50 protein-coding genes (2 of these 50 running past the window's edge) are annotated in these 57288 nt (G+C 67.8%); 28 read left to right on the top strand and 22 right to left on the bottom strand.

Annotated features, from left to right (window positions below; all coding sequences use genetic code 11):
• The 8 genes in view from KHC24_RS04445 to KHC24_RS04410 are tightly spaced (at most 26 nt apart) and all read right to left on the bottom strand, a layout consistent with a single transcriptional unit that may run on beyond the window.
• Positions 1-358, bottom strand: partial view of a VWA domain-containing protein gene (locus tag KHC24_RS04445; RefSeq protein ID WP_213359701.1) — the beginning only. It extends 668 nt beyond the left edge of the window; 358 of the gene's 1026 nt are visible here — the first part of the coding sequence; the start codon lies at positions 356-358; its stop codon lies beyond the left edge, outside the window.
• A 2-nt stretch (positions 359-360) separates the two neighbouring features.
• A complete protein-coding gene (locus tag KHC24_RS04440) occupies positions 361-822 on the bottom strand; it encodes a DUF4381 domain-containing protein (protein ID WP_213359700.1) in 462 nt (153 codons plus the stop codon).
• Entirely contained in the window at positions 819-1841 is a 1023-nt protein-coding gene (locus KHC24_RS04435; protein ID WP_213359699.1) for a DUF58 domain-containing protein, read from the bottom strand. The genes KHC24_RS04440 and KHC24_RS04435 overlap by 4 nt, the downstream gene beginning before the upstream one ends.
• Positions 1842-1850: 9 nt before the next feature.
• Complete coding sequence (locus tag KHC24_RS04430) at positions 1851-2822, bottom strand: AAA family ATPase (RefSeq protein WP_213359698.1); 972 nt, start codon at positions 2820-2822, stop codon at positions 1851-1853.
• Between the two features lies 1 nt (position 2823).
• The gene (locus KHC24_RS04425; RefSeq protein ID WP_213359696.1) at positions 2824-3846 is read right to left on the bottom strand and encodes an HAD family hydrolase; all 1023 of its coding nucleotides are present in this window, start codon (positions 3844-3846) and stop codon (positions 2824-2826) included.
• 8 nt (positions 3847-3854) lie between these two features.
• Positions 3855-4850, bottom strand: a complete 996-nt coding sequence (locus tag KHC24_RS04420; protein ID WP_246546124.1) for a formylglycine-generating enzyme family protein — start codon at positions 4848-4850, stop codon at positions 3855-3857.
• Between the two features lie 26 nt (positions 4851-4876).
• Positions 4877-5815, bottom strand: coding sequence for an HlyD family secretion protein (locus KHC24_RS04415; RefSeq protein WP_213359694.1), 939 nt, complete (start codon positions 5813-5815; stop codon positions 4877-4879).
• Complete coding sequence (locus tag KHC24_RS04410) at positions 5812-6063, bottom strand: DUF3302 domain-containing protein (protein WP_213359692.1); 252 nt, start codon at positions 6061-6063, stop codon at positions 5812-5814. The genes KHC24_RS04415 and KHC24_RS04410 overlap by 4 nt, the downstream gene beginning before the upstream one ends.
• Before the next feature lie 492 nt (positions 6064-6555).
• On the opposite strand from KHC24_RS04410, the gene KHC24_RS04405 reads away from it, so the two are divergent.
• Entirely contained in the window at positions 6556-7599 is a 1044-nt protein-coding gene (locus KHC24_RS04405) for an HPP family protein (protein ID WP_246546121.1), read from the top strand.
• A 46-nt stretch (positions 7600-7645) separates the two neighbouring features.
• Here KHC24_RS04405 and KHC24_RS04400 read toward each other — a convergent pair whose 3' ends face one another.
• Positions 7646-8053 carry a group III truncated hemoglobin gene (locus KHC24_RS04400; RefSeq protein WP_213359689.1) on the bottom strand — a complete coding sequence of 136 codons (408 nt, stop codon included), beginning with the start codon at positions 8051-8053 and terminating at the stop codon, positions 7646-7648.
• An 86-nt stretch (positions 8054-8139) separates the two neighbouring features.
• Here KHC24_RS04400 and KHC24_RS04395 point away from each other — a divergent pair, with 86 nt between their 5' ends.
• From KHC24_RS04395 to treY, 23 genes are all read left to right on the top strand, one after another.
• On the top strand, positions 8140-8559 hold the full coding sequence (locus tag KHC24_RS04395; protein WP_213359686.1) for an RrF2 family transcriptional regulator: 420 nt from the start codon (positions 8140-8142) through the stop codon (positions 8557-8559).
• 420 nt (positions 8560-8979) lie between these two features.
• The gene (locus KHC24_RS04390) at positions 8980-9984 is read left to right on the top strand and encodes a Bug family tripartite tricarboxylate transporter substrate binding protein (protein ID WP_213359683.1); all 1005 of its coding nucleotides are present in this window, start codon (positions 8980-8982) and stop codon (positions 9982-9984) included.
• 103 nt (positions 9985-10087) lie between these two features.
• Positions 10088-10597 (top strand): tripartite tricarboxylate transporter TctB family protein, encoded by a 510-nt coding sequence (locus KHC24_RS04385; protein ID WP_213359682.1) that lies wholly within the window; start codon positions 10088-10090, stop codon positions 10595-10597.
• A gap of 41 nt (positions 10598-10638) precedes the next feature.
• Positions 10639-12174, top strand: a complete 1536-nt coding sequence (locus KHC24_RS04380; RefSeq protein ID WP_213359681.1) for a tripartite tricarboxylate transporter permease — start codon at positions 10639-10641, stop codon at positions 12172-12174.
• An 83-nt stretch (positions 12175-12257) separates the two neighbouring features.
• A complete protein-coding gene (locus tag KHC24_RS04375) occupies positions 12258-12995 on the top strand; it encodes a GntR family transcriptional regulator (protein ID WP_213359680.1) in 738 nt (245 codons plus the stop codon).
• Between the two features lie 93 nt (positions 12996-13088).
• Positions 13089-14357, top strand: a complete 1269-nt coding sequence (locus KHC24_RS04370) for a CaiB/BaiF CoA transferase family protein (RefSeq protein WP_213359679.1) — start codon at positions 13089-13091, stop codon at positions 14355-14357.
• Positions 14354-15193 (top strand): enoyl-CoA hydratase/isomerase family protein, encoded by an 840-nt coding sequence (locus tag KHC24_RS04365; protein WP_213359678.1) that lies wholly within the window; start codon positions 14354-14356, stop codon positions 15191-15193. Before KHC24_RS04370 ends, KHC24_RS04365 begins: the two co-directional genes overlap by 4 nt.
• Before the next feature lie 274 nt (positions 15194-15467).
• The gene (locus tag KHC24_RS04360; RefSeq protein WP_246546119.1) at positions 15468-16088 is read left to right on the top strand and encodes a helix-turn-helix domain-containing protein; all 621 of its coding nucleotides are present in this window, start codon (positions 15468-15470) and stop codon (positions 16086-16088) included.
• Positions 16089-16187: 99 nt separating this feature from the next.
• On the top strand, positions 16188-17066 hold the full coding sequence (locus KHC24_RS04355) for a transporter substrate-binding domain-containing protein (RefSeq protein ID WP_213359671.1): 879 nt from the start codon (positions 16188-16190) through the stop codon (positions 17064-17066).
• An 87-nt stretch (positions 17067-17153) separates the two neighbouring features.
• A complete protein-coding gene (locus tag KHC24_RS04350; RefSeq protein WP_213359667.1) occupies positions 17154-17825 on the top strand; it encodes an amino acid ABC transporter permease in 672 nt (223 codons plus the stop codon).
• A 5-nt stretch (positions 17826-17830) separates the two neighbouring features.
• Positions 17831-18499: an amino acid ABC transporter permease gene (locus KHC24_RS04345; RefSeq protein WP_213359664.1), complete on the top strand. Its 669-nt coding sequence runs from the start codon at positions 17831-17833 to the stop codon at positions 18497-18499.
• A gap of 5 nt (positions 18500-18504) precedes the next feature.
• Positions 18505-19314 (top strand): amino acid ABC transporter ATP-binding protein, encoded by an 810-nt coding sequence (locus KHC24_RS04340; protein WP_213359661.1) that lies wholly within the window; start codon positions 18505-18507, stop codon positions 19312-19314.
• Positions 19315-19326: 12 nt separating this feature from the next.
• Entirely contained in the window at positions 19327-20235 is a 909-nt protein-coding gene (locus tag KHC24_RS04335; protein WP_213359659.1) for an aminotransferase class IV, read from the top strand.
• A complete protein-coding gene (locus tag KHC24_RS04330; protein WP_213359656.1) occupies positions 20213-21652 on the top strand; it encodes an MmgE/PrpD family protein in 1440 nt (479 codons plus the stop codon). The genes KHC24_RS04335 and KHC24_RS04330 overlap by 23 nt, the downstream gene beginning before the upstream one ends.
• A 265-nt stretch (positions 21653-21917) precedes the next feature.
• Complete coding sequence (locus KHC24_RS04325; protein ID WP_213359654.1) at positions 21918-22625, top strand: type 1 glutamine amidotransferase; 708 nt, start codon at positions 21918-21920, stop codon at positions 22623-22625.
• A gap of 107 nt (positions 22626-22732) precedes the next feature.
• On the top strand, positions 22733-23863 hold the full coding sequence (locus tag KHC24_RS04320; protein ID WP_246546117.1) for an ABC transporter ATP-binding protein: 1131 nt from the start codon (positions 22733-22735) through the stop codon (positions 23861-23863).
• Between the two features lie 105 nt (positions 23864-23968).
• Positions 23969-24985, top strand: coding sequence for an ABC transporter substrate-binding protein (locus KHC24_RS04315; protein WP_213359651.1), 1017 nt, complete (start codon positions 23969-23971; stop codon positions 24983-24985).
• A complete protein-coding gene (locus tag KHC24_RS04310; protein ID WP_213359650.1) occupies positions 24975-26714 on the top strand; it encodes an ABC transporter permease in 1740 nt (579 codons plus the stop codon). Before KHC24_RS04315 ends, KHC24_RS04310 begins: the two co-directional genes overlap by 11 nt.
• A gap of 120 nt (positions 26715-26834) precedes the next feature.
• Complete coding sequence (locus tag KHC24_RS04305) at positions 26835-28367, top strand: OpgD/OpgG family glucan biosynthesis protein (RefSeq protein ID WP_213359649.1); 1533 nt, start codon at positions 26835-26837, stop codon at positions 28365-28367.
• Complete coding sequence (gene mdoH, locus KHC24_RS04300) at positions 28355-30511, top strand: glucans biosynthesis glucosyltransferase MdoH (protein ID WP_213359648.1); 2157 nt, start codon at positions 28355-28357, stop codon at positions 30509-30511. The genes KHC24_RS04305 and mdoH overlap by 13 nt, the downstream gene beginning before the upstream one ends.
• Before the next feature lie 89 nt (positions 30512-30600).
• Complete coding sequence (gene glgX / locus KHC24_RS04295; RefSeq protein WP_213359646.1) at positions 30601-32664, top strand: glycogen debranching protein GlgX; 2064 nt, start codon at positions 30601-30603, stop codon at positions 32662-32664.
• A complete protein-coding gene (gene treZ / locus KHC24_RS04290; RefSeq protein ID WP_213359644.1) occupies positions 32661-34436 on the top strand; it encodes a malto-oligosyltrehalose trehalohydrolase in 1776 nt (591 codons plus the stop codon). The genes glgX and treZ overlap by 4 nt, the downstream gene beginning before the upstream one ends.
• A 10-nt stretch (positions 34437-34446) precedes the next feature.
• The gene (gene treY / locus KHC24_RS04285) at positions 34447-37029 is read left to right on the top strand and encodes a malto-oligosyltrehalose synthase (protein WP_213359642.1); all 2583 of its coding nucleotides are present in this window, start codon (positions 34447-34449) and stop codon (positions 37027-37029) included.
• Positions 37030-37220: 191 nt separating this feature from the next.
• Here the strand turns inward: treY and KHC24_RS04280 are convergent, their stop codons facing one another.
• The 10 genes from KHC24_RS04280 to KHC24_RS04235 form a co-directional block, all read right to left on the bottom strand.
• Entirely contained in the window at positions 37221-38909 is a 1689-nt protein-coding gene (locus KHC24_RS04280) for a hydantoinase B/oxoprolinase family protein (RefSeq protein ID WP_246546115.1), read from the bottom strand.
• A 12-nt stretch (positions 38910-38921) separates the two neighbouring features.
• On the bottom strand, positions 38922-40943 hold the full coding sequence (locus tag KHC24_RS04275) for a hydantoinase/oxoprolinase family protein (RefSeq protein WP_213359639.1): 2022 nt from the start codon (positions 40941-40943) through the stop codon (positions 38922-38924).
• Between the two features lie 39 nt (positions 40944-40982).
• Positions 40983-42062, bottom strand: coding sequence for a branched-chain amino acid ABC transporter permease (locus KHC24_RS04270; protein WP_213359636.1), 1080 nt, complete (start codon positions 42060-42062; stop codon positions 40983-40985).
• A gap of 12 nt (positions 42063-42074) precedes the next feature.
• Positions 42075-42989: a branched-chain amino acid ABC transporter permease gene (locus KHC24_RS04265; RefSeq protein WP_213359634.1), complete on the bottom strand. Its 915-nt coding sequence runs from the start codon at positions 42987-42989 to the stop codon at positions 42075-42077.
• A complete protein-coding gene (locus KHC24_RS04260) occupies positions 42986-43735 on the bottom strand; it encodes an ABC transporter ATP-binding protein (protein ID WP_213359633.1) in 750 nt (249 codons plus the stop codon). The genes KHC24_RS04265 and KHC24_RS04260 overlap by 4 nt, the downstream gene beginning before the upstream one ends.
• Positions 43735-44517, bottom strand: coding sequence for an ABC transporter ATP-binding protein (locus KHC24_RS04255; protein ID WP_213359630.1), 783 nt, complete (start codon positions 44515-44517; stop codon positions 43735-43737). The genes KHC24_RS04260 and KHC24_RS04255 overlap by 1 nt, the downstream gene beginning before the upstream one ends.
• Positions 44518-44580: 63 nt before the next feature.
• Positions 44581-45774 (bottom strand): ABC transporter substrate-binding protein, encoded by a 1194-nt coding sequence (locus tag KHC24_RS04250; RefSeq protein WP_213359627.1) that lies wholly within the window; start codon positions 45772-45774, stop codon positions 44581-44583.
• Positions 45775-45900: 126 nt separating this feature from the next.
• Positions 45901-46092 (bottom strand): hypothetical protein, encoded by a 192-nt coding sequence (locus KHC24_RS04245; protein WP_213359624.1) that lies wholly within the window; start codon positions 46090-46092, stop codon positions 45901-45903.
• A gap of 30 nt (positions 46093-46122) precedes the next feature.
• Positions 46123-47910: a hydantoinase B/oxoprolinase family protein gene (locus tag KHC24_RS04240; RefSeq protein WP_213359622.1), complete on the bottom strand. Its 1788-nt coding sequence runs from the start codon at positions 47908-47910 to the stop codon at positions 46123-46125.
• Between the two features lie 14 nt (positions 47911-47924).
• Positions 47925-49997, bottom strand: coding sequence for a hydantoinase/oxoprolinase family protein (locus tag KHC24_RS04235; RefSeq protein ID WP_213359620.1), 2073 nt, complete (start codon positions 49995-49997; stop codon positions 47925-47927).
• 321 nt (positions 49998-50318) lie between these two features.
• Here KHC24_RS04235 and KHC24_RS04230 point away from each other — a divergent pair, with 321 nt between their 5' ends.
• On the top strand, positions 50319-51260 hold the full coding sequence (locus KHC24_RS04230; RefSeq protein WP_213359618.1) for a helix-turn-helix transcriptional regulator: 942 nt from the start codon (positions 50319-50321) through the stop codon (positions 51258-51260).
• 6 nt (positions 51261-51266) lie between these two features.
• Here KHC24_RS04230 and KHC24_RS04225 read toward each other — a convergent pair whose 3' ends face one another.
• From KHC24_RS04225 to KHC24_RS04215, 3 genes are all read right to left on the bottom strand, one after another.
• Positions 51267-52127, bottom strand: coding sequence for a DMT family transporter (locus KHC24_RS04225; RefSeq protein ID WP_213359616.1), 861 nt, complete (start codon positions 52125-52127; stop codon positions 51267-51269).
• 69 nt (positions 52128-52196) lie between these two features.
• Complete coding sequence (locus KHC24_RS04220) at positions 52197-53576, bottom strand: aminotransferase family protein (protein WP_213359614.1); 1380 nt, start codon at positions 53574-53576, stop codon at positions 52197-52199.
• 176 nt (positions 53577-53752) lie between these two features.
• Positions 53753-54463: a GntR family transcriptional regulator gene (locus tag KHC24_RS04215; protein WP_213359612.1), complete on the bottom strand. Its 711-nt coding sequence runs from the start codon at positions 54461-54463 to the stop codon at positions 53753-53755.
• 373 nt (positions 54464-54836) lie between these two features.
• On the opposite strand from KHC24_RS04215, the gene KHC24_RS04210 reads away from it, so the two are divergent.
• The 3 genes from KHC24_RS04210 to KHC24_RS04200 form a co-directional block, all read left to right on the top strand.
• On the top strand, positions 54837-55778 hold the full coding sequence (locus KHC24_RS04210) for an aminotransferase class IV (RefSeq protein ID WP_213359609.1): 942 nt from the start codon (positions 54837-54839) through the stop codon (positions 55776-55778).
• A 96-nt stretch (positions 55779-55874) separates the two neighbouring features.
• Positions 55875-56921, top strand: a complete 1047-nt coding sequence (locus tag KHC24_RS04205; protein ID WP_271180650.1) for an amino acid ABC transporter substrate-binding protein — start codon at positions 55875-55877, stop codon at positions 56919-56921.
• Between the two features lie 51 nt (positions 56922-56972).
• On the top strand, positions 56973-57288 hold the beginning of the coding sequence (locus KHC24_RS04200) for an amino acid ABC transporter permease (protein WP_213359607.1). 791 nt of this gene lie beyond the right edge of the window; only the first 316 of its 1107 coding nucleotides appear in the window; the start codon lies at positions 56973-56975; the stop codon falls past the right edge of the window.

The raw sequence follows: 57288 nt of genomic DNA, 5'->3' as shown, positions 1-57288 counted from the left end.
TCACCTTGTTGCCCGAGGCGTCGGTGAAGTCCTGCGTGTCCATCGACGCCGAGAGGTCGACCAGCAGCAGCAGATCGCGTGCCGGCCTATCCTGATGGATCGGCGGCAGCACCCATTGCGGGCGCATCAGCGCGCCGAGGACCAGCAGCCAGCACAGCACCAGAGCAATGAGCCGCCAGAAACCGCGCCGGCCGATGCTGGCCCCCTCGTGCGGCTGCGCCCCGGAGAGCCGCGCCAGCTCGGCGAAGAACGGCACCCGGACGGCGGGACGGCGGGTCTCATAGGCCGGCAGCAGCCAATAGATCAGCGCCGGCATCGGCAACAGCAAGGCGAGCCAGGGATAGGCGAAGGACAGCATCGCTAGCCCTCCGCCCGGTGATGCTTCACCCAGCGCCGCGCCGCCGCCCGCAGCGCCGCGCCATCGCCGGCCGGGACGCCGGACACTGCCGGCGCCAGGCTGGCGGCGCTGCCCGTAAAGGCATCGGTGCCGGAGGTGCGGTCGAGGAAGGCGAGCCAGGCCCGCCCGGTAAGCGGCGCCACCTGCGCGCGCGGATAGGCGACCAGCGCCGTCCGCTTCAGTATCGCCGAGATGGCCGCCACGCCCGCCGCATCGGTGGCGGGGCCGAGCCGGTCGAGCGCCGCCAGCGCCTCCCGCCGATAGGCATTTCGCCGCCAGCGCCGCACCGCCGCAACGAGCAGGATGAGCAGCCCGGCGAGGAGGGCGGCAAGCAGCATCCACCAGCCCGGCGCCGGCGGCCACCACGGCACCGGCGCCGGCACGACGATGTCGGCGAGACGCGACAGATCGGCCTGATCGGTCATCTCACTGCACTCGCCTGATGGCCCGCCGTCAGCGATCGCGCCAGCCGCCGGCCGAGCAGTTCGCGGAACTGGTCGGCGGTGTCGCGCCCGGTGGAGAGCGGCAGCACCGGGATGGCGCGTTGGCGGGAAAACCCCTCGACCGCCTCCCGCCGCTGGAGGAACCCGGCCGCGAAGCTGCGTCGTAAGCTACTGCCGGCGCTGTCAATTTCGATCTGGCTGCCTGCATCCGCGACCACGGCGCGGCCGACATCCGGCAGCTCCGCCTCCAGCGGATCGAAGACGAAGACGGTGAGCACGTCGTTATGGGCGGTGATCCGCGTCACCAGCCGCACCGTCTCGGCATCCGCCCCCGCCGCATCGGTAATCAGGGTGAGCAGCCCGTCATGCGGCAGCAATTGCGGCACCTTGGCGAGCGCGGCGTTGAGCAGCGAAGGGTCGGATGGGCGCGGGTCCTCGGCCCGAAGCTCGCCATTGCGGCGGACGATGGCGTCGAACAGCGGTCCGATGGCGGCCTGCCGCGCGCGGGGGCGGATTTCGTCCATCCCATTCTCGGAAAAGACGATTCCTCCGATCCGGTCGCCGAGCGAGGTCACCCGCCACGCCGCCAGCGCCGCCGCTTCGGCCGCCACCACCGACTTCATGGCGAGGCGGCTGCCGAAGAACATGCCGAGCCGCTGGTCCACCAGCAGCAGCACCGGCCGGTCGCGCTCCTCGGTATAAACGCGCAGCTGCGGCTCGCCGAGCCGGGCGGTGGCGCGCCAGTCGATGGCGCGCACGTCGTCGCCCTCGTAATAATGGCGCAGTTCCTCGAATTCGAGCCCGCGCCCCCTCAGCCGCGAGGCGTGGCGCCCCGCCAGCAGCGAATGCACCGGCTGTTTCGGCAGGAAGCTGAAGCCCTTGGCGCGATGGCGCAGCCGCAGCAGGTCGTCGAGCGTGACATAAGCACGAGCGTCTTGGGCGCGAACGTCTTGGGCGCGAACGTCTTGGGCGCGGGCGTCCGGATGGGCGTTCCCTGCCATCGCCGCCCCCTACACTGCCACCGCGACCTGGCGGATCAGTTCGTCGATCACGTCATCGGCGCGCTTGCCGTCGGCGCTCGCTTCATAGGTGAGCGAGACGCGGTGGCGCAGGCAGTCATGCGCGACGTTCTGCACATCCTCGGGCGTCACATAATCGCGCCCCTGCAGCCAGGCGAAGGCGCGCGAGGCGCGGTCGAGCGCCAGCGTGCCGCGCGGGCTGGCGCCGATGCCGATCCACGCCTTCAGCTGGTCGCCGAACTCGGCGGGCCGGCGGGTGGCGGCGACCAGCGCCACCATGTAGCTCTCAACCGCCTCGACCATCTTCACCGCGTCGATCTCTTTGCGGGCATCGAAGATCGCGCTCTGCACCACCTTTGGCGGCGGCGCCTCGGCGGTACCGGCCTGTTCGGCGCGCACCAGCCGCAGCACCTTGGCCTCGTCGGCATCGCTCGGATAGTCGATGCGCACATGCATGAGGAAACGGTCCATCTGCGCCTCGGGCAGCGGATAGGTTCCCTCCTGCTCGATGGGGTTCTGCGTCGCCAGCACCATGAACAGCTCCGGCAGCGGATAGCGGGTGCCGGAGACGGTGACCTGCCGCTCCTCCATCGCCTCCAGCAGCGCCGACTGCACCTTGGCCGGAGCGCGGTTGATCTCGTCCGCCAGCACCAGATTGCCGAAGATCGGCCCCTTGCGGAACTCGAAGCTGCCCGAGCCGGCGGCATCGGTGCGGTAGATCTCGCCGCCGGTGACGTCGGAGGGCAGCAGGTCGGGGGTGAACTGGATGCGGCTGAATTCGCTCTCCAGCGCCTGCGAGAGGCTCTTGATGGCGCGGGTCTTGGCGAGGCCCGGCAAGCCTTCCAGCAGCACATTGCCATTGGCGAGCAAGGCGATGACCAGGCGTTCGACCACCCGCTCCTGGCCGATGACGGAGCGGTTCACACGGGATTGGATCTCAAGGATGGGGTCGCGCGCCGACATGTCACTTCTTCTCGAAGGGGTAAATGATGTTCCAGTCGGTCTTCATATCGACGACGAGCCAGCCGCGCGCCGGCGCCTCGTCGAGCGCCTTGTCGAGCTTGCCGATATGTGAGGTCCGGTCATAGGCCCATTCGCGCACCGCGTCGGTGTGGTGGACGATCAGGCCGAAGCGCGGCCCGGCGTTCAACGTCGTCCATTGCAGCATCTGCTGATCGCCATCGGAATTGCCGGCGGCGAACACCGGGCGCCGGCCGATGAAGCGGTTGATGCCGACCGGCTTGCCGGGGCCGTCATCGATGAACTCGACCTCCGGCAGCTTGCGCATCACCGGGGTGTCGCCGTCGAGCACGAATTCGGTCTTGCCGGAGGAGCCGACCACCTGCTCGGGCGGGATGCCGTACACCCCCTCGGCCCAAGGCCGCATGAACTCCACGCCGCCGCCGGAGACGATGAAAGTCTTGAAACCATTCGCCCGCAGATAGGCCAGCAGTTCCAGCATCGGCTGGAACACCAGCTCGGTGTAGGGCCGGTCGAAGCGCGGGTGCCGCGCCGTCTTGATCCAGTCGAGCACGAGGGCGCGGAAATCCGAGACGGTGAGGCCGGCATGGGTGAGCGCCACGATCTGCAGCAGTCCCTTCTCGCCGAGCGCCGCCAGCGCCTTGGGGTCGCCGGACAGCGCGGATTTGTAGGGCTCCTGCCCGGCCAGCGCCGGATTCGCCTTCACCAGATCCTTTAGCCGGTCGAGCGCGAACATGAACTGGAAATAGACCGGCTGCTCCGACCACAGCGTGCCGTCATTGTCGAACACGGCGATGCGCTCGGCGACGGGCACGAAATCGGCGCCCCCCTGCTGGGTGACCCGCTCGACGAAGGCGCGGATCGACTGCTTGGCCGGTCCCGCGTTCCACGAGGGCAGCGGATCGGCGGTCTGGGCGACGAGCCCCGCCGGAGCGGAAAACACTGCGAAGGCCAGCAGCGCCGATGCGAGAACGCTCCGCCGGCTGGGCCGCACGCCCGTCTTCATGAACCGCCTCACGATACATCTCCCGGTATGTCGCTAGCCTTGGGCCGCCGCACGCAGCGAAAGCCGATATGGCTCATCGAACTGTCGACCGGCTCGGCATGTCGCGCGGCCGGCCGGTAGCGCCGGCAATAGCTGGGCGCGCACAGATGCGAACCGCCCTTGACCACTTTGCGCGGGATGCGGATCGTCGGCTGCCCCGGATCGAAGCTCGCCTCCTCCGGGCCGCCGCGCGGGTTCTGCGGCACGCAGCAGGGGCTGAGTGCTTCCTCCGGATGCCGGGTCGACCAGAAGTCGGCGGTCCACTCCCAGACATTGCCGATCATGTCGTGCAGGCCGTAGCCGTTGGGCGGGTAGGACTTCACCGGCGAGGTGCGCTCATAGCCGTCGAGGGCGAGATTCTGGAACGGGAACTCGCCCTGCCAGGTATTGGCCATCTGCCGGCCGTCGGGAGCGAACTCCTCACCCCAGGCATATTCCGCTCCGTCGAGGCCGCCGCGGGCGGCGAACTCCCATTCCGCCTCGGTCGGCAGTTCCTTGCCGGCCCAGCGCGCATAGGCCAGCGCATCCGCATAGGCGATGTGCACCACCGGATGCTCGTCCAGCCCCTTGAGGGAACTGCCCGGCCCATAGGGCTTGCGCCAGCTGGCACGAAAGCGGAAATCCCACCACTGCCGCCAGTCGCGCAGATCGACGGGATGATCCGGCGGCGTGAACACCAAGGAACCGGCCTTCAGCATCTCCGGCCGCGCGCCGGGATAGTCCTTGGGGTCGGGCGCGATCTCCGCCACCGTGACATGGCCGGTCGCCTCGACGAAGGCCCGGAACTGCGCATTGTTCACCGGCGTCACGTCGATGAAGAAGCCGGCGACGCTGACGCGATGGGCCGGGCGTTCCTCGGGATAATGGCTGTCCGAGCCCATGCGGAAGGTGCCGCCCTCGATCCACGCCATCTCGTCGGCACGCGGCGGCGTCTGTCGGAAGCGTTGGCGGTGTTCTCGACTCATGGCTCCCTCGTCACATGCGCGCGGGTTCACGGCAGAACATAGTTCAGGATGGCCTGCTGCCGCAGCACCACCTGGCGGATAACGTGGCTCACCTTCACGTGTTCGGTATAGATCGCCGCCGATCCGACGCTGCCGGCAGGCAGGCGCTCGGCGAGCGAGGCATCGTCCAGCGTCACCCGCACCGCGAACGGTGCCGCCTCGATCGCCTTCGGCTCCAGCGCGCTGCCGGACGGCGCCGCCTGCCCGCTGGCGATCGCCTGAAGCACCGTCTCCACCCGGCCGGTGAACACCTGTCCGGGGAGGAATTTGAAGCTCAGTTCGGCCTTCTGGCCGGGCTCGATGTAGCGAGCGTAGATCTGCGGCACCTCGACGACGATGAGCGTCTCCGAGGTGTCGATGAACGCCATCGCCGGCGCGAACGAGAGGTTGGACACCCGCGCGCCCTTGCGCAGCGCGAGATTGGTCACATAGCCGTCGGCGGGAGCCCGCACGGTGGTCTTGTCCAGGTTCCACGCCGCGCCATCGACCTGGGCCTGCAACTGGTCGACCTCGGAGCGGCGCTGCTCCACGTTGAACTCCGGCGACGCCTGCTTCTGCGCGAGCTCGGTCATCTGGCCGAGGCGGGTCCTGGCCAATTCCAACTGCGCCTCGAGCGCGCGGAGCTGCGCCTCATAGGGAACCGGATCGATGCGAAACAGCACGTCGCCGGCTTTCAGCGGCGTGTTCGGCTGCACGGGAACGTCGATCACCTCGCCCGCCACGTCCGGCACGATCCGCACGGATTGGCGGGCGACCAACGCCGCGCCGGCGGGCGCCCCCCAGCCCATGGGGATGAACAGCCCGACCAGCAGCAACAGCAGCACCAGCAGCGGCGAGATTTTCCAGAACAGGTTGGCGGGGACGATCTTCAGCCAGATCAGCGCCAACAGAATCGCGATGTAGCCGTTGAGAAGGAAGACGATCACGGGTTCGCCTCCCGCTTGCCGGCCGGCCGGCCGGGCACGTCGACATAGGCCCAGATAAAGGCGAGTGGCCACAGCACGAAGCCGAAGACCAGCGTTACCCAGCCGGCGACCGCGACCGCCTGAGCCCAGGGATGGCCGCGCCGCCGCGCCACATAGCCGGGCGCCATGCCGAGAATGACGAGGACGGCCACCAGCGACGCCACGGCGACGACGAGAACCACGATGGCGAAAATATCGATGGTGGCCATGTCGTTACGTCACCTTCGAGTCTGTCGCCAGTGTCGACGGCGAGGTGAGCAGGAGCAAAGCGCCTGCCGCATTTTAGTACATCGAGTGGGTAAAGAACATCGAAGCGGCGGCACCGGCAAGCATCGTTTGCCGCGTATGGATAATTTTCCACCGGCGCAGGATGTGTATGGATTTTAGTTTCAAAGGCGAAGGATTAGGGTGCCGAAAGCGCCGCGCGTCTTGCATGAGATATAGGGAAAGCCATCTCGGCCCTTTCTACACCTGCCCGACGCCATCGCCGACCGGCCGGTCCGGATGTCGCGGACCGACGCGCCTCGGGCCTATCGCCGTCCGCCCGGCTGGACTCCCGCCTTATTCATGCATAGTTTCTGCATGTTTAAAAAACAGGCGCACCGTGACGCATAAATGACCATCGTCCGGCGGCGCTTCCGTCCATCCCCGCTGGAGTGGGTCCGTAGCCCCCTTTCGGCGCGGTGCATTTGGAGTGGGCCTTGTCAGCCTTTGCACGCTTGCGACTGTTTCGACCGATCCTCGCCGGTGCCACGCTGCGGGATCGAGCCCTGGCCTGTTTCGGCGCCCTGATGGGGATTGGCCTGTCGGCGGTGATCGGCGGCCTCGCCGCGGCGGATCTCAATCATCTGGTATGGATCGTTCCACCGATGGGCGCGTCGGCGGTGCTGCTGTTCGCCGTGCCGGCAAGCCCGATGGCGCAGCCCTGGCCGGCCATCGGTGGCAATGTGATCTCCGCCGCCATCGGCGTCGCCATCGGCCATTTCATGCCGCTCACCGCGCTCTCGGCCGGGCTGGCGGTGGCGCTGGCCATCGGCGCCATGTCGCTGCTGCGATGCCTGCACCCACCCGGCGGCGCCGCCGCATTGGTCGGTCTGTTCATCGGCGGGTCGTCGAGCCTGCTGTTTCCCTTCGTGCCGGTCGGACTGAATGCCGTCGTGCTGGTGGCGAGCGCGTGGCTCTATCATCGGCTGTCCGGCCACAGCTACCCGCATGTCGCCGCGCCGCCGCAGCCGGCCCGCGCGCGGGACCTGCCCTGGACCATCAGCAAGGCCGACATCGCGGCAACGCTGGCTGAGGTCGGCGAGGCCTACGACATCGGCGCCGAAGATCTCGAGGAGCTGGTGCGCCATATCGAAAAGCGGGCTGTCGCCCGCTCCTACCATCAGCTGAGCTGTGCCGATCTGATGGTGAAGAACGTCATCAGCGTGCCGGAAGACGCCTCGCCCGAGCAGGCCCGTGCGCTGCTGGTCAAGCGCGACATCCGCCGGCTGGCGGTGGTCGATGCCGAGGGACGCCTCGTCGGTTCTGTCGGCCTGCGCGAACTCGTGCATCCGGCCGGACAGGTGCGGGATGCGATGACCCCGGCCGCGGCGGCGGCCCCCGCGTCGCCGGCGATCGACCTCTTGGAGCGCTATGCCCGCGACCGGGTGCACGCGGTGTTCGTCATCGATGCGGCCCGTCGACCGGTGGGGGTGGTCACGGAGGCGGACTGGCTCCACGTGCTGACGCGTGGCCTCGGCTAGGCCCGCCGCGGCGCCGCGCGGAGCCTGGCGCGGCGGGGCCGCGCCGTCAGTTCGCGGCGGGCAGCGGCAGAGAGGGGCCGCCGGCGCCCTGCGGCGCGAACAGCACCGATTGCAGGCTGTGGGCGATGCGCAAAGCCCGGAGTTTCAGGGCCTGCGCCACCGCCGGCTCCATGAGTTCGTCGGCGGTCTGGCCCCACAAGGCGAGCCAGCGCCCGAACAGCGCGGGAGAGATGCGGTGGCGATGCTTGAAATGCGCCGGCACCGGCCGGCCCTTGTAGCGGCCGCTGGTCAGCATCACCGAGGACCAGAAGGCCGCCAGCGTCTCGAGATGCGCCGGCCAGTCCGACACCGCGTCGGCGAACACCGGCCCGAGTTCGGCATCCGCCCGGACCCGCGCGTAGAATGCCTCGACAAGCGCCTTCAGCCCCGGCTCGTCCAACCGCAAAACCGCCATGACCCGCCTCATGCTTCACCGGCGCCCATCTATATGCCGGCAGGAAAACATGCAAACATGATACATCGTTTTCACGCGGAGCCGACATGCGCCTGACGCGCTACACCGATTACGCGATGCGGGTGCTGCTGTATCTCGGCTCGCACCCGGACCGGCTGTGCTCGATCGCCGAGATCGCCCGCGCCTACGCCATTTCGCAGAATCACCTGATGAAGGTGGTCAATGATCTGGTGAATGCCGGCTATCTGCAGAGCGTGCGCGGCCGTTCCGGCGGCGTCCGGCTGGCGCGGCCGGCCGGCGACATCAATGTCGGCGCGCTGATACGACATACCGAGGACGATTTCGACCTGGTCGGCTGCGGCAACTGCATCATCGCGCCGGCCTGCGGCCTGACCTGTGTGCTCGACGAGGCCCTGCAGGCCTTCCTCGCGACTCTCGATCGCTATTCGCTGGCCGATGTGTTGAGCAAGCGCGGCGACTTCCGGCATCTTTTGAAGGCGTCGTGAGCACCGTGCCGGTGCCGGCCGCCGGTGGAGCGAGCCGGCCCGAGCGCTTCGGCGACCCGGCCCCTTCGGGCGCGGCGACCTCTGACACGGTCAGCAACGCGGATGGCAGGCGCTACTCCGGAAGCCCCTCGCCCGGCAGAGGCGCCGAGCGACCGGCGCATCTCCCCTACTGCCACCTGCGCAAGCCTGCACAACAGCCGATCGGCGGCGCTGCCGAGACAGGCCGGCGTGCGGGCCACCATGAAAGCCTTGTCTCTCCTCATCCGGGCCGCAGATGACGCATCCCCTGACGCCCCAATCACGCCGCCGCCAAAAACATAATCTGTAATTATTGATATGAGATGAGTGATGCGATAACGTCACCTCAATAACCTGCGGACGCTACGATCCGCGCAAAAACCCCATGGGAAGAGGAAAACGATGCCGAAACATGCCCTTACTGCGCTTGCTCTCTGCCTCGGCCTTGCTGTGCCGAGCGTGGCGCTCGCCGAATGGAAGCCGAACCGTCCGGTGGAGTTCGTGGCGGCGGCCGGTCCCGGCGGCGGCACCGACACCTTCGCCCGTGTCGTGCAATCCGCGCTCAGCAAGAACGAATTGCTGACCACGCCGATCATCGTCAGCAACAAGGCCGGCGGCTCGGGCGCCGAAACCTTCATCTATGCGAAGTCGAACAAGGGCGATCCCTACAAGCTGTATTTCGGCACCCAGGACGCCTATGTGCTGCCGCTGGCCAACAAGCTCTCCTACAGCCTGAAGGACCTCACCCCCATTGCGGCGATGGTGTTCGATCCCTTCATGCTGTGGGTGAACCCCAAGACCTCCGGCATCGAGGACGTGAAGGGCTTCATCGCCAAGGCGAAGGAAGCCCCCGGCCAGCTCAAGCTCGGCGGCGCCAAGGCGAAGGAGGCCGACGAGACGCTGATGACGCTCATCGAGCATGCCACCGGCGTCGACCTCACCTACATCCCCTATAAGAGCGGCAGCGAGGCGGCGATCCAGGTCGCCGGCGGGCACATTACCGCCAATGTCAACAATCCGAGCGAGAGCGTCGAGCAGTGGAAGGCCGGCGTGCAGAAGCCGCTCTGCGTCTTCGAGAACGAGCGCCTCGCCGACACCACCGTGATTGCCGATGGCCTGTCCTGGCACGACATCCCGACCTGCAAGGAAGCCGGCATCGCGGTCGACAGCTTCGCCCAGCCGCGCACCATCTGGGCGGCGGCGGACCTGCCGCCGGAAGCGCTGGCCTATTACACCGACCTGTTCACCAAGGCGGCCGCCGCGCCGGAGTTCAAGGCCTATCAGCAGCGCGGCGCCCAGATCCCGCGCCTGCTGACCGGCGACGCCTTCAAGGACTTCATCAAGAAGCACGAGGCGAGCTACGCCGAGATCTACAAGCGCAACGGCTGGCTGCGCGCCGAGCAGTGAGCGCCCGCCGGGGCGCCGTCGTGAAGACGGCCCCCATGGCGTTCCTTGCGGACGGCGGCCGCCGTCGTCCGCCTTTCCTTCCCGCCGCGTCGGAGTGAGGCATATGGATATCTCGCGCAGCACCATGGACATCGCCGCCGCCTGCGCCACCGCCGCCGTCGGCGCGGTGGTCTGCTACGGCGCCACGCTGAACGGCATCGCCTGGGGCGATTCCGGGCCGGAGCCCGGCTATTTCCCCTTCTATGTCGGCGGCCTGATCATCCTCGGCAGCGCCGGCACCATCGTGCAGGCCTGGCGCCGCCGCGCCGCCGGGCATGACAGGCCGGGAGCGGACGCCGGAGCCGACAGCTTCCTCGATGGCGAGCGGCTGCGCACCATCCTCGCCTTCTTCCTGCCGATCGTCGCCATGGTCGCCGTCTCGGCCTGGCTCGGCCTCTATGTCGGCATGGCGCTCTACATCTTCTACGCCCTGCGCATCGCCGCCGGTTTCCGCACCCTCACCGCGGCGCTGGCGGCGCTGGCGGTGGTGGCGGTGAACTTCGTCATCTTCGAGAAGCTGTTCATGGTCCCGCTGCTCAAGGGACCGATCCTCGAAGCCTTCGGCATCTACTGACCAACAAAAACACCGCTGCAAAAAACATCGAGGGACGCGCCATGGGCAATTTCGGGCAATTGATGGACGGCTTCGCCGTCGCGCTCACCGCCCATCACCTGATGATCATGGTGGTGGGCGTGCTTCTCGGACTGGTGGTCGGCGTCCTTCCGGGCCTCGGCGCCCCCAATGGCGTGTCGCTGCTGCTGCCGCTCACCTTCACCATGGATCCGATTTCCGCCATCATCCTGCTCACCTCGATGTATTGGGGCGCGCTGTTCGGCGGATCGACCACCTCCATCCTGTTCAACATTCCCGGCGAGCCCTCCTCCGTCGCCACCACCTTCGACGGCTACCCGCTGGCGAAACAGGGGCAGGCGGCGCGGGCGCTCACCCTCGCCTTCACCTCCGCCGGCATCGGCGCGCTCACCGGCGTGCTGGTGATCACCCTGCTGTCGGGCTGGGTGGCCAACTTCGCGCTGCGCTTCGGCGCGGCGGAATATTTCGCCGTCTATTTCATGGCCTTCGCCAGCTTCATCGGCATGTCCGGCGGCTCGCCGTTCAAGACGCTGGTGTCGATGATGCTCGGCTTCGCCGCCGCCACCGTCGGCATCGACACCATCTCCGGCGAGTCGCGCCTCACCTTCGAGTTCGACGAGCTGATCGGCGGCATCTCCTTCCTCATCGCAGTCATCGGCCTGTTCGGCCTCGGTGAGCTGCTGCTCACCATGGAAGAGGGGCTGAAGTTCGAGGGCGTGAAGGCCAAGCTGGACATTCGCGTCATCGCGCGCACCGTCGCGGAAATGCCGCGCTACTGGGCGACGCTGATCCGCAGCGCCCTCATCGGCTGCTGGATGGGCATCACCCCCGGCGGCCCCACCGCCGCGTCCTTCATGAGCTACGCGCTGGGGCGCCGCTTCTCCCGCCGCGGCCGCTTCTTCGGCAAAGGCGAGCCGGAAGGCATCGTCGCCCCGGAGACCGCCGACCATTCCGCCGGCTCGTGCGCGCTGCTGCCCATGCTGGCGCTCGGCATTCCCGGCTCCGCCACCGCCGCGGTGATGATGGGCGGGCTGATGATCTGGGGCCTGTCGCCCGGCCCGATGCTGTTCTCGACACGGCCGGATTTCGTCTGGGGCCTGATCGCCTCGATGTATATGGGCAACCTCATCGCCGTCGTGCTGGTTCTGGCCACCGTGCCGCTGTTCGCCTTCATCCTGCGGGCGCCCTTCACCGTCGTCGGGCCGCTGATCACCGTCGTCTGCGTCATCGGCGCCTATACCGTGGCCAACCACATGTTCGATGTCTGGCTGGCGCTGGGCTTCGGCATCGTCGGCTACGTGTTCAAGAAGCTCGACTACCCTCTGGCGCCCTTCGTGCTCGCCATGGTGCTGGGCGACAAGGCGGAGGATGCCTTCCGCCAGGCCATGCTGACCTCGGACGGTTCGCCGGCGATCTTCTTCTCCAACGGCCTCGTCGCGACCATGATGGGCCTCGGCCTGCTGCTGCTGTGCCTGCCGGCGATCTCGCTGCTGCTCAAGGGCCGCGCGGCCACGCCCAAGGACGGCGCCGCCCCGGCGCCGGAAGGGAGGTCGGCGTGATCGACTTTCCGACACAGGCGGTTCCCGCCTATCCTGCCACCGGGAAACGCACAGGCTCGCAGAAGCCGTCAGGAACAGACCGCATGTCCTCGCCCATCGTCCGTCATTCTCTCCACGAATCCCTCGTCGCGCCCTTGCGCGAGATGATCCTGCAAGGCGAGCTGCGGCCGGGCGAGAAAGTGCCGGAGGAGGAGCTGTGCGAGCGCTTCGGCGTGTCGCGCACGCCGATTCGCGAGGCGCTGAAGGTGCTGGCGGCGGAAGGAGTGCTGCAGATCCTGCCGCATCGCGGCGCCATCGTCGCCCGCATCACCGAGGAGCAGATCGAGGAGTTGTTCCCGATCATGGCCTCGCTGGAGCGACTGGCCGGCCTGCTCGCCTGCCAGAACGCCACCGATGCCGATGTGGCGCGCATGCGCGCGCTGCACGAGCGGATGATCGCCTGCTACGAGGCCGACGACGAGGTCGAGTATCTGCGCCACAACCGGCTGATCCACGAGGGTTTCTTCACCATCGCCGGCAACGCCACCCTCTCCGCCTTCTACCAGCAGATCCTCACCCGCATCCACGCCTGCCGTTTCGTGGTGCGCAAGAGCCGGGAGCACTGGCAGGCGGCGGTGGCCGAGCACACGCAGATGATCGAGGCGCTGGCGGCGCGCGATGCCCCGCGCCTCGCCGCCATCCTCGAGACCCATGTCACCGGCACCACGGTGGGCATCGCCCGCGCCTTCGTAAGTCGTCTCCAGACCGGCGGCGAGGCGCAAGCGGCGGCGGCCAAGCCGAGGCCGCGCGGGCGCAAGCCCACGGCCGCGCTCACCGGTTGAGCGCGGCGCCGGCCCTTCCGGGGGCCGCGCTCCGCGCAGTTTGTAATTATTGATTTGTTATGCGGGCTCCTCCCGCAGAAAGGCTCGAAACCGATGACCGATGTTCTGGACCAATCGCGGGAGAAGCCGGCCACCCAGCGCCAGGAGGACAATGCAGCGCCGCCGCGGCCGCTCCCCCTTGCCGGCGTGCGGGTGCTCGATGTCAGCCAGGTCATGGCCGGCCCGTATAGCTGCATGCTGCTCGGCGATCTCGGCGCCGACGTCATCAAGATCGAGCCGCCGGGCACCGGCGACCAGACCCGTGGCGCCATGGGGTTCAAGATGAAGGGGCCCGACAGCATGGGCTTCCTCAACATGAACCGCAACAAGCGCTCGGTGGCGGTGAACCTCAAGAGCGACGCCGGCCGCGAGTTGTTCTACGAACTGGTCAAGAGCGCCGACATCCTGGTCGAGAACTATCGGCCGGGGGTGATGAAGAAGCTGAAATGCGACTACGAGACCATTCGCCACCATAATCCGCGTCTGGTCTATGCTTCCATCTCCGGCTTCGGCCAGTCCGGTCCCTGGGCGGGGCGGCCCGGCTTCGACCTGATGGCGCAGGCGATGTCCGGCGTCATGAGCGTCACCGGCCATCCCGGCGGGCTGCCGGTGAAGGCCGGCGTGCCGGTCGCCGATATCGGCTGCGGCCTGTTCGCCACCTATGCGGTGCTCGCCGCCTATATCGGCGCCAAGGCCACCGGCGAGGGCCAGTACATCGATGCCTCGCTGTTCGAGGCGGCGCTGGCCTTCTCGGTATGGGACATCTCGGAATATTGGGGCCGCGGCACCCAGCCGATCCCGCTCGGCACTGCCAACCGCATGAGCGCGCCCTATCAGGCGGTGAAGTCCAAGGACGGCTATTTCGTCATGGGCGCCACCAACCAGAAGCTCTGGCTGCTGCTGTGCGACACGCTGGCGCGCCCCGAACTGGTCGAGGATCCGCGCTTCAAGACCAATCCCGACCGCCTCGCCCATCGCGAGGTGCTGATCGAGGAACTGGAGAAGACCTTCGTCACCCGCACCTCGGATGAGTGGGTGGAGGCGCTGCTCGCCGTCGGCATTCCGGCCGGCACGATGTACACTTATCCCGAGGCGTTCGAGAGCGAGCACGGCCGCCATCGGCAGATGCGCATCGAGATCGATCATCCGAACGAGGGCAAGGTGTCGAATATCGGCTTTGCGGTGAAGCTCACCGGCACCCCGCAGCAGGTGCGCCGCCACCCGCCGCTGCTCGGTCAGCACACCGACGAGGTGCTGAAGGAGATCGGCCTCGACAGCGCCGCCATCGAAAATCTCACCGCTCGCGGAGCCTTCGCGTCATGAACGTCGTCGCCAAACCCGAGGCCGCCAAATCCGAGGCCGTCAAATCCGAGGCCGCCCGGGCGGAAAGCAGCGAAGGCACCGTGCGCCTTGCCATCGAAGGTCCGGTCGCCCGCCTCACCTTCGATCGCCCTTCGGCCCGCAACGCCATGACCTGGCGCATGTATGAGGAGCTTGCCGACGCCTGCCGCGTCATCTCGGCCACCCGCGAGGTGCGGGTCGCGGTGCTGCGCGGCGCCGGCGGCAAGGCCTTCATCGCCGGCACGGATATCGAGCAGTTCCGCGCCTTCTCCTCCGGCGGCGACGGCATCGCCTATGAGGAGAAGGTCGAGCACTATGTCGGCACGCTGGAAGCGCTTGCCGTGCCCACCGTCGCGGTGGTGGAAGGCTGGGCGGTCGGCGGCGGCATGGCGCTGGCCAATGCCTGCGATTTCCGGCTGGCGACGCCGGGCGCCCGCTTCGGGGTGCCGATCGCCCGCACGCTGGGCAACTGCCTGTCGGCCTCCAATGTGCAGCGGCTGGTGGCGACGCTGGGGGTGAGCACGGTCAAGCGCATGCTGCTGCTCGCCGAGACGCCGAAGGCCGAGGAACTGCCGCCGGGCTATGTGACGGTGGTGCCGCCGGAGGAACTCGACGCCCGCGTCGCGGAACTGTGCGCCCGCCTGGTTTCGCACGCGCCGATCACGCTGCGCGTCACCAAGGAGATGCTGCGCCGCCTCGCCCACGACCCCGACGCCGCCGACGCCGATCTGGTGCGCGAAACCTATGGCTCGGCGGATTTCCGCGAGGGCGTCGAGGCCTTTCTTGGCAAGCGCCCGCCGGCATGGCGCGGCGAATAGCCGGCGCGCCGTCGCGACGCGCCGCCCGCCGCGGCTGAGCGCCTTCCGCGGCGATTCGGCTCCCGTCAGATCAGCGATACGCCCGCGGCACCGTCCGCGGGCTTTTTTTTGCGGCTCCACCCGTCTTCGGGAAGCCCGGCAGCGCGATGCCACCGCCCGGCGCACGCCACAGGGCACACGCGGTGCAGTTTTCCTAAAGGAATATATTGTTCGCTTCCGGCGACGATGCTTTGATGGCGTCACATTGGGTCGGATCGCTGTGGGAGGCGCCGTGATGGATATGAAGACCGGCGAGAGCGACGGCGTCGATCTGGGCGGCCGGGTGAAGGGGCTGCGCAGCCGCGCCGGCCTCACCATCAAGGAGGTGGCGGCGCGCTCCGGCATCTCGCCGTCCGCCATCTCGAAGATCGAGAACAACCTGCTCTCCCCGACCTATGACAACATCATCCGCCTCGCCCAAGGGCTGGGAATCGATATTTCCGAACTGTTCTCGGCCACCCGCAAGCAGGCGCCGCACGGCCGGCGCTCGCTGACCCGCGTCGGCCAGGGCGATTATATCCGCACCCGTGCCTACACGCTGGAAATGCTGTGTTCGGATCTCACCGCCAAACGCATGCAGCCGATGAAGGCGCGGCTGCGCGCCCATGAGACGCGCGAATTCGGCGCGCTGGTCGCCCATGCCGGCGAGGAGGTGGTGCTGGTGCTGAAGGGCCGGGTGACGCTGCTCACCGAATTCTACGCCCCCGTTACCCTCGACGAGGGCGACAGCGTCTATTTCGATAGCACCATGGGACACGCGCTGCTCAGTGCCGGCGCCGACGATGCCGAGATTTTCTGGGTCTGCGCCGCCGACCAAAATCTCGATTTTGCCGAAACTCTGCCGGAGTCCACTTGACAGTTTCGTATTAGGAATAAAACATTCTTATAAGAAACGTACTTTCAATTATCTACCAAACAAATATAGATTTGCCATCCATTTCCAGAGGATGTTCACATGACTGAACAGCTCGGCAACCGCCGCGCCTTTCTAACCGCCGGCTCGCTCATGGGAGCGACCGCGGCCCTCGCCGCCAGCTCCGTCGTCGCCACGCCGGGTTCGGCGCTGGCGCAGGACGCTGGCGGATCGCTGAAAGCCATTCGCGACCGCGGCGAGCTGCGCATCGGCGTCGCGCCGGGCGAGCCGTGGTTCTACAAGGACCAGCGCAGCGGCGAATGGTACGGCCTCGGCTGGGGCCTCGGCGTCGCGGTGGCCAAGGAGCTCGGCGTCAAGCCGGTGCCGGTCGAGACCACCTGGGGCAATGCCGTCGCCGCGCTTCAGGCCGGGCAGTTCGACGTCATGTTCACCATGGACGCCACCCCGCAGCGCGCGCTGGCGGTGGATTTCCCGGTGCAGCCGATGTTCTGGTACGCCCAGGGCGTGCTGCTCGCCGACGGGGTCAGCGTCACCTCGTGGGAGGAGATGAACAAGCCGGAATTCCGCATCGGCGTCGTGCTCGGCACCTCGCCCGATCGCGACATCACCGTGCGCCTGCCCAAGGCCACCATCGAGCGCTTCCCCAGCGCCGACGAGACCGGCGCCGCCTTCATCGCCGGCCGCATGGACGGCATCTCGCTGTTCCACCCGGCGCTGGTGATGCTGCAGTCGCGCCTCAAGCGCGGCAAGGTCATCCTGCCGCAGCCGCTGCGCGAATCGCCGTCCTCCGCCGCGGTGCCGAACGTCGCCGACAAGAGCTGGCGCGACTGGCTCGGCGTCTGCCTGGCCTATTTCTACGCCACCGGCCAGACCCAGAAGATCTTCGAAGACTACCTTGCCTTCCGCGGCATCGATCCGGCCGCGACGCCGGCGATCATGCGCGAGCGCTGGAAGTCCTGATCACCCGCCTGCCCCGGTCGGCGCGCCGCGAGACAGCGGTGCGCCGATCTGCTTTTACGTTTCCCGATCCCGGCAAGGCGGATCCGAATGCAGTATGTATGGGACTTCCGACCGGTCTGGCTCAATTTCGGCGTGCTGCTGGAAGGTCTGGTCAACACGCTGAAGCTTTCCGGCTTCTCGATCGGCCTCGGCCTCGTCATCGGGCTGGTTCTGGCGATGGGGCGGCTGGCGCCGACGCGCTTCCTCTCGATCCCCGCCACCGCGATCATCGAGTTCTACCGCAACACCCCGCCGCTGGTGCATTTCTTCTGGTATTTCTACGGCCTGCCGATCCTGACCGGCATCAGCCTCACGCCCTTCGCCGCCGCGGCGGCGGCGCTGTCGGTGCAGTCCGGCGCCTTCTTCGCCGAGGTGTTCCGCGGCGGCATCGTTTCGGTCGAGCGCGGCCAGTGGGAAGCCGGGCGCGCCATCGGCATGGGCCACGCGCAGCTGATGCGCCGGGTCATCCTGCCGCAGGCCTTCCGCCGGATGATCCCGCCGCTGATGGAGCGCTCCTTCGAGCTGGTGAAGACCACCTCGCTCGCCGCCACGCTCACCTATGGCGAGCTGGTCTACAAGGCGATGGTACTGGCGACCCAGACCTACCGGCCGATGGAGATCTACTCGACCGTCGCGGTGATGTTCTTCACCGTCCTGTTCCTCGCCAGTCTCGGCATGCGCGCGGTGGAGCATCGCCTCGCCCGCCGGGCGGCACGGTGAGCGCCATGAATTATTCCTTTCAGTTCGGCGAGATCCTGGCGAACGGCGATCTGCTGCTGCGCGGCCTCAAGCTCACCGTCCTGCTGTTCGTGCTCGCCTTTTCCGGCGCGCTGGTGTGCGGGCTGTTCATCGGCGTCGCCCGCGGCTCCTCCCGCCGGGTGCCGAACCTGATCGCCACCGCCTATATCGAACTGTTCCGCAACACCCCGGTGCTGGTGCAGCTGATCTGGTTCTATTACGCCCTCCCCGCCTTGTCGGGCTGGCAGCCCACCGCCTTCACCGCCGCCGCGCTCGGGCTGTTCCTCAATACCTCGGCCTATTGCGCCGAGATCTGGCGCGCCGGGCTGCAATCGCTGCCGGCCGGGCAGTGGGAAGCCGGGCGGGCCATCGGCATGAGCGAGTGGCAGCTGCTGCGCCGCGTGGTGGTGCCGCAGGCGCTGGCCCGCATGGTGCCGGCCTTCACCAATCGCGGCGTCGAGCTCGCAAAAATGACGTCGATCGCCTCCACCATCACCGTGCAGGAGCTGATGTACGAGGCGAAGATGCTGAGCACGCAGACCTTCCTGCCGCTGGAGACCTTCACCGTCGTCGCGGTGATCTACTTCGTCCTGATCTATCCCGGAACGCTGGCCGCCTATGCGCTTGAGCGTCGCCTCAACTCGAAGGGAGCCTGAGCGCCATGGCAAACGTCCTACCGGCTGACGTCCTACCGGCTGACGCCACACCCGTCCTCGCCGTCGAGGGGCTGCGCAAGAGCTTCGGCACCAATGAGGTACTGAAGGGCATCGACCTGAAGGTCGGCGCCGGCGAGCGCATCGCCATCCTCGGCTCCTCCGGCTCGGGCAAGAGCACCTTCCTGCGCTGCATCAACTTCATGGAGACGCCGAGCGCCGGCCGCATCGCCCTCGACGGCACGCCGATCGGCACCGAGGGCCGCAACGGCGCCCTCACCGCCAAATCCGGCGAGCTGCGGCGGCTGCGCACCCGCGTCGGCATGATCTTCCAGCAGTTCAACCTGTTCCCGCACATGAGCGTGCTGGAGAACGTCATGGAAGGCCCGGTGACGGTGAAGGGCCTTCCCAAGGCCGAGGCCCGCGCCAAGGCTCAGGATTACCTCAAGCGCGTCGGCCTCGCCGAGAAGGCCGACCAGTACCCGCAGCGCCTCTCCGGCGGCCAGCAGCAGCGCGTCGCCATCGCCCGCGCGCTGGCCATGGAGCCGGAGATCCTGCTGTTCGACGAGCCGACCTCCTCGCTCGATCCGGAACTGGTCGGCGAGGTGCTCGACGTCATCCTCGGCCTCTCCAGGGAGGGCCGCACCATGCTGCTGGTCACCCACGAGCTCGGCTTCGCCTATCACTTCGCCACCCGCGTGCTGTTCCTGCATGAGGGGCGCATCCATGAGCAGGGCACGCCGGACGAGGTGCTGAAGAACCCGCGCGAGGAGCGCACGCAGGCCTTCCTGCACCGCTTCTCCGCCTTCCATTTCTGAGTGAGAGTGACAATGGCCGAGGAAAAGGGCGCGCAGACCGCCATCGAGGATCCGCGCAACCACGATCTGTGGATCTGGCTCAATGGCGCTCTGGTGAAGCGTGCCGAGGCGCTGGTGTCGATCTTCGACGCCGGATTCGGCCTCGGCGACGGCGTGTGGGAAGGCATCCGCATGGCCAAGGGCCGGCTGGTGCTGGTCGACGACCATCTCGACCGCCTCTATGAGGGCGCCAACACCATCGCGCTCGACATCGGCCTGACCAAGCCGCAGATGAAGGCGGCGCTGGAAGAACTCTGCGCCGCCAACGCCATCACCGATGGCGGCCATATCCGCCTGATGGTGACGCGCGGCGAGAAGCACACCGTGCATCAGGACCCGCGCAACGCCCTCGGCCGGCCGACCATCGCCATCACCGCCGAGTTCAAGCTGCCGGATCCGGAGATCAAGAAGTCCGGCATCAAGCTGTTCACCTCCAGCTTCCGCACTTCGGGACCGGACAGCTTCGACCTGCATCTGAATTCGCACAGCCGGCTGAACTTCATCCGCCCGCTGCTACAGGCCATCGCCGCCGGCGCGCATGAGGCGCTGATGCTCGATCCCGCCGGCTTCGTGGCCAGCTGCAACTCGACCAATTTCTTCATCGTGAAGCGCGGCGAGGTGCTCACCTCCACCGGCCGCACCTGCTTCAAGGGCATCACCCGCCGCAAGGTGATCGAGCTGTGCGGCAAGGAAGGCATTGCCTGCCGCGAGACCGACTTCACCCTCGCCGAGGTCTATAATGCCGACGGCGCCTTCGTCACCGGCACCTTCGGCGGCATCACCCCGGTGAGGAGCCTGGATGGCCGCAGCATCGGCGCCGCCCTTCCCTGCCCGCTGACCCAACGCCTGTCCGATCTCTATGACCGCACCTTCCTCAACTGATCCCGCCTCGGCCGATACCCGCCTCGACGCCGGGCTCACCGCCGCGATCAGCCGCTTCGCCGCCGGTTTCGACGGCGCGGCGATTCCGCCGGCGATGCGGGCCAAGGCGCGGGTCCACATCCTCGATGCCATCGGCTGCGGCCTCGCCGGCGCATCGACCGACATGCAGCAGGCCATCCTCGCCGCGACGCGGATCGAGGCCCGCCCCGGCCCGTGCCGGGTGCTGGGCGAGCGCGACAGCTTCGGCCCGGTCGCCAGCGCCTTCGTCAACGCCGCGGCGATGAACGCGCTCGATTTCGACGACGGGCTGGAGGACGAGCACGGCCGCGGCATGGGCCATCCCGGCGCCTCGCTGGTCGCCGCCGCGCTTGCCGCCGGCTTCGAGCGCAGGGTCAGCGGCGCCGATGTCGTCACCGCAGTGGCGCTGGCCTATGAGGTCAACAATCGGCTGATCCGCGCGATGCAGCCGAGCATCGAGCGCTTCCGCCTCGTCTATGGCGTGTGCCAGCACCAGGCCATCGGCGCCGCCATCGCCTATGGCCGGCTGATCGGCCTCGACGCCGACGCCATGGAGAACGCCCTCGGCTTCGCCGGCAGCTTCGCCAATGTGCCGAGCCTGCGGAAATACAATTGGGAGCGCCGGCCGCTCATCACCTTCAAGGATTTCCTCGCCCCGGCGGCGGAGGCCGGCGTGCGCGGCGTCGCGCTGCACCACGCCGGCCTGGTCGGCGCCAAGGCGGTGCTCGACGGCCCCTCCGGCTTGTGGCGGATGCTCGGCTCGGACCAGTTCGAGCCGGAGCGGCTCACCGACGGGCTCGGCGAAAATTGGACGCTCGGCTTCAACACCATCAAGCCCTATCCCGCCTGTCGCTGGATGCACGCGACGCTCAGCGCCTATGAGACGCTGCTGACCGACCACGCCATCCCCGCCGAGGCGATCGAAGCCATCACCGTGCACACCGACGCGGCGCTGCTGCGCGACTTCATGGATGCCGCCCCGCTCAGCATCAACGACGCGCAGTTCTCCTTCCCCTACACCATGGCCGCGCTCGCCTTGCGGCTGGCGCGCCCGCACTGGTACGACGCCGCCAACAGGACCTCGCCGGAGCTCAAGGCCCTCGCCGCCCGCGTCACCGGCGCCGTCGATGCGGAGGCGAGCGCGCTGATGAGCGGCCAGCGCCGCCCCGCCGGCCGCGTCGACATCCAGTTGAAGGACGGCACCCGGCACCGCTCGCCGCTGGCCGTCGATGCGCCGGGCGGGGTGCGCCTGCCGCTGTCGGACGCCGCGGTGAGGGACAAGTTCCGCGCCAACGCCGCCGTCACGCTCGGCGTCGAGGGAGCGAGCGATCTGCTCGGCCTGCTCGACCATATCGAGACGGTGCCGGATTTCGGCGCCGCCCTCGCTGCCCGGCTCTAGAGCATTTTTGAGCGAAGTGGATGCCGGTTCGCGTGAAGAAGATGCGTAGAAACAAGAATCTAGAGCGACGGCCCGCCCGTTCCACGGCGGGTTCCGGATGAAAATCGGCACGGCATCGACGAATTCTGTCGCCTGATCGGCATGGAACGCGGTATCGCAGCCCCGCATCGACGGCGACGGTTTGCCCGGCGCGCGAAGAGGTGGATTTCCAACGATCCCAACGGCGAACGGGGCCGGCGGGATGGCCAGCAGGGACGTTCCCGCCATGACCGAGAAGACCAGGATCGGCATTCTGAAGCCGGGCCGCGCCCCCGAGCAGCTCCTCGCGGCGCAGGGCGATTACGATGCCTGCTTCCGCCGGCTGCTCGCCGACGATGCCTTCGCCTTCACGACCTACGATATCGAGAACGGCGTGTTCCCCGATGGGCCCACCGCCGCCGATGCCTGGATCATCACCGGCTCGCGCCACGGCGTCTATGAGGACCATGCGTGGATCGCGCCGCTGGAACAGCTGATCCGCGATATCCGCGCCGCCGGCCGGCCGCTGGTCGGCATCTGCTTCGGCCACCAGATCGTCGCCCAGGCCCTGGGCGGTCGGGTGGAGCGGGCGGCCGGCTGGATCGCCGGGCCGCAGCTCTATCGCGATGTCGAGGGCAACGCGTTTTCCGTCAATGCCTGGCACCGCGACCAGGTGGTGGAGCCGCCGCCGGAGGCGGAGCTGTTCGCCACCGGCGAGGGCTGCGCCTTTGCCGGCCTGCGCTATCCCGGCCCGATCCTCACCTTGCAGCCGCATCCCGAATTCGGCAGCGACTATGTGCTCGGCCTGCTGGCCGAACGCGGCTCGACGCTGCCGGCGCCGTTGCAGGCGCATGTCGAGACCGCGCACCGCCAGCCGCCCGACCTCGGCTATCTGGTGCCGCTGCTGAAGGACGCCCTCAGGGCGGGTGCCGCCCGCAACCACGCCGCCGCCTGAGGGACGCTCCGGCGCCCCCCCGGCGCCGCGGCGATAGCGGATCGTCATCGCCCCGACATCGTTCCGTCGTATCGGAGCCCTGTCGTCCGCCGATGCGGGAGCCCGCTTTGCCGCAACTCGCCGCCCGCCACCTCAGCAAGGCGTTCAATGGCGTCCGCGCCGTCGATGCCGTGAGCTTTTCCATTCCCGACGGCGCCTTCCTGGCGCTGCTCGGCCCGTCCGGCTGCGGCAAGACCACGCTGCTGCGGATGATCGCCGGCCTGGAAAAACCCGATGGCGGTGAACTCCTCTTCGACGACGTTGCCGTGGCCGGCCCGCGCGGCGTGCTGCCGCCGGAGGCGCGCCGGCTCGGCATGGTGTTCCAGTCCTATGCGCTGTGGCCGAACATGACGGTGCGCGGCAATATCGAATTCGGCCTCAAGGTGCAGAAGCTCGCGCCGGACGAGCGGCGGCGGCGGATCGAGGAGGTGCTGGAGGTGGTCGGGCTTTCCGGCTATGCCGCCCGCCGCCCGCATGAGCTGTCGGGCGGCCAGCGCCAGCGGGTGGCGCTCGCCCGCTCGCTCGCCCTGCGGCCCGGCCTGATCCTGCTCGACGAGCCGCTGGCCAATCTCGACGCGCATCTGCGCGAGGCGATGCTGGCCGAGTTTCGCCGCCTGCATTCGGTCTCCGGCGCCACCTTCATCTTCGTCACCCACGACCAGGAGGAGGCGATGGCGGTCGCCACCCATGTCGCGGTGATGCATCGCGGCCGGCTGGAACAGGTCGGCACGCCGGAGGATCTCTACCGGCGGCCGCAGAGCGAGGTCGTCGCCCGCTTCATCGGCCGCGGCCGTACCTTGCCGGTCGAGGTGCTGGCATCGGCGGACGGACTGTGCACGCTCGACCTCGCGGGCGCGGTGCTGAAGGTCGCCGGCCATGCCCCGGCCGGGCCCGGCTGGCTGTGCTTCCACGCCTCCGATTTGTCCCCCGCGCCGCAGCGCGGCCCGCTTGCCGGCCAGCTTGCCGGCCAGCTTGCCGGCGAAGTGGTGAACCAGATCTTCCAGAACGGCGTCTATGCCAGCGAGTTGGCGCCGCTCGGCATCGATGTCGAGACCATCAGCCTCGCCTTGCCCGAGCGCCTCGCGCCGGGAACGCGGGTCGAGGTCCAGCTGTCCGGCGGCTGGGTCATCCCGCGCCGGTCCTCCGCTACCCCCACCCTCGCCGGCGGAACTCCGGCGACGGCGCGCAGCCCGGCCTGAGCCGCTTTGGCGGCGGCGTCATCGAACGGCAACAAAACCGCAGTCGATCCGTCGTACGGCGCCGATATCAAGCCGGTTTCCGCGAAACGATGCAGAGTGATCGAGATGTCCCTTCGCGCCCTCCTCGCCGCCGCGCTCCTGGCCGGCACCGCGCTCGCCGGCACCGCGCTCGCCGGCACCGGCCTGGCCGCCACCCCTGCTGCCGCTGCCGAGACGATCACCGTCTACACCTCGCAGCCGCAGGATCAGATGGCGGCGGTGATCAAGGCGTTCAACGCCGAATATCCCGATATCAAGATCGAGCTGTTCCGCTCCGGCACCACCGAGGTGATGGCCAAGCTCCAGGCCGAGCAGGCCGCCGGCAAGAGCCCGGCCGATGTGGTGCTGATCGCCGACACCGTCGCCATGACGCAGCTGAAGAATGACGGCCGGCTCTATGCCTTCACCGACGCGCCGGTCGCCGGCATCAACCCGGCAGTGATCGACAAGGACCGCACCTATTTCGGCACCAAGCTGATCACCACCGGCATCGTCTACAACACCAATCTGGTGAAGACGCCGCCGCAATCGTGGAAGGATCTCGAGGCCGCCGAGGCCGCCAGGACGACGATCATGCCGAGCCCGCTCTATTCCGGCGCGGCGGTGATCCATCTCGGCACCATGCTGCAGCAGCCGGCCTTCGGCTGGGACTATTACAAGACCCTCGCCGACAAGGGCGCGGTGGCCGGCCAGGGCAACGGCACCGTCATCGAGGCGGTGGCGCGCGGCGAGAAGGCCTATGGCGTCATCATCGAGTACATGGCGCTCAACGCCCAGGCCAAGGGCTCACCGGTCGCCTTCGTGTTCCCGCAGGAGGGCGTCAGCGTCATCACCCAGCCGGTGGGCATCCTCAAGGACAGTGACGCGCTGGAGGCCGCCAAGACCTTCGTGAAGTGGCAGCTGTCGAAGCCGGCGCAGGAGCAGGCGGCGGCGCAGGGCTATTTCCCGGTGCTGGAAGGCGTTGCCCCGCCCAAGGGCTACCCCGACCCCAAGACGCTGAAGGTGCTGCCGGCCGATGCCGCCCTGATGCTGAAGGACGACAAGAAGAACAAGGAAAGCTTCGCCGATCTCTATGGCGGCTGAGACGGCGGGCCCCCGCATCCGCCGGGCGCCGGCGACGGCACCGGGGCCGAGGAAGGAGACGCTCGGCGGCGAGCGCCTGCTGCTCGGCCTCGTCCTCGCCTATGTGCTGTTCACCACCTTCTGGCCGCTGGCGGAGCTGTTCTCCGCCGCGCTGCGGCCGGGTGAGGATGGCCGCACCCTCGGCCTGATGCGCGACGTGCTGGCGAGCCGCGCCACCGGCCGCGCGTTATGGGGTTCGCTGGTCACCTCCGGCCTCGCGGTGGCGCTGTCGACCGTGCTCGGCGTCGGCCTCGCCTTCGCGGTCAGCCTGATCCGGCTGCGCAGCCCGGCGGCGCTGGTCTTCCTCATCCTGACGCCGCTGCTCATCCCCTCCCAGACCATGGCGCTCGCCTGGATCGAGCTCGCCGGCTCCGGCTCGCCGATCCTCGGCGCGCTTGGGCTGGCGCCGGCGCCGGGAAGCGCCAACCCGCTCTATTCCACCGGCGGCATCGCGCTGGTGATGGGCATCGAGCACATGCCGCTGGTGTTCATCGCCACCCGCGCCGCGCTGCGCACCGTGCCGGCCGATCTCATCGAGGCGGCGCGGGTCATCGGCGTGCCTCGCCACCGCATCGCCGCCAGCGTGGTGCTGCCGCTGGTCGCCCCCTCCATCCTCGCCGGCGCCCTGCTCGCCTTCACCGCCGCCATCGGCAATTTCGGCGTGCCGGCGCTGCTCGGCATTCCCGGCCGGGTCTCGGTGCTGACCACGCTGATCTATCAGCGGCTCAACGGCTTCGGCCCGTCCGCCGCCGGGCAGGTGGCGGTGCTGGCCTTGATCATGACCGTCCTCGCCGCCGCCGCGCTCGCGCTGCGCAGCCTCGCCTTGCGCCGGCTCGCGGTGCCGCTGCCGGCCGGCCGGCCCTTCGAGCCGTCCCGCTCCTCGCCCGTCGGCGAGATCGTCCTCTGGCTGGTGGTGCTGGTGATCGCGGTGATGCCGCTCGCCGCCCTGGTGATGACGGCGCTGCTGCCGGCGATCGGCGTCCGCTTCGGCCTCGACACGGCGAGCCTGGCGCAGTTCGCCGCCGTGCTCGCCAACGCCGCGGTGCGTCGCGCCTTCGCCAATTCGCTGCTGCTCTCGGCCGGCTGCGCGTTGGTCGCGGTGGTCGTCGCGGTGCCGTTCGCCTATCTCGCCGTCCGCCGGCCGGGCTGGCTGGTCCGCGCGCTGGATGTGGGGGTGGAAGCGCCGTGGGTGGTGCCCGGCACCGTGGTGGCGCTCGGCATGATCCTCGCCTTCCTGCCGCCGCTGCCGCTCATCGGCGTGTCGCTCTACGGCACGCTGGCGATCCTGCTCATCGCCTATCTCGCGCGCTTCCTGCCGCTGGTGCTGCGGCCGGTGACCGCGGCGGCGCAGACGGCGGATCCGGCGCTGGACGAGGCCGCGCGCATCGTCGGCGCCGGGCTAGCCCGGCGGCTGGCCTGCGTCTTCCTGCCCGGCGTGCTGCCGGCCGCCGTCGCCGGCGCCATGCTGGTGGTGATGACGGCGCTGAACGAACTCACTTTGTCGGCGCTGCTGTGGTCCTCGGGGCACGAGACCATCGGCGTCATGGTGTTCGCGCTGCAATATGAGGGCAATTCCACCGCCGCCGCCGCGGTGGCGGTGCTGTCCACCGGCCTGGTGTTCGCGCTGTGCGCGGCGGCGAATGCCGGCGCACGCTGGCTGCCGGAGCGGATACTGCCCTGGCGGCAATAGGCGCGGGCGCCGCTTTCCCGCCCCCGCTGCGCCGGCCGGCCATTTTTGAGGGAACCCTCGCCGCACTTCCCGCTTGTTCCGGGGATACGCCGTGATGTCCGGAATCAGTGAGGTACGCGCATGCATCGTCGAGACATCCTGCTTGGAATGGGCCTCGCGGCCATGGCGCAGGCCCCCATTCTTGGGATGTTGATTACCGAGGCGCGGGCGCAGGCCGAACCCGGCAAGCCCACCGCCTTCGATGCCGAGACGGTGCGCCGGCTGGCGCGCGAGCTGGCGGCCAAGCCCTTCGCCGCCCCCAATCGCGACCTGCCGAAGGAAATCGACAAGCTCAGCTATGACGATTACCGCAACATCCGCTTCAACACCGACCGCGCGCTGTGGCGCGGCCAGGGCACCCCGTTCGAGGCGCAGCTGTTCCATCGCGGCTTCCTGTTCCGCGACCGCGTCGATCTCTCCATCGTCACCGACGGCAAGGCGCAGAAGCTGCCCTACAGCCCGGACATGTTCCGCTTCGATCACGGGCTGAAGCCGCCCGATCCCAAGATCGACCTCGGCTATTCCGGCTTCCGCCTGCACAGCCCGATCAACCGGCCGGATTATTTCGACGAGGTCGCCGTCTTCCAGGGCGCCAGCTATTTCCGCGCCATCGGCAAGGGGCAGACCTACGGCACCTCGGCGCGCGGCCTGTCGATCAAGACCGGCGATGCCGGCGGCGAGGAATTTCCCGCCTTCCGGGAGTTCTGGCTCGAACAGCCGCGGCCGGGCACCGATTCCATCGTGATCCACGCGCTGCTGGACAGCCCGAGCGGCGCGGCCGCGCACCGCTTCACCATCCGTCCCGGCGACACCACGCTGATGACGGTGGAGATGACCGTCTACCCGCGCGAGGACATCGACCAGGTCGGCATCGGCTCGCTGACCAGCATGTTCATGTTCGGTCCCAACGACCGCAACGACATCGACGATTTCCGGCCGATGGTGTGCGACGCCAACGGGCTGTCAATCGCCACCGGCAATGGCGAGCAGCTGTGGCGGCCGCTCAGCAACCCGCAGCGGCTGCAGATCTCGTCCTTCGCCGTGTCGGATCTGCGCGGCTTCGGCCTGATGCAGCGCCAGCGTTCCTTCTTCGACTATCAGGACCTCGAGGCACGCTATGAGCGCCGGCCGAGCGTCTGGATCGAGCCGATCGGCGACTGGGGCGACGGCTCGGTGGTGCTGGTGGAAATCCCGACCCCGGAGGAGGTTCACGACAACATCGTCGCCTTCTGGCGCCCGCGCGAACCGCTGCGCAAGGGGCGCGAATACGCCTCCACCTACCGGATGCACTGGGGATGGGACGGGCCGAAGCTGTCCGAGCTCGGCCGCTTCGGCGCCACCCGCGTCGGCGGCACCGCCGAGCGCCGGCTGTTCGTGCTCGACCTCGTCGGCGACAAGCTGAAGGACCTGTCGCCGGACGGGCTTTCCGCGCGGGTGACCGCCGACAAGGGCGAGATCAGCGACATCGTGGTGCAGAAGAACCCCGAGATCGAGGGCTGGCGCATCTCCTTCGCCCTGGCGCCGGGCGGCGCCGAGGCCGCCGAGCTGAGGGCGGAATTCCTGCGCGGCGACGAACGCCTCGCCGAGAGCTGGGTCTACCGATGGACGGCGTGACCTCGCTCCGGCCGGAGCTCGAGGACGCCGCGCGTCCCGCCCCCGCCCTGCCGCCGGACGCGCCGCTGGCCATGCCGGTGCAGTCGCTGCGTGCAGCGCCGAAGGCCGAGCCGCTGCCGCGCCGGGCCTCGCTGTTCGTCCGCCGGCTGCTGGTCATCGGCGGCGCGGTGGTGCTGACGGGGTTCGCCGCGCATGAAATGTATCTGGTGCTGGAGGTCGGCGGGCTGACGCTCCTGGAAAGCCTCGTGCTCGGCCTGTTCGTGGTGCTGTTCGCCTGGATCGGGTTTTCCTTCACCAACGCGCTCAGCGGCGCGCTGACGATGCTGGCCCGTCCCGAGGACGGCCTCGGCATCGATGTCTCCGCGCCGCTGCCATCCTTGTCGGTACGCACCGCCATCCTGATGCCGACCTATAATGAGGACCCGTCCCGCATCTTCGCCGGCCTGCAGGCGACCTATGAATCGTTGCAGGCCACCGGCGCGCAGGACGCCTTCGATTTCTTCATCCTCAGCGACACCACCGATGCCGATGTCTGGGTCGCCGAGGAAGCCGCCTTCCTCGCTCTGCGCCAGCGCACCGGCGGGGATGGGCGCATCTTCTACCGCCGCCGGCCGCGCAACACCGATCGCAAGGCCGGCAATGTCGCCGATTGGGTGACCCGCTTCGGCGCCGCCTATGACCACATGCTGGTGCTCGACGCCGACAGCGTGATGACCGGCGACTGCATCGTCCGCCTCGCCGGCGCGCTGGAGGCCAGCCCCCGCACCGGCCTCGTCCAGACGCTGCCGGTCATCGTCGGCGGCCGCACGCTGTTCGCCCGGCTGCAGCAGTTCGCCGGCCGGCTCTACGGGCCGCTGATCGCCTATGGCCTCGCCGGCTGGCATGGGCCGGACAGCAATTACTGGGGCCACAACGCCATCATCCGTACCCGCGCCTTCGCCGATTGCGCCGGCCTGCCGCATCTTTCCGGCCGCAAGCCGTTCGGCGGCCACATCCTCAGCCATGATTTCGTCGAGGCGGCGCTGATCCGCCGCGGCGGCTGGGGCGTCAACATGGTGCCCTGGCTGGAAGGCTCCTACGAGGAAGGTCCGCCCTCGCTCACCGATCTCGCGGTGCGCGACCGGCGCTGGTGCCAGGGCAACCTCCAGCACGCCGCCGTGCTGCCGACGCGCGGCCTCAATCCGCTCAGCCGGCTGCACATGCTGGTCGGCATCGGCTCCTATGCCACCGCGCCACTGTGGCTGGTCATGCTGCTCGCCGGCCTGTTCACCGCGTTGCAGGCCCGCTTCGTGCCGCCGGACTATTTCCCCTCCGAATTCTCGCTGTTCCCCAACTGGCCGGCACAGGACCCGATCCGCGCCGCCTGGGTATTCGTCGGCACCATGGCGGTGCTGCTGCTGCCGAAGCTGATCGCCTATGCGCTGATGCTGTTCCGCGCCCCGCTGCGGCGCGGCTTCGGCGGCGGCCTCCGCGCCTTTTTCAGCCTGCTGGTGGAGACGCTGATCGCCGGCCTGCTCGCCCCGGTCACCATGCTGGCGCAATCGGCGGCGGTGGCCAGCATCCTCGCCGGGCGTGACGGCGGCTGGCAGCCGCAGCGCCGCGACGATGGCAGCGTCGGCGCCCGCCAGACGCTCGTCCACTTCCTGCCGCACACGCTGTTCGGCCTCGTCCTCGCCGGCGCCGCCATCGCCATCTCGCTGCCGCTGTTCTTCTGGATGAGCCCGGTGGTGCTTGGCCTCGTGCTCGCGGTGCCGCTGGTGCTGTGGACCGGAGCGATACGGCCGCTGCTCGCCGGGGTGCTGAAGACGCCGGAGGAGATCACGCCACCGCCGGTGCTCACCCGCGCCAAGGCGCTGGCCCGCGAGCTCGGCACCGCCGGCCCGCCCGGCGAGGCGGCGTCCCGGCTCGCCGGCGATCCCGTCCTGCTTGCGGCCCACCGCGCCATGCTGCCGGATTTCGGCGAGCGCCCGCCCGGCGACTACACCCCCGAGCGCCTCGTCGCCCGCGCCAAGCTGCACGATGCGCCCGATCTCGCCGCCGCGCTCGGCCGCCTCACCCCGCGCGAGAAGGCCGCGGCGCTCGGCGACACCCAGGCGCTCGACCGCCTGCTCGCCCTCGCCGCCCGCCCGGCCGGCGGCGGCTAGCCGGCGCAAAAATCCGTGTGCCGCCAAGGAACAGGCACGGGGGCACCGCCGTTGTCCAGCGTTCTTCTCCAGCGACGGTGCTCCCCTTCATGCGCAAGATCCTTCCCGGCTCGGCCTTCCCCCTCGGTGTGACGGTCGACGGCAAGGGAACCAATTTCGCGCTGTTTTCCGACAACGCCACCGGCGTCACGCTGTGCCTGTTCGACCGCTATGGCGAGACCGAGCTGGAGCGCATCGATCTCCATGAGTGCACCAACGGTGTCTGGCACTGCTACCTGCCCGGCGTCGGCCGCGGCCAGGTCTATGGCTGGCGGGTGCACGGCCCGTGGGCGCCGGAAGCCGGCCACCGCTTCAATGCCAACAAGCTGCTGCTGGATCCCTATGCCCGCATGCTGGTCGGCAACATCCAGTGGGACGACGCGCTTTACGGCTACACCATCGGCGCCGGCGACGACGCCGACCTGATCATGGACGAGCGCGACAGCGCCGCCTTCATGCCGAAGGCGCGCGTCGTCGCCGGCACGCCGCTCGCCGCCACCCAGCACCCGCGCATCTCCTGGCCGAAGACGGTGATCTATGAGGGCCATGTGCGCGGCCTCACCATGCGCCACCCGCTGGTGCCGGAGGCGATCCGCGGCACCTTCACCGCGCTCGGCCAGCCGGAATTCGTCGACTATCTGCAAAAGCTCGGCGTCACCGCGCTGGAATTGCTGCCCGTCCACGCCTTCGCGCAGGACCGCCACCTCGTCGATCGCGGCCTGTCCAATTATTGGGGCTACAACACGCTGGCCTTCTTCGCCCCCGAGCCGCGCTATCTCGGCGAGGACGGGCTCGATGCCATCGGCGAGGCGGTGGACCACCTGCACCAGGCCGGCATCGAGGTGATCCTCGACGTGGTCTACAACCACACCTGCGAGGGCAACCATCTCGGCCCGACGCTGTCCTTCAAGGGCATCGACAACGCCTCCTACTACCGGCTGCTGCCCGGCAATGGCCGCTACTATGACGACATGACCGGCTGCGGCAACGCGGTGAACACCGATCACCCGCGCGTGCTGCAAATGGTGCTCGACAGCTTGCGCATGTGGGCCTCGGTCTATGGCATTGACGGCTTCCGCTTCGATCTCGCCACCACGCTCGGGCGCCGTCCCACCGGCTTCGATCCCGGCCACGCCTTCTTCCACGCCATCCTCCAGGACCCCACCCTCGGCGGGCTGAAGCTGATCGCCGAGCCCTGGGATATCGGCCCCGGCGGCTACCAGCTCGGGGCGTTCCCGCCCGGCTTCTCGGAATGGAACGGCGACTACCGCGACAAGGTGCGCGAGTTCTGGTGCGGCTCGGAGGGCGTCTTGCCGAGCTTCGCCACCCGCTTCGCCGCCTCGCAGGACATCTTTGCCGAGGGAAAGCGCCGGCCGTGGTCGAGCGTCAATTTCATCACCGCCCATGACGGCTTCACCCTGCACGACCTCGTCACCTACAACGACAAGCACAATGAGGCGAATGGCGAGGACAACCGCGACGGCCACGACGACAACAAGAGCTGGAACGGCGGCGCCGAGGGCGAGACCGGGGATGCGGGCATCAACGCGCTGCGCCGCCGGCAGAAGCGCAATCTGATCGCCACGCTGTTCCTGTCCCAGGGCGTGCCGATGCTACTCGCCGGCGACGAGCGCTCCAATTCGCAATCCGGCAACAACAACGCCTATTGCCAGGACAACGATATCAGCTGGATCGACTGGTCGGACGAGGATCCGGAGCTGCCGAACTTCGTCGCCCGCCTCGCCGAACTGCGCAAGCGGCATTCCTCGCTGTCGCGGCCGGAATTCCTCACCGGCTCGCGCAACGAGATGGGCCAGCCGGACGTCGCCTGGTTCAACACCTCGGGCGAGCGCATGAGCGAGGAAGATTGGGACAATCCGCACTCGAAATGCCTCACCGTGCGGCTCGCCCCGGCGCTGGCCGAGGAGGCGTCGCTGCTGATCATGCTCAACGCCTCCCATGTCGATGTCGATTTCATCGCCCCGGCGGTGCAGTCGGGCAGTTGGGAGGCGCTCCTCGCCACCGGCGACGATCTCGAAGGCGCCGAGCTGGGCGGCGGCGCCACCTTCACCATGCCCGCGCGCACCCTGCTGGTATGGGAATGGCGGGCATGACGCATCCGGCGCGCCGCTTCGGCCCTTTGCGCGACGGACGCGACGTCGCCTTCCGCCTCTATGCCCCCGATGCCCGCCGGGTCGATCTGCTCGTCGACGGCATGATCCCGTTGCCGATGGCACGGCGTGACGATGGGTTCTTCCATGTCGAGCTGGCGGGAGTGGAGCCCGGCCGGCGCTACCGCTTCCTCGCCGATGGCGTCCTGGTGCCGGACCCGGCCTCCCGCATGCAGGAGCGCGATCCTGACGGCTGGAGCCTGCTCGCCGCCGATCCGCCGCCGCGCGCCGGCAACGCCATCCGTCCGTGGCACGAGGCGGTGATCGCCGAGCTGCATGTCGGCACCGCCACCCCGGAGGGCACGTTCCGGGCGCTGATCGACCGGCTCGACCATTATCGCGACGCCGGCTTCACCGTGATCGAGCTGATGCCGGTCGCCGATTTCCCCGGCGCGCGCAACTGGGGCTATGACGGCGTGCTGCTCTATGCGCCCGACCGCACCTATGGCACGCCCGACGAGCTGCGCGCTTTGGTCGACGCCGCGCATGCGCGCGGCCTCGGCATCATGCTGGATGTCGTCTACAACCATTTCGGCCCGAGCGGGAACTACCTGCCCGCCTATGCCGGCTCGTTCTTCCGCGCCGATATCTCGACGCCGTGGGGACCGGCGATCGATCTCGAAAACGAGACGGTGCGCGGCTTCTTCACCGAAAACGCCGCCTATTGGCTGGCCGATTTCGGCTTTGACGGGCTGCGCTTCGATGCCGTGCACGCGCTGGCCACCGCCGGCGCCGAAACCTTCCTCACCGAGATCGCCCATGCCTGCCGCGCGGTACGGCCGGATGCCTGGCTGGTGCTGGAGAACCACGACAATGTCGCCGGCTGGATGACCCGCGACGACAGCCTCTTCACCGCCCAGTGGAACGACGACTGGCACCACGCCTTCCATGTGCTGGCGACCGGCGAGCGCGGCGGCTACTACGCCCCCTATGCCGGCGATCCGGTCGCCGCCGCCGCCCGCGCGCTGACGGAGGGCTTCGTCTTCCAGGGCGATCCCTATCCCGATGCCGAAGGCCAGCCGCGCGGCACGCCCTGCGCCACGCTGCCGCCCGACGCCTTTGTCGGCTTCGTGCAGAACCACGACCATATCGGCAACCGACCGCTCGGCGACCGCCTCGCCGGCACCATCGCGCCGGAGCGGCTGGCCCTGCTGCGCCTGGTGCTGATGCTCTCGCCGGCGATCCCGCTGCTGTTCCAGGGCGAGGAAGCGCTGCTGCCGACGCCGTTCCCGTTCTTCTGCGATTTCGAGGGCGATCTCGCCGAGGCGGTGCGCACCGGCCGGCGGTCGGAGTTCGCCGCTTTCTTCCGCGACCATGATGACGGGCAGTTTCCCGATCCGCTGGACGAAGACACCTTCCGTGCCGCGGTGCTGGCGCCCGAGGACTTCGCCACCGTCCCGGCGCGGCAGGAACTGGCGGCGTTCCGCGCCCTCGCCGATCTGCGCCGACAGCATGTCTGGCCGCTGGCCGCCAGCGACTGGCGCGGCGCGCAGGCAACCCGCACCGGCGACGCCGTCGCGGTGGTCTGGCGCTTCGCGGCCGGCACGCTGGCGATGGTGCTCAATCCCGGCCCGGCGCCAGCCTCGCTCGCCCGCCCGGCCGGCACCGAGACCCTGGCGCCGCTCGCCGTCGCCGGCAAGGTCGAGACGGCGGAAGCGGGGGCGCTGGTCCTCGGCCCGTTCTCCGCCGCCATCTGGCGGCTGCCCGCGGCATGAGGCACCCGTCATGAACCCGACCACCGCCGCGCCGCCCGAGCTCCTCGCCACCTACCGGCTGCAATTCCATCGCGGCTTCACCTTCGCCGATGCCGAGGCGCTGGTGCCCTATCTCGCCCGGCTCGGCATCAGCCATCTCTATGCCTCCCCCATCACAATGGCGGTGCCCGGCTCGACCCACGGCTATGACGTCACCGACCCCACCCGCATCAATCCCGAGCTCGGCGGCGAAGCCGGGTTCGAGCGCCTCGCCGCCGCCCTCGCCGCCCACGGCATGGGCGTGCTGCTCGACATCGTGCCGAACCACATGGCCGCCTCCAGCCACAATCCGTTCTGGATGGGCATGCTGGAATTCGGACCGTCATCGCCCGACGCCCGGCTGTTCGACGTCAACTGGACATCCGGCCCGCTGCTGCTGCCGGTCCTCGGCGAGCCGCTGCAGGCCACCCTCGCGGCCGGTGCCCTGTCGCTGCGTGGGGATTATGATACCGGACGCCTCGTCGTCGCCTATGCCGACCGCATCTTCCCGCTGCGACCGGAGAGCGTCGCCGAGCTCCTGGACGCCGCCGCCGGCATGCGACCGGGCTGGGCCGAGATGGCATCGGACTTTCGAGCACTTTCGGCCGCATCATCCACCTCACTGCACAGGGCACGCGAAGCCTTGCGGTCTCTCGATACCGCCGAGCGCGCCGCCCTCGACGCCGTGCTCGCCGAGGCCGATCTGTCGGCGCTGCTCGACGTCCAGCACTGGCGGCTTGCCTGGTGGCGCACCGCAGCACATGACCTTAACTATCGGAGATTCTTCAATATTACCGATCTCGCCGGCGTGCGCGTCGAGGACCCGGAGGTGTTCGATCTCGTCCACCGCCTGCCGCTCGACCTGCTCCGCCGCGGCCTGATCCACGGCCTGCGCATCGACCACATCGATGGGCTCCTCGACCCGGCCGCCTACTGCGAGAGGCTCCGGCAGGCGGTCAGCACCGGTATCCCGACCTTCCTGGAGAAGATCCTCGAACCCGGTGAGACGCTGCGCCCATGGCCCGTCGACGGCACGACGGGTTATGAAAGACTAAACGATATCAATGGCTTGTTCATTGACATCCAGGGCTATGAGACGCTGGAGAACGAACTGCGCGCCCGGCACCTCCTCAACGGCACGCCGGCCAATCGCCTCGCCGACGCCAAGCGGACCGTGCTGGAAACCAGCCTCGCCGCCGAGGTCGGCCTGCTCGTCGGCCTGGCGCGCGAAGGGCTGGATGCCGACATCCGCGCCGGCGACCTCACCGAGGCGGCGATCCGGCATGCGGTGCTGGCGTTGCTAACCCATTGTCCTGTCTATCGTTCCTACGCCATCCTCAACGACCATGACGATAGGGACGAAGCCGTCTGGGACGCCATCCGCACCCGTATGGAAGCGGCCGAGGATCCGCTCACCAATGCCGCCGGCCACCTGCTGCTCGACCGGCTGAAACGACCGCAGCGGGACAGCGATCGGAAGTTCCGCCTGCGTTTCCAGCAACTTAGCGGACCGGTACTGGCAAAGGGCTTCGAAGATACCGAGCTCTACCGCACCCCGGTGCTGCTTGCCGTCAACGAGGTCGGCGGCAGCCTCGACCATCCTGCGAGACATCGCCGGGAACTGCATGAAATATCACGACAACGTGCCATCGATGGCGCCCGTGACCTCACCCCGCTCGCCACTCACGACACTAAACGGGGGCCCTGGACCCGCGCCCGCCTCGCGGCACTGAGCTTCGCCCCCGAGCGCTGGCTCGGCTTCCTCGAAAGCGCGAGACCGGCATGCGAGCGCCTGTCCCCCAGCCACTGCCCCGACGCCGCTCCCGACGCCCTCGACCGTCATCTGATCCTCCAGACCCTGCTTTCGGCGTGGCCGATAACCGCCGAGCGGATGGCGACCTACCTGACCAAGGCCCTGCGCGAAGCGAAGCGCCACACCAGCTGGGAGCGACCGCACGAGACCTATGAGCGCGCCAGCATCGATCTCGCCTCCCGCTTGATCGAGGCCTCCGAGGCGGCGTCCTTCCGCGCCGATCTCGAGCAGCTGGTCACCGAGCTGGAGCCCGCCGCACGGGTCGTCGGCCTGGCCCAGCTCGTGCTCCAGCACACCCTCCCCGGCACGCCGGATATCTATCAAGGCACTGAATTTCCTGATTTTTCTCTGGTAGATCCCGACAATCGCCGCCCCGTCGACTGGCCGGCCCGCTCTGCCTGCCTCGATGGCGGCAGCAGCGCCGGCCCTGCCGATGCCGAGCATTTTGCCCTGCTGCGGCTGCTGCTCGCCATGCGCCGCCGCAACCGGGCCTTTGCTCATGGCGACTACCGACCGATCGAAGCCGCCTCGTCGACATGGCGCTGGTTCGGTTTCGAGCGTCGCCACGAAGGGCACGTTCTGCGTGTCATCGTCCCCACGCGCGTCCCCTGGCGCGACGCCCTGCCCGCGACCATCGCCCTCGATACGACGGAGACGTGGGACGGCGACTGGATCATTGCGGGGGGACATTGCGTCGAGAGAGGCTCGCAGCGCCTCGCTCTGCCGACGTCCTGGCCCTTGATCGTCGCCGAGAAAGCCTGACTCTCCCGATACGGCAGCCCCTCGCGCTCGACATCTCGGCACTGTCGGATGCGGGAAGCACTGCGGCAACGAAACATACGGTACTTCAAGCACATGCTCGTCGCCGCCCATCGAGCCCGCAGGCGCCCGATGTCGCGCTCTCAGAAATAGATCCTCCCGCCGCCGATCGTGGCCGCAGGAGGATCCGGCCGTCATGCCTGGGCATAAACGGTGCGAAACTGCTCCTCCGTTATGAAGCCATCCGCCATGTCCTCGCGGATCAGCTCCGGATCGCGATCGGCCGGTGCGCCCCAGCCGCCACCGCCCGGCGACGAGATCTTCACGCGATCACCCGGCCGCACCGGCACGTTGGCGAATTTGGACGGGGAGACTTTGTTGAAGGCCTGGGTCGCGGTCAGCCACTCGTCGCTGCCCTGGCGCTTGATGAACAACTCCGCCTTGGCCCCCTCGCCGCCGCCGTGGATACCCCAGGGCGAGACCTTCTGGCGGTCGCTCATATAGCTGAAGGTCATGTCGGTATCGGTGCAGAGCAGCGTCTTGGTCAGGGCGAGGCCGCCGCGGAACTGCCCCGGTCCGCCGGAGCCGTCCACCAGCCGGAATTCCTCCATATGCCAGGGGAAACGGAACTCGAACACTTCGACCGGAATATGGGGGCAATTGCCGTTGATGCCGCCCACGGCGTCGTTGCCGTCGGCAAAGCTGCGTCCGCCCCAGCCGACGGGGGTCAGGTCATAGCAGCAGAAGAACTCGCCGGTCTCGGTATCCGTGCCGCCGAACAGGAAGTTCGAATGGGTCGCGCCGTCGGTCGCGGCCGAACGCTCCTTCACCGCCGGCGCCAGCGCACCCATCACTGCATTGGCGATGCGGCAATGGCTCTCGGTATTGCCGCCGACCGATGGGCCGGGGAAATTGACATTGAGCATGCTGCCCGGCTCGGCGAGGATCCGTATCGGCCGGAAGCAGCCGGAATTCTTCGGAATGGTGGAATCCGTCAGCTGCAGCAGCGCGTTATAGGCAGCGCCATGTGCCACGCCGAGGGTGGCGTTGATCGGCCCCTTCGCCTGCGGTGAGGAGCCGTGATAGTCGATGATGACGTCGCTGCCATCCACCGTGACCTCGACGCGGATGGTGTAGACCTTGTCCTCGATGCCGTCGTCTTCCATGACGTCCTCGAAGCGGTAGCGCCCGTCCGGGATCTTCTCGATCTCGGCGCGCATGCGGCGCTCGGCATAGTCCATCAGTGCGTGCACATGCTCGCCAAAGGCTTTGACGCCGTGCTTGGCGGCCAGTTCCTTCATGCGCCGCTCGCCGAGATCGATGGACGCGATCAGCGCGCGGAAGTCGCCGTAATTGTAGCGAGGGGTGCGCACATTCGCGAGCAGCAGCCGCCAGACGTCGTCGACGTCCTTGCCGGCGCGGATGATCTTGACCGGCGGAACCCGGAGCCCTTCGTGAAAGACCTCGGTCGCCTCGCCGGCGAAACCGGCCGGCGCCATGCCGCCGACCTCGCAGACATGGCCGATGGCGACGGCGAAGCCGATCAACTCACCCTCGAGGAACACCGGCTTGAAAAAGGTGTGCTCCGGGGTGTGCAGCCCGCCGCGATAAGGATCGTTGTGCAGGATGACGTCGCCCGGCTCAAGTTCGTCGAGCGGAATCTCCTGCACGCAGGAGCGTAGCAGCAGCGGCATGCCGCCGATCATCGAGGGGCAGAAGTCGCCGGTGGCGATCAGTTCGCCCGTCGGCAAGGCGAGACCGCAGGTGAAGTCCAGCGATTCCGAGAAGATGGTGGAATAGGAGGTGCGCATCAGCGTGACCCCCATGTCGCGGCAGATCGAAACGAGGATGCCGCCGACGATGTTCAGCGAAACCATGTCCATGTGCAGGACCTCCTAGTTGGCCGAAATGAGAAGGTTGCCGTAGCGGTCGACGCTGAGCGTCATGCCGGGGTTCAGCACGGTGACGGAGGCGTTCTCCTCCACCAGGGCCGGCCCTTCGACGAGGTGCCCCTCCTTCAGGTCCGCCCGGTCGTAGATCGGCGTGTCGCGCCAGCCGCCGGCGAACCATACCGGCCGGCGCGAGCGCACCGACAATGTGGCGTCGGCCGACCCGACCAGAGGAAATTCCAGCGAACCGGTGCGGGCTGTGCCGGTGACAAGGAAGTTGACGATCTCGACATGATCGGCGAGCCGAAAACCGAAGCGCGCCTCGTGCTGGGCATGGAAGGTCTCGAGGATGGCGGCGACTTCCTCGTCGGAGAAGCTTTCCGCCTCGACCGGGATCTCCAGCTCGTAGTTCTGGCCGAGATAGCGCATCTCGACGCTGCAGGTGACGCCGGCATCCGCATGGCCCTGCGTCGCCAGCTCGGCACGGCATTCCTCGATCAGCGAGGCCATCGCCGCCGCCGCCCGCGCGCGGTCGAAGCGTCGCGAGTTGAGCTGCACGGTGCGGTAGCGATCGACGCGCGCATCCGCCATGGTGAAGCCGAAGGCGGAGAACTGTCCGGGGAAGTTGGGTACCAGACCGTTGGGAATCGAGGCCTCCTCCATCAGATCGCTGACATGCAGCGGCCCGGCACCGCCGAAGGTGACCAGGGTGAAATCGCGCGGGTCGAGCCCCTGTTCGGTCAGCACGGTGTGCAGCGCGCCGACCATGTTGTTGTTGGCGATGCGCACGATGGCGAAGGCCACCTCCTCGATGGACTGGCCCAGCGTTTCGGCGATCGGCTGCACCGCCTTGGCCGCAGCCTCGCGGTCGAGCGCCATCGACCCGCCGAGGAAATTGTCCGGGCTGATGCGGCCCAGCAGCACATTGGCGTCGGTGACGGTCGGCAGCGTGCCGCCGCGCCCGTAGCAGGCCGGGCCCGGATTGGCGCCGGCGCTCTCCGGCCCGACCACCAGCATGCCGCCGGCATCGATCCGCGCGATGGAGCCGCCGCCGGCGCCGATGGTGCGGATGTCGATCATCGGGATCTGGATCGGGCGGCCCCACTCGATCTCGAAATCGGTGGTGAACTTCTCCTTGCCGTCGACCACGGTGGAGACATCGGTGGAGGTGCCGCCCATGTCTAGCGTGACGAGATTGCGAAGGCCCAGCAGCTCGGAGGTACGCTTGGCGGCGATCACCCCGCCGGTAGGACCGGACACCGCGATCTGGATCGGCGCCTCCACCGCCCCCGCGAGGCTCATCTCGCCGCCATTGGAGCGCATCACCACCACCGGCGCGCGCATGCCGTTGGCGTCGAGTTCGGCGCGCATCGAGCCGAGCTGGCGCGCCACCACTGGCTTGATGAAGGCGTCGCAGATGGTGGTGGAGGCGCGGAAATGCTCCTTCCACTTCGGCAGCACATCGTAGGAGATCGACACCGGCACGCCCGGCAGGTGCTCGGCGAAAATCTCCTTCACTCGCCGCTCATGCACAGGCGTGAGGTAGGAATGCAGCAGCACCACCGCGACCGCCTCGATCTCGCCGGCCTCGCGCAGCTGGTCGGAGAGGCGCGCGACGCCCTCCTCGTCCAGCGGCTCGGCCACGCTGCCGCTTGCGTCGATCCGCTCGCGGATCTCGTGCGCGTCGCGGCGCTTGAGGAAGGGCTTCAGCTTCACCCAGGCGAGGTCGTAGTGATGCTTGCGGTTGCCGCGGCCGATGAACGGGATGTCACGGAACCCTGCCGTGGTGACATAGGCGACGCGGGCTCCCTTGCCCTCCAGCAGCGCGTTGGTAGCGACCGTGGTGCCAAGGCGCACCGCCTCGATGGCGTCGAGATCGCCGAACGTCCGCAGCCCGGTCATGATGCCCTGGATCGGGTTTTCCGGCGTCGACAGGTTCTTCCAGGCCTTGAGGGTGCGACCGACTTCGTCATAGGCGACGAAATCGGTGAAGGTGCCGCCGATGTCGACGCCGAATCTGGTGCTCATCGTTTCTGCCCTTTGTCTCGAATGTCGGAAGGATGGTGATCACGGCGACGGCGCGGCATCGCCGGTCAGCTCGGGTGATAAGGTGCGGCCGGCCGGGGCCTTGGCGGCCGGGGCGGCGCCTGGCCAGACCAGCTCGCGCCCGTTGGAGAGGCCGTTGGGACGGAAGATCAGGATCAGCGCCATCAGCACGCCGAGACCGATCTCCTGGCTGCCGAGCGGCAGCCCGAGGTCGAGCGCGCCAAGCGAAACGCCTCGCTCGGCGATCCGCAGCAGCTCGACGATGATGGTCACCGCGAACACCCCGGCCACCGCGCCCGAAAGGCTCGACATGCCCCCCACCACCAGCATGGCGAGGGTGATGAAGGTGAGCCCGAGATAGAACGGGTCGATGGTGAGGATGCCGAGGAACTGCGCATAGAGCCCGCCACCGGCGCCGGCGATGGCGGCGCTGAGCACGAAGGCGACCAGCCGCATCCGCTTCACCTCCACCGCCGAGGCGCGCGCGGCCACCTCGTCGTCGCGCGAGGCGCGCAGCATCAGGCCAAGGCGGGAGACCTGGAACAGATAGGCGGTGACCACTGCGCCGGCGGCGAAGCCGACGGCCACCCACGGCCCGACCACCGTCGGGATGCCGATGATGGAGGAGGAACCCGCGGTGACGGAATCCCAATTGGCATAGACGCTGTTGACGATCATCAGCACCGCGAAGGTGGCGATCGAGGCGGCGGTGCCGGCAAGCCGCATCAGCGCGATGCCGAGCAGCAGCGCGACCAGCGCCGGCAGCAGCGTCGCCCCGATGATGGCGAAGGCGAAGGGATACTGGTTTTCCTGCAGGAACACCGGCAGGCCGGATAGCATGATCTGCTTGAAGCCCGGCTCGGCGGAGGCCCAGGCGGCCGCATAGGCGCCGACGCCCATGAAGCCGATATGGCCGAAGGAGATGATGCCGGAATTGCCGATGAACACCCACAGCCCGACGACCACCACGAGGCGGATGAACATCTCGGTCAGCGTCACCTGCACCGTCTCGTTGCCGGTCAGCACTCCCAGCACGGTGACGACGACCAGCCCGGCGACCAGCAGCGCCGGCGTCTGGTGGCGGATCAGGAAATCGCGCATCGCTCCCACTCCTCACACGCGCTCGAAGCTGGTGCGCGACGGCACCAGCCCGGCCGGCCGCACCAGCAGCACCAGAATGACGAAGGCGAAGGCAAAGGCGTCGCGAAAGGCGCGCAGCTCAGGCGGCAGATAGGCCTGGAGCATGGTCACGATGATGCCGATGGTGAAGCCGCCCACCACCGCGCCGACCAGGCTGCCCATGCCGCCCACCACCACCGCTACGAAGGCGAACAGGGCGAGCGGCAGACCCATGGTGTGACTGAGCGAGCCGGATTGCGTGGTGTAGAGCAGCGACACCGCCGCCGCGAGGATACCGCTGATGGCGAAGGCGAGGCCGATGACGAGGTTGCCGCGCACGCCGAGATAGGTCGCCATGCGGAAATCCTCGGCGGCGGCGCGCATCTGGATGCCGTAGGGGGTCTTCCTCAGGAACAGCGTCAGCGTCGTCATCAGCACCAGCGTGACCACGAGGATGATCAGCTGCAGCATCGGCACCCGGAGGTCGCCGATCAGGATCTGGGTGTTGGCGCCGCTCCACAGGTCCACAGCCTTGGGCCGCGCGCCGTAAAGCATCATCACCCCGTTCTGGATGATGTAGCTGACGGCGAAGGAGGCGATCATCAATGTCGGCGAGGAAGCGCGGCGCAGCGGCCGGAACACCAGCACGTCGGAGAGCAGCGCCGCCACCACGACGATGAGGCAGATCAGCGGCGTCATCACGATGAGCGGCAGATCGCCGATGAGCAGGCGGGCCGTCACGTCGGCGGAAGGGACGATCAGCGCATAGGCGCCGATGGTGATGTAGTCGCCATGGGCGAAGTTGATCAGCCGCAATATGCCGAACAGCAGCCCGATGCCGAGCGCGGTCAAGGCGTAGATGCTGCCGAGACTGACGGCGTCGATGAGGTTTTGCAGGAACCCGATCATGGGGTCACTCCCTCCAGGGTCGCCGGGGAGCCGAAGCCGAAATAGGCGCTGCGGATCGCCTCGCCATCGGCGAGATCGGCGGCGCGGCCTTCCAGCTGGATGCGCCCGCCGCGCAGCACATAGATGCGGTCGGCATGCTTCAGGATGCGGTTGGAGCTCTGCTCGTTGATCACCAGCGTCAGACCCTCGCGCTGGCGCAGGTCGAGCAGGATCTCGTAGATCTGGTCGACGATGCGCGGGGCGAGGCCAAGCGAAGGCTCGTCCACCAGCAGCAGGCGGGGCCGGGTCATGACCGCGCGGGCGACCGCCAGCATCTGCTGCTCGCCGCCCGACAGCCGCCCGGCGGGAAAGTTCAGCCGCTCGCGCAGTCGGGGAAACAGTTCGAGCAGCCGCTCGTAATCCGCCTTGGCGTCGGCGCGGCCCTTGTGGATGAAACCGCCGATCCGCAGGTTCTCGTCGACGGTCAGCGTGCCGAAGATGTGCCGTCCTTCCGGCACCAGCGAAAGCCCCTGCCGGGCGACGACCTCGGGTCGCAGACCCACCACCTCGGTGTCGCCGAAGCGGATCGAGCCGCGCCAGGGCGTCACGCCGCCGGCGACCGCCGCCAGCAGGGTCGACTTGCCGGCGCCGTTGGGGCCGATGACGCAGACCACCTCGCCCTGCGCCACGGTGAGCGACACGTCGCGCAGGGCGACGAGATCGCCATAGCGCACATGCACGTCGTCGATGGTGAGGAGCGCGCCCATCAGGCCTCCATGCCGAGATAGGCGGCCATCACCGCCTCATGCTTCTGGATTTCCGCCGGCAAACCCTCGGCGAGCGTCTTGCCGCCATCGAGCACCTGCACCCGGTGGCTGATGCCCATCACCACCCGCATATTGTGCTCGATCAGCAGCACGCCGGAGGTGAAGGTCTTGGGTATCGCGGAGACGAGGGTCATCAGTTCCTCGCATTCAGCGTCCGACATGCCGGCCGCCGGCTCGTCGAGCAGGATGAACGCCGGCGACAGCACCAGCGCCCGGGCGATGCCCAGCCGGCGCTGGTCGGTATAGGCGAGCGTGCCGGCCTTGGCCCGCGCCTTGTCGGCAAGGCCGATCCAGCCGAGCATCGCCATCGCGTGCTCGCGCGCCGCCTTCAGGCCGAGGCCGAGGCCGACGCCGGTCACCTCGACGTTCTCGGCCACGGTCATGTCCTTGAACAGCCGTCCCGCCTGAAAGGTGCGGGCGATGCCATGGGCGCGGAAGCGCGCCGCCGACCAGCCGGCGGTGTCCTCGTCACCCAGCATCACCCGCCCCTCGCTCGGCTTCTGGAAGCCGGTCAGGCAGTTGACGAGTGTGGTCTTGCCGGCGCCGTTCGGCCCGATTAGCCCGAGGATCTCGTGGCGCGCCTGCCGGATGGTGACGTCCGAAATCGCCAGCAGGCCGCTGAAGCGCACCGACAGCCCCTCGGCGGCGAGCGTCGCCGCATTGGTCAGCGCGCGATCGACGCCGAGCGAGGGCGGCTCGATGAAGGCGGGAGTTTCGCTCATCCGGGCATCCTGCGGTTGCGGGACGGCCGGCGGGGTGTCCGCCGGCCGGAAGCGGCGCGGCAGCTACTTCTTCAGCCGGTAGAGCACCGGGTCGGGAATGGCCTGGCTGATCGTCCACTCGCCGACCGAGGTCTCCTTGTCGCCCTCATAGGAGACGACGAACATCGGGTTCCGGGTCTGGATGTGCAGCTTGGGCGAGAAGGAGCGCGGGCCGATCACGGTGGGGAAGTCGCTCGTCTCGTTCAGCGCCGCCACCACGGACTTGCTGTCGATGGTGCCAATCTTGGCGGCGGTCGCTGCCCACATCTGCAGGAAGGCATAGATCGGGTAGGCGTATTGCGTGGTCGGCGGCTTGCCGTATTTCTTCTCGAAGGCAACGGTCAGCGCGTTCACGTCCGGACGCGGATCGTCCTTCACCAACGCCTGCACCGGCAGGAAGAAATCCTTGAGGCCCGGCACCGAATTCACCCAGTAGGTGCCGTCCATCGCGGTCGCCGACAGCACCGGAATGGCAATGCCCGCCGCCCGCAGCTGGCGCAGCGCGCTCGCCGCCGCCGGGTTGGCCGAGCACAGCATGACGTGGTCGACGCCCTTGGTGCGGATCGCCTCCGACAGGCGGGTGACCTGCGAGGAAATGGTGGCATCCTGGCTCTTGAAGGAATCCTGCCCGACCAGCTCGCCCTTCTTAAGCGGCAGCATCCATTCATAGCCGGCGCAGGCGGACTTGTTGTATTCGAGCGTCTCGTCGACCAGCATGTAGCCCTTGCGCAGGCCCTTCTTCTCATAGCCCCACTCGGCCATAACCGCGCCCTCGAGCTGGGCGGCGTTGTTGGCGGTGAAGGAGAGCGGGCCGACGCCGAGCACCCCGGCCTTGGGGTCGGAAGCGCCGATGAACACCGAGATGATGCCGGCCTTCTGCGCCTGTAGCGCGGCGGGAGCGCCGTAGTCGTAATCCGCCGAGACCAGCAGCATGTCGGCGCCCGCGTCGACTAGCTGCTTGCCGGCCTTGGCGCCCTCGACACGGTCGGTCTTGGTGTCGGCGGTGATGACCTTGATCTTCTTGCCGAGCACGCCGCCCTTGGCGTTCTGCTCCTCGACCCAGAGCTGCGCCATCTTGGAGGCCTCGCCGTCATAGGCCTCCATCCAGCCGGAGAAGGCGACGGCCATGCCGAGGGTGATCTCGTCGGCGGCGCGGGCCGGCTGCAGGGGCAGCAGGGTGACCACGCTGCCGAACAGCGCATAAAGCAACTTTCTCATCCGGTCTGCTCCATCAGCAAGAGTGGGGCGCCCGTGGCGCACCGTTCACATCGAGGGGGGACGTCGTTTCGCCGGAGGCCGCACGCACGCAGGCAGCGCTCCCCGCAGGGGGGAAAGGCGGGCTCGTCAGCTGGTGGGGGCGGATGCCCGCCGCGCGGCGCGGTCGGCTTCCCAGGTCACGCACCATTGCGAGCAATAGGTCTTGCCGTTCTGGATCACCCAGGACGCGCGGGCGCCCGGATTGTCGTAGAGCAGCACGCCGCAGTTCGGGCACTTCTCATAGGCTTCGATGTAGAGGCGGTTGGCCGAGAAACGCATGCTCTTCTCCTGGGTGCGGGTCGGGGCTCGTCAGTTCGCCGGGGCGCGACGGGCGACGGTCGCTTCATTGTCGATATCGAGCGTCTCGTCCTCGATGCGGCCGGTGAGCACGACGCCGTACAGGTCGCGGGCGCGGGCCTCGGTCTCGTAGCCTTCGAGGACGTCCTTCAGTACCCGGCGCGGATCGCGCTGCCGGGGATCGCCATAGCCGCCGCCGGACGTGTGGTTGCCGCGCACATAGGCGCCCTTCTCGAGGCGAAGGTTGACGATGTTGGGCAGCTCGGTCTCGCGGCCGTCGGCCTCCACCCGGAAGTGCCGGGCGCAGGTGCCGTCCTGCCCGCCGCGCACGCCCTTTGGCGGGTAGTGGGTACCGTCGCACGGCCAGAGCACATCCATGGCGAATTTGGTCGGGCCGTAGGCGAGTTCCATCGCCGGCGCACCACGGAAGCGCCCTGCCCCGCCGGTGCCGGGCAGGATGCGCAGGAAATGGAAGCGCATCGGATGCTTGAGCTCGTCGATCTCCACGCTGTCGCGGTACATCAGCCCGCCGACCACCGGCAGCGCGTAGGTCGGCCAGCCATCCGCCGCCGGCGCACCCGGCCCGCCGGCGCCGGTGATGATCAGCTGGTTGACGAAGGCGCCGTCGTCGCTGCGGTCATCCTTGCCGGAGATCACCGCAAAGCCCGCGCCCATGCCGACGCCGCCCTCCGCCAGCCCCCAGCCTTCGCCGATCTGCGCGAAGGACGACTGCACGATGTTGATCAGCCGGTCGGCGATGTTGGTGGTGGCGACCGAGCAGCTGTGCGGGAATTTCGGCCGGCCGGCGACGGCGCCATCCCGCAGATGCACGTTGATGCGGCGGAAGGAGCCGGAATTGCGCGGCACGGTGGAATCGATCGAGTTGAATACCCCCGCCACCGTCGAGGAGGTGGCGCAGGCCTCGCTCTCGTTGAAACCGCAATCGACATTGTCAACATTGTCGGTGAGGTCGAGATCGATCAGGCCTTCATCGGGCTGGATCCTCACCGTCACCTTCAGCGGTATGCCGTCCGGCAACAGGGTACCGAAAGGATCGTGCGCGCCAGTATTGGTCAGGGTCGCGGCCGGCAGCTTGCGGATCGCCTGCACCATGCGCTGCTCGGAATAGTCCAGCCAGTCGCGGATGAAGACCTTGATGCGCTCCTTGCCATATTTGTCGCACAGCTCCTTCAGCCGCCGCTCGCCGACGCGGGCACAGCCGATGCCGGCCAGGAAGTCGCCATACCATTGCGAGGGCACGCGAATGCGCGAGCGGCACATGCGCACGACATTCTCGTCGGTCACATAGTCGCGCTGAACCCGCACCGCCGGGAAGATGAGAGCGCCTTCCTCGTACTGATCGCGGGCGGTGGCGGAATAGGTGGTGGGCAGCGCATTGCCGATATCGGCCTGGTGCGCCTTGGCGACGGTGGTGAACAGGTGCTCGCCTTCGAAGAACACCGGCACCAGAAAGGTGTGGTCGGCGGCGTGGGTGTTGCCGGAATACGGGTCGTTGTGCAGGTAGCAATCGCCTTCGCGGATATCGGCGCCATGGAAGTCGGCCATGGCGCGGGTCTGCATGTGGCTGCCGAAGATGTGGATCGGCAGGCCTTCGGCGGAGGCGAGCAGCTGATTGTCGCCGGTGCAGATCGAGCAGCTGAAGTCGCGGGCGCTGTTGATCACCGCCGAGCGGGCGGCGCGCAGCAGCGTATGCGTCATCTCGCGCACGATGCCGTCGACGCGATTGGCGATGATCGCGGTCAGGTAGGGGTCGAACTCGGCATGTGTACCGGCGGTCATGGTCGAGTCCCCTCTCAAGCGATGCGCAGCAGGTAGTTGCCGGTGGCGCTGACCTCGGCCGACATGCCGGGGTAGACGACAAGCGTCGTGGTCGGCTCCTCGACGATGGCCGGGCCGGCAATGACGAGGCCGGGCGCGACGTCGGCGGCCTTGTAGATGGCGGTGGACAACGGCGTGCGGTCGCCGAAGAAGCAGTCGCGCATCCCGGTCGGGGCGCCGCCGACAAGGCGCGCGGCGGCGGCCTCGGGTTCCGGCGGCTTGGCGAGGTTCACCACCAGCCGGGCCTTCCAGTTCACCACCTCGACCGGGCTGCCGGGATCGCGCACGGCGAAGACGCGCTCATGCACCTGGTGGAAGGCCTCGATGAGCGCGGCGCGATCGCCATCGCTCTCGAAGCGCCGCACCGGCAACGACGTGTCGAGTTCCCACACCTGGCCGAGATAGCGGGCCTCGGCCACCAGATCGATGCGGTAGTCTCCCTTCGCGCCCGGCAGGGTGGCGCGGAACGTCTCCAGCCTGGCCTCCAATCCCGCCAGCACCTCATTGACGATGGCGGCATCGAAACGATTGGTCAGCGTGACAAGGCTCGCCGTCTCTTCGGCGACGATATCGGCGAACTGCATGCCGGAAGCCGAGAGCGCCGAGGCGACCTTGGGCAGGATCACCCGTTCGCAGCCGAGCTCCTTGGCGATGGTCATGATGTTGATGCCGGCGGCGCCGCCACCGGCGACGATGGTGCTCTCGCGCGGATTGACACCCTCATTGACGGTGATGTCGGCGATGGCGCGCATCATCAGGTCGCTGGCGAGGCTGAGGATGCGGAACGCCGTCTCCTCGACGGAAAGACCGATGCGCTCCGCCACCGTGGCCACGGCGCGCTGCGCCGCCTCGACATCGAGCTTCATCCGGCCACCGAGGAAATAGTCGGGATCGAAATAGCCGAGCACCACGGCGGCATCGGAAACGGTCGGCAGCGTGCCGCCGCGCCCATAGCAGGCCGGGCCCGGCTCGGCGCCGGCCGATTGCGGTCCGACGCGCATCAGCCCGCCATCGTCGATCCAGGCGATCGACCCGCCGCCGGCACCGATGGAGCGCATATCGACGGCGGAGATGCCGAGCAGGTCACCGGTATAGGCAGGCCCCAGCCAGGTGTCTCGGGTAAAGGTCAGCCGCCCGTCGCGCACCAGCCCGACGTCGAAGGTGGTGCCGCCGGTGTCGCAAATGATGACGTCGTTGCCGAGCGTTTCGAGAGTGGAGAAGGTCAACCCGGCGATCGGCGCCATGGCCGGGCCGGAGCCGACCGTATAGATCGGCTTCTCGACCAGCGCGTCGATATGGTTGCAGCCGCCTTCGGTGGTGCTGACCAGCACCTGCCCGGCAAAGCCTGCCGCCTTGAGATCCTTCTCCAGCCCGCGCAGGTGATCCTGCATAAGCGGCTTCAGCGAGGCATCGATGGCGGTGGCCGACGCGCGGCGATATTCCCGCACCACCGGCACGAGCCGATGCGAGAGCGTGTAGGGCACGCCCGGCAGCAATTCGTCCAGCAATTCGGCGAAGCGCATCTCATGCGCCGGATTGGCGATGGACCACAAGAGGCACACCGCCACCGCCTCGAATGCCCGCGCCTTGAGCTTGGCGATCACCTCGCGCGCCTGCACTTCGTCAAGCGGGATCGAGGCGGCGCCGTCGGCGCCCACGCGCTCGGTCAGCTCGAAAGTGTGGCGGCGGGCGATATAGGGATCGGGATAATCCTGGCTGAAATCGTGCGGGTTGAACTTGCCGCCCTCCTTCAGCAGCAGCGTGTCGGGAAAGCCGGCCGTGGTGACGAAGGCGGTCTTCGCCACCGTCTTGGTGACGATGGCATTGGTGGCGCGGGTGGTGCCGTAGATCAGCAGCTCGGCCTCGGCCAGCAATGTCTCAAGCGGTATGCCGAGTTGCAGCGCCGCCGACTCGATGGCGTCGCGCATGCCGAGGAAGATGCGGCTGCGCGTGGTCAGCGCCTTGCCGATGATGAAGCTGCCAGTACCGTCGCTGACGATGACATCGGTGAAGGTGCCGCCCGTATCGACGGAGATGCGATAGGTCATGAAACATTCCTCGACACGGCGCGGGTGACGGGGTTGGGCTTCCAACTCCCATCGAAAACCTGAGCGAGGAAAGTTTAGCCGGCAGGTTCCGAAGCGTTTGTCGCTGAACGAACAAAGAGTTGGACGAAACCGCCCCATACAGGGCAGGCGCCAAATCTGCATATTTTTTGTACACTTAATATCGGCAACTGGCGGCTTTGCCCATTGGCCGGCTTGGTCTTGCGCGAAGTTTGGCCTGTCCCGCCCCCTCTGCCGGTTTTAGAGTTCGCCCCCGGCCTGCACACGCTTGCTTCACTGGGATGACCGCTTGTGAACGAAGCCATGACTGTCGTGAGCCGGTTCGACGTCGCCCACCTGCACCCCGCCCGTCGACGGCAGGCATGGGCCGAGGCTCAGCACGAATATTTCTACGCCGTCGACCTCAGCGCAGGCCCGGACTTCGCGAGGGGCTGGGTGCAAAGCGTCGACATCGCCGGCATCCGGCTCGCCAGATACCACTCTGATCCGGTGTATGTGCGGCGCACGGCACCGCTGATCGCCCGGAAGCCGGAGGATTTCTACTTCCTGCCGGTGCTGCTGGACGAGGGCCTGTCCTTCCGCCAGCGCGGCCGACATGCCGATCTCGCGCCGGGCCGGTTCGCCTTCGTCAGCTCGCTGGAAGCCTATGACTATGACCAGCCGAGAACCGCGACCTTCCACAGCCTCCGCCTTCCCGGCTCCGCCATGCGCGAGCGCACGCCCAACATCAATGATTGGACGGCGCATGATTTCGGCGACCAGGTCATGGTGCGCCTCTTCCTGGATTTCGCCAATTCCTTCTGCAGCCACGGCATTTCCATCGATCCCGCAATCGGCCACCGCATTACCGGGCACATGCTCGACCTGCTGGCCCTCGTCATTGCGGGCGCCGATCGCAACTGCGACGAGACGGCGGTACGCCTCGCCCATCGCCAGCGCGCGCTGCAGGTGATCGACACCCGCTTCCGCGACCCCGATTTCGGTGCCGGCGACGTCGTGCGCGCGCTGAAGCTATCCGAGCGCTATCTTCAGAAGATCTTCGCCGACCACGGCGAGACGCTGTCGGGCGCGATCCGCAGCCGCCGCATTCTGGAAGCGCGCCGGCTGCTCGATACCCGCGACCTCACGCGCGCCTCGATCTCCTCCATCGCCTATGCGGTCGGCTTTTCCGAACCGGCCTATTTCAGCCGCGTCTTCCGGGCCGCGACCGGCATCTCGCCGCTGGAATATACCCGGCGCGGCTAAGCCACCCTACCCCGTCCGCGCCACCACTCCGCGCGGCAGCAGGACCAGCACGACACCGGCCAGGATGAGCAACGTGCCCGCCAGCTTCAGCAGCGGCACCGTCTCGCCAAAGACAACGGCGCCAAGACCGATGGCGAATACCGGATTCAGCATGGAATAGGGCACGACGGCATTCACCGAATTGCGCGCCAGCAGCCGATACCAGATGCCATAGGCCATTATCGAGGAAACCAGCGCGCTATAGATCACCGCTCCCCAGCCGTGCCAGCCGACACCGGCAAGGCTGGTCCAGGAATGGTCCTCGAACAGCAAAGTGGCGATCGCCAGTTGCGGAATGGTGAACAGCGCCGACCAGCCGGTCAACGCCATCGCATCCAGCGGCGGCATCATCTTCACCACCAGATTGGTCACCGCCCAGCCGACAGCGCTGGCAATCAGCAGGCCGAGCGCCAGCGGACCGGGAAAGGTCGGCCCGAGGGCCAGTACCACGACGCCGCCAACCGTCATGGCAAGCCCCGCTGCCCGCACCACGCCGAGCGGCTCGCGGAACACGAGGCAGGCCAGCAGGCTGGCCATAGGCGCGCCCAGTTGCACCAGCACCGCGCTGGTGCCGGCCTCGGTGAGGCCGAGGGCGATGAAGAGAAGTCCGAAATGCATGGCACCGAAGGTGATCGACACCAGCATGATCCACGGCAGATGCCGGCGGGAGATGCGCCGGAACGGCACCAGCAGCGCCGCCACCAGGATGAACCGCAGCAAGCTCATCAGCAGCGGCGGGATTTCCGCCACCCCGAGCTTTACCAGCACGAGATTGGCGGACCAGCAGGCGACCACCGCCACCGCCAGGAGCTTGTCGATCGGGGACATATGAGAAACTCGGCCAAGCCGGGACGGCAGAGACCGCCCCGCTTCGGCAGGCGCGTCCTGCGCGCCGGGTCAGCGCGGCAGGGCGGCGAGGGTGGCGTCGAGAGCAAGGCGCAGGCGGCGGGTAAGTTCGCCGATCTCCGCCTCGGTAATGATCAGCGGCGGCGACAGCACCACGCAGCCCTGCAGCGGCCGCACGACCACGCCGGCCGCGAGCCCGGCCATGTAAAGCTGCTGGCTGAGCCCGCCCGGCGCCAGCGAGGGCGAGGCGGCCGCCGGCTTCCCCTCCCCGGGCGGGGCGATCTGCACGGCGCCGGCCATGCCGAAGCAGCGGGTCGCGGTCACCAGCGGGTGATCCTCGAGACTTGCCAGCGCCTTCTGCCAGACCGGCATGACCGATTGCACATGGCCGAGGATGTTGCGCCGCTCATAGATGTCGAGGACCTTGATGGCGACAGCGGCGGACACCGGATGACCGCCATAAGTGCCGCCATGGTTGAAGATGCCGGCAGCATTGGCGCCTTCCTCGAGCCGGCTGTAGAAATCGTCCGACATCACCACCGCCGAGATCGGCTGATAGGCGCCGGACAGCCCCTTGGCGCAGCTGATGCAGTCCGGCTCGATGCCCAGCGTCTCGCTGCCCCACATCTTGCCGGTGCGACCGAAGCCGGTGACGACCTCGTCGGCATAGAGACGGATGCCATAGCCGTCGAGTAATGCCTTGATCTTGGCGAAATAGCCCTCCGGCGGCGGAAACATGCCCGACGACACCGAAACCGGCTCGGCGATGAAGGCCGCGACGGTCTCCGGGCCGGCCTCCTCGATGGTCTGCCGCAGTTCCTCGACGAGACGGTCGGTATAGGCGGTCTCGGTCTCGTCCGGCAGCGCACCGATCGGCCAGGTGGGATGCGAGACGAACAGGCTGTCGCCGGTGGGAATGCCGAACGCCTCCTGCAGCGCCGCGCTGCCACCCAGCGCGGTGGTGGCGATGGTGCCGCCGTGATAGCTGGCACGACGCGAGATGATCTTGCGACGCTTCGGCTCGCCGGCAACCCGGTTCGCATACCAGGTGAACTTCACCAGCTGGTCGTTGGCCTCCGAGCCGGTGGTGGCGAACATCACATGGCCGCCGCGCACCGGCGCCACCGCCGCCAGCCGCTCGGCGAGCTCCATCACCACCGGCACGGTGCGGTGGATGCCCGAGGGATACATCGGCAGGGCGCGCAGCTGCTGCACCGCCGCCTCGATGAGCTCCTCGTCGCTGAAGCCGAGATTGACGCAATAGAAGGTCGAGACCGCCTCGATATAGTCCTTGCCCTGCTCGTCGAAAGTGTAGATGCCCTGGCCCCGCACGAACATCAGCGGGCGCTCCTCGCGCAGCTTCTGCAAGTTGGAGAACGGCAGCAGGGCCAGATTGCCGGGGTGGTTGGTGCCCCGCGCCAGGACGTTCATCGTCGCGCCTCTCGCTTTGTGTGATCACAGTTGAGACAAGGCTAGCGGCGCGGCGAGACGGCGGTCAAGAGAGAATGTCGTTGTCAGTATTCGTCAGCGTAAAAACAGGCTGGACCCCACCTTCCGACACGCGGACTGCACCCTCTAACGGCACCTGTGATCACGAAAGAAGCGAACTAGGAGAGGCGCCCATCCAGCGTCCAGCCGAGTCGTCGGTAGAGATAGCGCTGATAGGTAAGAATGTCGGAGCGGCGCAGGTCGCGCATGCGCTCGCCGTCGCGCGAGCGGGCCACCCAGGCCATTTCCATCATGATGTGAGTGGAGAATTCGAGGAAGGAATAGTCCTCGTCGGCATCGCGACACAGGGCGAGCGCCACCACCGGCGCCATGCGCACGCGCAGGCGGTGGATCAGCGTCATCATCAGCGGCGAGCCACAGCGGTCTCCGACGAAGAACGACCAATCGTTGAAGCCCTGGATATGTGCGCGCATATGATCGGTGAAGGCCATGCCGAGTTGCGCCGGCCGCACCGCCTCCGATAGCGCTTGCAGTTCGGCAAATTCCTGCTCGCTCGCACGCCGCACGAACAATGCCGCCGCATCGCCCTCGATGAGCACGCGCATGCGGAAAATATCGTCGCAGTTCTGCCGGCTGAGCTCGGGAACCTGAATGACCCGCGTCGGCGTGATCTCCAGCGCGTCCTCGGCGACAAGCGAGGAAACAGCATCGCGCACCGGCTGCATGCTGGTGCCGAAGCCTGCGGCCAGCGAGCGTAGCGACACCTTCGCCCCCGGCAGGAACTCGCCCATCAGCAGGCGCTGGCGCAAGGCGTCGGCGATCTGCCCGGAAAGCGTGTGGGACGCCTTGCCTGCATCCGGTTCCGTCATGACATCCCCGCCCCGAACCAAGCCGCGCTTCACTCAATCGATGCTGCCTATATCACGGATTTTATTGACGGAATGATCGACGTCCTGTCGCAGAGGCAATGTGATCACACACCGATATCCAGCGACATCGACACCAACGTGGCAAAGGAGATGCTTGCCCAGCTTTGCATCCATCATCGCATATTTTATGTTCATGCGCAGTAATTGACACCGTTTTGAGCACCCGTATAGTTCGTCTCGTCACCCTGTGATCACATAGGGACTGCACCACAACACCCGTGTTTTTCCTCTGCCGCCTTCTGGCGACGGTGCCCGCGATATTGCGTGGCGCCGGGTCGGGCGACGTCAACACTCGTGCAAAACGGACCGCGACATGAACCTCCCGATCCCGTCCCCAATGGCCTCCGACACGTCCGCCTTCGCCGCCGGCGCCGCCTATGTCGATGGCGTCTACATGCCGCTGAGCGAAGCCCGTATCCCGGTCACCGACTGGGGCTATCGCCGTTCGGACGTTGTCTATGACGTGGTCAGCGTCTGGGACGGTTCCTTCTTCCGCATCGACGACCATCTCAAGCGCTTCCGCGCCTCGATGGAGTTCTCGCGGCTGGTGCCGGCGGAAAGCGACGACGACATCCGCGCCATCCTGCACAAGCTGGTGGCGCTCGCCGGCCTGCGCGAGGCCTATGTCGCGATGGACTGTGTCCGCGGGCGCCCGGCGCCGGGCACCCAGTATCACCCGAAGAACGCCCGCCCTTATCTCATTGCCTACGCCATCCCCTTCATCTGGCTGATGAAGCCGGAAATCATCGAGCGCGGCGCCCACATGGTCATAGCCTCGACGCCGCGCATTCCGGAATCCTCGGTCAATGCGCGGGCGAAGAATTTCCACTGGGCCGACATGACCGCGGCGCTGTTCGAGGCGGACGAACAGGGCGCCGACAACCCGATCCTGCTCGATGCCGCCGGCAACGTCACCGAAGGGCCGGGCTACAATGTCTTCTGCATTACCAATGGTGTGGTCGCCACACCGGACCGCAACGTGCTCGGCGGCATCACCCGGCTGTCGGTGATCGAGCTGTGCGCCGAGCTCGGCCTGCCCTGCGAAGTGCGTGACGTCAGCGTCGAGGAATTGCGCGACGCCGACGAGATCCTGGTTTCCTCCACCGCCGGCGGACCGATCGGCGTGAGCCGCCTCGACGGGCGCATCCTCAACAATGACCGCCCTGGCCCGCTGACCCAGAAGCTGCGTGAGACCTATTGGGAAAAGCGCAAGCAGGGCTGGCATGGCGAGCCGGTCGACTACACGACCGTCTGAGCTTCGAAGCCTCTTCCAGAACGAGAACACCTCGAAGCCTTCCAAGCAAATTTTCCAAGAAACAAGACCTTTCCAACCTTCCAGAGGATTGCCGCCGTGACGAAAGCCCGCCGTACTCTTCTCAAGACCATGGCATTGCTTGCCGGAGGCGTGCTCATCAGCACCTCCGCGATGGCCCAGAGCATCCCAGCCCCCGGCCCTACGGTCGAGGCCATCAAGAAGCGCGGCGAGCTGAATTGCGGCGTCGATGCCGGCATTCCCGGCTTCGCTTTCCAGGATGCCAGCGGCGCCTGGAAAGGCTTCGACGTCGATTATTGCAAGGCGCTGGCGGCAGCGGTGCTGGGCGATCCCGCAAAGGTGAAATATGTCGGCACCACCGCCAAGGTGCGTTTCACCGTGCTGCAATCCGGCGAGATTGACGTGCTGGTGCGCGATTCCACCCTCACCTTCGCCCGCGACATCGATCTCGGCCTCACCGAGGTGGCGGTGAATTTCTATGCCGGCCAGGGCTTCATGGTGCGCAAGAGCCTCGGCGTGAACTCGGCCGCCGAGCTCAACGGCGCCACCATGTGCATGCTCACCGGCGCGACGCTGGAGCTGAACATCGCCGACTTCGCCCGCTCCAAGGGCACCACGATCAACTCGCTGCTGTTCGAGAAGTCGGAAGAGGCCTTCGCCGCGGCGGAAAGCGGACGCTGCGACGGCTATTCCGACGACACCGGCTCGCTCGCGGCCGCCCGCTCGACGATGAAGGTGCCCGACGACTGGATGATCCTGCCGGAGGTGATCTCCAAGGAGCCGCTCGGCATTCACACCCGCGACGGCGACTATCGCTGGTCCGATATCGTTTTCTGGGTCGATGCGGGGCTGAAGACCGCCGAGGAATTCGGCATCACCAAGGAAAATGTCGACGAGAAGAAGGGCTCGAACGACCCCTTCGTGCGTCGTCTGCTCGGCCTTGAAGGCGACTTCGGCAAGAAGCTCGGGCTCGACAACGAGGCCTTCGCTCGCGCCATCAAGGCGGTGGGCAATTACGGCCAGATCTACGACGCCTCGTTCGGCCCCAAGGGGCTCGGCCTGCCGCGCGGCATCAACAATCTGTGGAACCAGGGCGGCCTGCACTACCCGCTGCCGTTCCGTTGAGATCCGCGTATGGCCGGAAAGTCGCTTAAAGGCGGTTCTTCGCTCTGGCCGATGAAAGCCCCCCACGCCCTGCTGCTGCAGGGCGTGGCTCTCCTCATCGGGGGCCTCGTCATCGGCTGGTTCGCGCAGAACGCCGCCAGCAACCTCGCCCGCCGCAGCATGGAGCTCGACTTCGGCTTCCTCGGAAGCGTCGCCGGCTTCAGCATGCCGTTCCAGATCCTGTCCTTCGCGCCCACCGACACCTACTTCCTGGCGCTGGTGACCGCTTTTGCCAACACGCTCCTGGTCTCGGCGCTGGGCGTGATCACCGCAACGGTGCTCGGCCTCGGTCTCGGGGTGCTGCGCCTGTCGCGCAACTGGCTGCTCT

Source organism: Ancylobacter defluvii (assembly GCF_018390605.1).
GTDB lineage: Bacteria > Pseudomonadota > Alphaproteobacteria > Rhizobiales > Xanthobacteraceae > Ancylobacter > Ancylobacter defluvii.
This window is presented reverse-complemented; position numbering and strand designations above follow the sequence as displayed.

Excerpts from the sequence above, each read along its gene's own strand:
- KHC24_RS04325 (WP_213359654.1), top strand. The coding sequence starts at position 21,918 with ATGACCGAGAAGACCAGGATCGGCATTCTGAAGCCGGGCCGCGCCCCC.
- KHC24_RS04340 (WP_213359661.1), top strand. The coding sequence starts at position 18,505 with ATGGCAAACGTCCTACCGGCTGACGTCCTACCGGCTGACGCCACACCC.
- treY (WP_213359642.1), top strand. The coding sequence starts at position 34,447 with ATGAACCCGACCACCGCCGCGCCGCCCGAGCTCCTCGCCACCTACCGG.
- KHC24_RS04255 (WP_213359630.1), bottom strand. The coding sequence starts at position 44,517 with ATGAGCGAAACTCCCGCCTTCATCGAGCCGCCCTCGCTCGGCGTCGAT.
- KHC24_RS04315 (WP_213359651.1), top strand. The coding sequence starts at position 23,969 with ATGTCCCTTCGCGCCCTCCTCGCCGCCGCGCTCCTGGCCGGCACCGCG.
- KHC24_RS04360 (WP_246546119.1), top strand. The coding sequence starts at position 15,468 with ATGGATATGAAGACCGGCGAGAGCGACGGCGTCGATCTGGGCGGCCGG.
- mdoH (WP_213359648.1), top strand. The coding sequence starts at position 28,355 with ATGGACGGCGTGACCTCGCTCCGGCCGGAGCTCGAGGACGCCGCGCGT.
- KHC24_RS04400 (WP_213359689.1), bottom strand. The coding sequence starts at position 8,053 with ATGGCGGTTTTGCGGTTGGACGAGCCGGGGCTGAAGGCGCTTGTCGAG.
- KHC24_RS04220 (WP_213359614.1), bottom strand. The coding sequence starts at position 53,576 with ATGAACGTCCTGGCGCGGGGCACCAACCACCCCGGCAATCTGGCCCTG.
- KHC24_RS04305 (WP_213359649.1), top strand. The coding sequence starts at position 26,835 with ATGCATCGTCGAGACATCCTGCTTGGAATGGGCCTCGCGGCCATGGCG.
- KHC24_RS04265 (WP_213359634.1), bottom strand. The coding sequence starts at position 42,989 with ATGATCGGGTTCCTGCAAAACCTCATCGACGCCGTCAGTCTCGGCAGC.
- KHC24_RS04350 (WP_213359667.1), top strand. The coding sequence starts at position 17,154 with ATGCAGTATGTATGGGACTTCCGACCGGTCTGGCTCAATTTCGGCGTG.
- KHC24_RS04215 (WP_213359612.1), bottom strand. The coding sequence starts at position 54,463 with ATGACGGAACCGGATGCAGGCAAGGCGTCCCACACGCTTTCCGGGCAG.
- KHC24_RS04420 (WP_246546124.1), bottom strand. The coding sequence starts at position 4,850 with ATGAGTCGAGAACACCGCCAACGCTTCCGACAGACGCCGCCGCGTGCC.
- KHC24_RS04225 (WP_213359616.1), bottom strand. The coding sequence starts at position 52,127 with ATGTCCCCGATCGACAAGCTCCTGGCGGTGGCGGTGGTCGCCTGCTGG.
- KHC24_RS04345 (WP_213359664.1), top strand. The coding sequence starts at position 17,831 with ATGAATTATTCCTTTCAGTTCGGCGAGATCCTGGCGAACGGCGATCTG.
- KHC24_RS04390 (WP_213359683.1), top strand. The coding sequence starts at position 8,980 with ATGCCGAAACATGCCCTTACTGCGCTTGCTCTCTGCCTCGGCCTTGCT.
- KHC24_RS04240 (WP_213359622.1), bottom strand. The coding sequence starts at position 47,910 with ATGACCGCCGGTACACATGCCGAGTTCGACCCCTACCTGACCGCGATC.
- KHC24_RS04380 (WP_213359681.1), top strand. The coding sequence starts at position 10,639 with ATGGGCAATTTCGGGCAATTGATGGACGGCTTCGCCGTCGCGCTCACC.
- treZ (WP_213359644.1), top strand. The coding sequence starts at position 32,661 with ATGACGCATCCGGCGCGCCGCTTCGGCCCTTTGCGCGACGGACGCGAC.
- KHC24_RS04355 (WP_213359671.1), top strand. The coding sequence starts at position 16,188 with ATGACTGAACAGCTCGGCAACCGCCGCGCCTTTCTAACCGCCGGCTCG.
- KHC24_RS04330 (WP_213359656.1), top strand. The coding sequence starts at position 20,213 with ATGACCGCACCTTCCTCAACTGATCCCGCCTCGGCCGATACCCGCCTC.
- KHC24_RS04335 (WP_213359659.1), top strand. The coding sequence starts at position 19,327 with ATGGCCGAGGAAAAGGGCGCGCAGACCGCCATCGAGGATCCGCGCAAC.
- KHC24_RS04440 (WP_213359700.1), bottom strand. The coding sequence starts at position 822 with ATGACCGATCAGGCCGATCTGTCGCGTCTCGCCGACATCGTCGTGCCG.
- KHC24_RS04375 (WP_213359680.1), top strand. The coding sequence starts at position 12,258 with ATGTCCTCGCCCATCGTCCGTCATTCTCTCCACGAATCCCTCGTCGCG.
- KHC24_RS04310 (WP_213359650.1), top strand. The coding sequence starts at position 24,975 with ATGGCGGCTGAGACGGCGGGCCCCCGCATCCGCCGGGCGCCGGCGACG.
- KHC24_RS04435 (WP_213359699.1), bottom strand. The coding sequence starts at position 1,841 with ATGGCAGGGAACGCCCATCCGGACGCCCGCGCCCAAGACGTTCGCGCC.
- KHC24_RS04425 (WP_213359696.1), bottom strand. The coding sequence starts at position 3,846 with ATGAAGACGGGCGTGCGGCCCAGCCGGCGGAGCGTTCTCGCATCGGCG.
- KHC24_RS04250 (WP_213359627.1), bottom strand. The coding sequence starts at position 45,774 with ATGAGAAAGTTGCTTTATGCGCTGTTCGGCAGCGTGGTCACCCTGCTG.
- KHC24_RS04275 (WP_213359639.1), bottom strand. The coding sequence starts at position 40,943 with ATGAGCACCAGATTCGGCGTCGACATCGGCGGCACCTTCACCGATTTC.
- KHC24_RS04270 (WP_213359636.1), bottom strand. The coding sequence starts at position 42,062 with ATGCGCGATTTCCTGATCCGCCACCAGACGCCGGCGCTGCTGGTCGCC.
- KHC24_RS04385 (WP_213359682.1), top strand. The coding sequence starts at position 10,088 with ATGGATATCTCGCGCAGCACCATGGACATCGCCGCCGCCTGCGCCACC.
- KHC24_RS04410 (WP_213359692.1), bottom strand. The coding sequence starts at position 6,063 with ATGGCCACCATCGATATTTTCGCCATCGTGGTTCTCGTCGTCGCCGTG.
- KHC24_RS04365 (WP_213359678.1), top strand. The coding sequence starts at position 14,354 with ATGAACGTCGTCGCCAAACCCGAGGCCGCCAAATCCGAGGCCGTCAAA.
- KHC24_RS04260 (WP_213359633.1), bottom strand. The coding sequence starts at position 43,735 with ATGGGCGCGCTCCTCACCATCGACGACGTGCATGTGCGCTATGGCGAT.
- KHC24_RS04370 (WP_213359679.1), top strand. The coding sequence starts at position 13,089 with ATGACCGATGTTCTGGACCAATCGCGGGAGAAGCCGGCCACCCAGCGC.
- KHC24_RS04235 (WP_213359620.1), bottom strand. The coding sequence starts at position 49,997 with ATGACCTATCGCATCTCCGTCGATACGGGCGGCACCTTCACCGATGTC.
- KHC24_RS04430 (WP_213359698.1), bottom strand. The coding sequence starts at position 2,822 with ATGTCGGCGCGCGACCCCATCCTTGAGATCCAATCCCGTGTGAACCGC.
- glgX (WP_213359646.1), top strand. The coding sequence starts at position 30,601 with ATGCGCAAGATCCTTCCCGGCTCGGCCTTCCCCCTCGGTGTGACGGTC.
- KHC24_RS04395 (WP_213359686.1), top strand. The coding sequence starts at position 8,140 with ATGCGCCTGACGCGCTACACCGATTACGCGATGCGGGTGCTGCTGTAT.
- KHC24_RS04245 (WP_213359624.1), bottom strand. The coding sequence starts at position 46,092 with ATGCGTTTCTCGGCCAACCGCCTCTACATCGAAGCCTATGAGAAGTGC.
- KHC24_RS04230 (WP_213359618.1), top strand. The coding sequence starts at position 50,319 with ATGACTGTCGTGAGCCGGTTCGACGTCGCCCACCTGCACCCCGCCCGT.
- KHC24_RS04210 (WP_213359609.1), top strand. The coding sequence starts at position 54,837 with ATGAACCTCCCGATCCCGTCCCCAATGGCCTCCGACACGTCCGCCTTC.
- KHC24_RS04280 (WP_246546115.1), bottom strand. The coding sequence starts at position 38,909 with ATGGACATGGTTTCGCTGAACATCGTCGGCGGCATCCTCGTTTCGATC.